This is a genomic window from Streptomyces sp. NPDC050619, assembly GCF_040654815.1.
In the GTDB taxonomy this organism is placed as follows: Bacteria; Actinomycetota; Actinomycetes; order Streptomycetales; family Streptomycetaceae; genus Streptomyces.
In genome coordinates this window covers 169,825-227,495 of the sequence record NZ_JBFAIR010000004.1, presented here as the reverse complement: position 1 = coordinate 227,495, position 57,671 = coordinate 169,825, and the positions used below count along the sequence as shown (strand labels likewise).

Here is a 57,671-nt window from a genome sequence, read left to right as displayed (position 1 = left end):
CTGGTCGCCGAGCCGGGCGGTCTGGTCGAGGACCTGGAGCTGGACGAGCCCCTCGACCCCGTACGGTTCCTGCCCCTGCTCCCCATGACCCCGAACGAGGCCGCCTGGAAGCGGGTGCACGGCGCCCAGGCCCTCCAGGAGCGCTGGCTGACGAACGGGACGGACCTGCGCGATCCGTCCCGCAGGTCCGTCCCGTTGGAGTGACTGGCGCGAGTGACTCCGGCGTGAGAAAGCTCACCAATCAGTGGCTGGAATGCGTCAGTTGGCGAACACGGTGACGCTGTCCTCGGTCGCGTGCCTCGGTTCCAGCTCCTCCGCCATGGGGGTCCCCCCGCTCGAGCGAAGCCGAGAGTGGGGGAGCGCGAGCGCGTTGCGTCGTACGACGACCACGAGCGCGCCCAGGAGTGCCGTCACGGCGGCGACCACGAACGGGATGTGGATGTCGGTCCACTCCTCGATCTTCGGCGCGAAGAAGGGCGCGGCGGCGGCCGCGAACCAGCGGACGAAGTTGTAGCCCGCGCTCGCCACCGGGCGCGGGGCGTCCGAGACCCCGAGGGCCAGCTCCGTGTACACGGTGTTGTTCACGCCGATGAAGGCACCCGACAGGATCGTGCAGACGATGGCCGCGGTGTGGTTGCCGTAGCCGAGGACGAGCACGTCGGCGGCGAGCAGCACCAGCGAGCCGCCGAGCACCTTCAGCGAGCCGAACCGCTCCTGCATGCGCGGCGCCACGATCACCGAGAAGACGGCCAGCAGCACACCCCAGGCGAAGAAGACGGCACCCGACTTGTACGGGGTCATGTTCAGCACGAACGGCGTGAAGGCCAGCACGGTGAAGAACGTGTAGTTGTAGAAGAACGCCGAGGCGGCGGCGGAGGCGAGGCCGCCGTGGCCGAGCGCCTTGATCGGGTCGAGCAGCGAGGTCTTCCGCGCGGGCTTCGGCTGCTCCTTCAGGAACACCGCGATGCACAGGAAGCCGACGGCCATCAGGAACGCGGTGCCGAAGAACGGGTAGCGCCAGCTGGCGTCACCGAGCAGCGCGCCGAGCAGGGGCCCGCACGCCATGCCGAGGCCGAGGGCGGACTCGTACAGCAGGATCGCCGCCGCGCTGCCTCCCGCCGCCGCGCCGACGATGACCGCGAGGGCGGTGGAGACGAAGAGGGCGTTGCCGAGGCCCCAGCCGGCCCGGAAGCCGACGAGTTCGCCTACGGACGTCGAGGTTCCGGAGAGCCCCGCGAAGACCACGACCAGCGCGAGGCCGAGCAGCAGGGTCTTGCGGCCGCCGATGCGGCTGGAGACGAAGCCGGTGACCAGCATCGCGACGGCGGTGATGAGGAAGTACGACGTGAAGAGCAGGGAGACCTGACTGGTCGTGGCGTTCAGGCCCTCGGCGATGGACGGCAGGATCGGGTCGACGAGTCCGATGCCCATGAAGGCGACGACGGACGCGCCGGCGGTCGCCCAGACCGCCTTGGGCTGTCGCAGGATGCCACCCGCTCCCGCGTCGAAGGGGTCCTGGCTTGCTCCCATCACGTTCTCCCGTCCAGACGAAGATAGTTGGTATATGCACACAGTAAGTTAGGGTGGCTAAATAATGCAAGCTGCATGTAGTTCCGCTGGTGAGTGCTTGAATGAACGGTTCTGTGAATGCTCCGCCCGGACGGGTGATCGTCCTTGACGTGACGGAGCAGGGGTAGGACCGTGGGGCTCTATGAGGGGCGAACCCAGTTGCCCGAAGTGTGGTGGCCGGGTCAGGGCTCCCGGACTCTTCGCCGATACCTGGCAGTGCGATGCGCACGGGGCCGTGCATCCGGTGCAGCCCGTGATCCCGCCCAGCGTCGAGGCCCTCGGTGTCGTGGTGCACCGCACACAGGTGCCGGTGTGGATGCCGTGGCCGCTGCCGGTCGGCTGGCTGTTCACGGGCGTGGCCTGCGCGGGCGACGACCGCAGTGGTGGCCGAGCCACCGCCGTGGCGTGCACCGGCCCCGGACCGCTGGGCGGCGTGGGCGAGCTGATCCTGGTCGCCGAGGAACTCGGCGTCGGCCTCGGCGCACGGTACGCCGGTGTCGACGGCCCGGACCCGGGGCCGTACATGCAGGTCGAGAAGCCACCCCAGGCCAAGGTCCTCGCGGCCGGCCGCCCGACCCCGCTCTGGCATGTCTCCGGCGCCCCGGACGACCGTGCCGTCTTCGCGGGCGAGGCGCTCGGGCTGTGGCTGTGGGCGGTCGTCTGGCCCGAGCAGTCGGGGCTGCTGATGTACGACGAGCTGGTGCTGACGGATTTGCGGGAGGCGGGGGCCGAGGTGGAGTTGCTGCCGTGCGGGGCGTTGTCGCCGCGCTTGCTCAAGCCGTAGCGCTCGGGGTGTCGCACCGGGTTCTGTAGGGGGCGCTCAGTCGTTGCGGGTGTGACGGGGCGGCTGGGAAATCCGGTTATCCTTCTAGCGTCCGCCTCTGTTCCGTCGCTGTCTGGAGTCCGCGTTCGTGCGCATCGATCTGCACACCCACTCCACTGCTTCCGACGGTACGGACACCCCCGCCGAGCTGGTGCTGGGCGCCGCCGCGGCCGGTCTGGACGTCGTCGCGCTGACCGACCACGACACCACCCGTGGACACGCCGAGGCGATCGGCGCGCTGCCGCGGGGGCTCACGCTCGTCACCGGGGCCGAGCTGTCCTGCCGTATCGACGGTGTGAGCATGCACATGCTGGCCTACCTCTTCGATCCCGAGGAGCCGGCGCTGCTCGCCGAGCGCGAATTGGTGCGGGACGACCGGGTGCCGCGGGCGCGGGGCATGGTCGCCAGGCTTCAGGAGCTGGGGGTGCCCGTCACCTGGGAGCAGGTGGCGCGGATCGCGGGCGACGGTTCGGTGGGGCGCCCGCATGTGGCGACCGCGCTCGTCGAGGCCGGTGTCGTACCGACCGTGAGCGACGCCTTCACCCCGGACTGGCTGGCCGACGGCGGCCGGGCCTTCGTGGAGAAGCACGAGACCGACCCCTTCGAGGCGATCCGGCTGATCAAGGGCGCGGGCGGTGTCGCGGTGTTCGCGCACCCGGCCGCCGCCAAGCGGGGCCGTACGGTTCCGGAGTCCGCGATCGCCGAGATGGCCGCGGCCGGGCTGGACGGCATCGAGGTCGACCACATGGACCACGACCCGGACGCCCGCGCGCGGCTGCGCGGGCTGGCCAAGGAGCTCGGGCTGCTGACGACCGGGTCCAGCGACTACCACGGCAGCCGGAAGACCTGCGTGCTCGGCGAGTACGTGACGGATCCCGAGGTGTACGGGGAGATCACGCGCCGGGCGACCGGGGCGTTTCCGGTGCCGGGGGCCGGCGGGGTCTGAGGCGCGGGCCCCCGGCCCGCCTCCGCTCCCTCGCGGGCTGCCCCTCCTGCTGATCGCAACGCGCAGAGCCCCCGGTGCGGCGTCGATGCCGTACGGGGGCTCTTAAACCTGTAAGGGGATCCTGGCTTACGAGGCCTGGGTCTCGGCCGGGCGGATCCACAGCCGCTGCCCGATCGCGGCAGCCTGCTGAACGATACGGTTGACGGAGGCGGCGTCTACGACGGTGGTGTCGACGGGCGTTCCGTCGACGTCGTCCAGTCGCATGATTTCGAAGCGCATGGCTTCTCCCTTCGTCTGGTCATCCTCCTGAGGAGAACTACTGGGTGGATGGCCCACGGAGCATCGGCGCCCCCTGTTCCGTAAGTAGTCAACGAGCTGTGTGTTACAAACATTCCCTACGCTAAAGAAATTTTTCGAACGGCTAATTACTGAACGGTAAGCGGTCTCGGGTCCGGCAGGTTCTGGACAGGCCCGATGGGGGACTGACCGGGACCAGTTGTGTTCGCAGCGTGACCGCCGGGACAATGGAGGCGATGAACGACGACCTCGCGGCCTTCAGCGCCCGCATCGACCGCACCAACGAGCTGCTCCAGCGCATGCTCGCCGAGGTGGCGAAGACGCCATCGACCCATGCGATCTTCGTCGACGCGGGGTACCTGTACGCGGCGGCGGGACGCCTGGTGGCCGGGACGGAGGACCGCCGCGCCTTCGATCTGGACGCGGAGGGACTCATCGAGGCGCTCATCGACCGGGCCCGCACGATCTTCGCGGACAGCAGGCTGCTGCGGGTGTACTGGTACGACGGCGCGCGACGCCGCATCCACACGGCGGAGCAGCAGTCGATCGCCGAACTCCCGGACGTGAAGGTCCGACTGGGCAACCTCAACGCCAACAACCAGCAGAAGGGCGTCGACTCGCTGATCAGGTCGGACCTGGAATCCCTCGCCCGGCACCGCGCCATCAGCGACGCGGCGCTCCTCGGCGGCGACGAGGACCTGGTCTCGGCGGTCGAGGCGGCGCAGGGGTACGGCGCTCGCGTCCACCTGTGGGGCATCGAGGCGCCGGAGGGCCGCAACCAGGCGGAGCCGCTGCTGTGGGAGGTCGACAGCCAGCGCACCCTCGACCTCGACTTCTTCAAGCCGTACGTGTCCCGGCGCACGATTCCCGCCTACGAGGCCGCGGCGAGCCGTCCCACCCGCGAGGACGTCCGTTTCGTCGGCGCGCAGATCGCGGCGAAGTGGCTGGCCGCACGAGGCCGGGACGCGCTGGTGGAACTGCTGCCGGGCCACCCGTATCTGCCGGGTTCGGTGGACCAGGACCTGCTGGTGGAGGCGGAGGGCCTGCTCCAGTACTCGCTGCGCGGCCAGGCGGACCTGCGGCGGGCCCTGCGGGACGGCTTCTGGGACCATGTGCAGACGCAGTACTAGGGCGGTACCAGGGCAGTACTAGGGCCTGCCGTGCTGGATGGACGTCGTACTAGACCTTGTCGTGCTGGACCTTGTCGTGCTGGACGCTGTCCCAGAAGTCGGCGAGGGCGTGGGCGGTCGGGAGGGGCTGGTCCACGTTGGGGGAGTGTTCGGCTCCCGGGATGACCGTCCGGCGCGCTCGCAGCCGGATGGCCATGTCGTCGAGCAGCGTCACCGGCCAGGTGTCGTCGTGGGCGCCCGACAGGACGTGGAACGGGAGCGGGACGGCGGCGAGCTCGGCGACCCGGTTCGGCTCGGTGCACAACTGGCGACCGGTGGCGAGGAGTTGGGCGGGCTTGTGGCCCAGCCAACGGCGGTGCAGCAGCTCCAGGCCACCGATGCCGCGGGCCGGCCCGCCGACCTCCTCGGGCGGACCCATGGCCAGGATGGCCTGCCACACCTCGTCCAGGCCCATCACGCCGAGCGCGTCCCGCAACAGCTTCACGCGCTGCTGCTGGGAGTCGGAGATCTGGGCGGGGCCGGAGGCGACGAGGGTGAGCGAGCGGAACGGGGAGTGTTCGAGCAGTACGGCGGCGCGGGCGATCTGTCCGCCGAGAGAGTGCCCGAGCAGGTGCACGTGCGTACCGAGGGCGTCGGCCTGGGCGAGCACGTCGCGCGCCAACTCGGCCTGGGCATAGGCGGATTCATCATCCGCGGGCCCGTCGGACTCGAACTGCCCGCGCCCGTCCACGGCGACGGTACGGTACCCGCGCGCCCCGAGCGGCTCGTGCAACAGCCCGAAGTCCTCCTTGCTCCCGGTGAACCCGGGCAGCAGCAGCACGACGCCCTTCTGTGGGACGCCGACGGCCACGGGTGAATCGACGACGGCGAACTCACCGCGCGCGGTGCGGAGCGGGTACGCACGGGTGCCGGGGGGCGGGGTGAAGGCGGCTTGGCTGTTCACGGGGTGAGGGTATCGGGCGGGGGAACCCTTGTCCGACCGGGGCGGGGCGGTGGGAGAGGGCGGCCGGAACGCCGACGGCCCGGCCCACGCGAGGTGGACCGGGCCGTCAGGTCGTCAGGTCGTCAAGCCGTCAAGCGTCAAGCGGGAGACTCAGCCCTCCGCGGGCTCCGCGGCGGCCGTGGCCTTGCGGGCCCGGCGCACCCTGGGCTTCGCCTCGGCCGTCTCGCCCGAGACCTCCGTCGCCGCCGTGGCCTTACGGGTCCGGCGACGCGGTGCGACCTCCGGCTCCTGCGTGGCCTGGGCGGGGATGTCGGCGGACGCCGCGGGCTCCGCGGCGGCCGTGGCCTTGCGGGTCCGACGAGCGCGGGGCTTGGCCTCGGCACCCTCCGCCGCGTCCACGGCTGCCTCGGCCGGCGCCGCGGTCTTGCGGGTCCGGCGCGGCTTGGCCTCGACTGCCTCGGCCGTGTCCGCCTCGGCCGTGTCCGCCACGGTCTTGGCCGCGGTGGCCTTGCGCGTACGGCGCGGCTTGGCCTCCACGCCCTCCGCCGTGTCGACGGCTGCCTCAGGTGCGGCGGCGGCCTTCCGGCTACGACGGGGCTTGGTGGCAACGGTTTCCACCGCTTCCACGGCCGCTACCGCTTCCGCGGCCTCCGTCGTGGTCACGACGGCCTCGGCGGTCTTGCGGGTCCGACGCGCCCGGGGCTTGGCCTCGGTGGCCTCGGCCGTGTCGACGGCGGCTTCAGCCGGGGCCGCGGTCTTGCGGGTGCGAGTGCGGCGCGGCTTGGCTTCCGGGGCGGTGGCTTCCGTCGTCTCCGGTGCGGACTCGACGGTCCCCTCGGCCGTGTCGACGGCGGCCTCGGCGGCGGCCGTAGCTGTCGCCGTAGACGCCGTGGTCGTCGCAGTCGCCGCCTTGCGGGTGCGGGTACGACGCGGCTTGGTGGCCGGAGCCTCGGGCTCTGACGCCTGCGGAACCTCGGACACCTCCGGCGCCTCGGAAACCGCCTCCGGCGTGACCGCTGCCTCCGCCTCCGCGGACTTGCGGGTCCGGCGGCGGCGCGACTTGGCGGGGGCCTCGGGGGCCTCGGGGGCCTCCAGGACAGCCGTACCCGCCGCCGTCGCCACAGCGGACTCGGCGGGCTCGGCGGCCTGGGGCGTCACGGTGTCGACCACCGCTGCCGTGCCCGCCTCCGCGCCCACCGCACCACGCGTACGGCGGCGACGGCGCGGGGTGCGGGACGCCGTGACGTCCTCCGCCGCGGTGGTCTCCTGCGGCGCGAGTGCCCCGGAAGGCGCCGTAGCGTCCAGCGGGGTCCCGCCGCGCGTACGGCGGCGGCGACGCGGGGTGCGGGCCGGACGCTCGCGGTCGGCGGGCGCGGAGGCGGGCTCGAACTCGGCCCGGTTGCCGCGGCCGCCCCGATCACTGCGGCCTCCCCGGTCACCCCGGTCACCGCGACCGCGCGCACCGCGGCCGCCGGTCTCGCCGAGATCCTCGACCTCCTCCGCACCGAGCCCGGCGCGGGTGCGCTCGGCGCGCGGCAGCACGCCCTTCGTGCCCGCGGGGATGCTCAGTTCCTCGAAGAGGTGCGGGGACGTGGAGTACGTCTCCGGCGGGTCGTTGAACTTCAGGTCCAGCGCCTTGTTGATCAGCTGCCAGCGCGGGATGTCGTCCCAGTCGACGAGGGTGATCGCGATGCCCTTGGCACCCGCGCGGCCGGTACGGCCGATGCGGTGCAGGTACGTCTTCTCGTCCTCGGGGGACTGGTAGTTGATGACGTGCGTCACGCCCTCGACGTCGATGCCGCGCGCGGCGACGTCGGTGCAGACGAGGACGTCCACCTTGCCGTTGCGGAAGGCCCGCAGGGCCTGCTCGCGGGCGCCCTGGCCGAGGTCGCCGTGGACCGCGCCTGAGGCGAAGCCGCGCTGCTGGAGCTGGTCGGCGATGTCGGCCGCCGTGCGCTTGGTACGGCAGAAGACCATGGCCAGTCCCCGGCCGTCGGCCTGCAGTATGCGCGCGACCAGCTCGGGCTTGTCCATGTTGTGCGCGCGGTAGACGAACTGCGCGGTGTTGCGGACCGTCTGACCCGCGTCGTCCGGCGAGGTGGCGCTGATGTGCGTGGGCTGCGACATGTAGCGGCGCGCGAGGCCGATGACCGCGCCCGGCATGGTCGCCGAGAACAGCATCGTCTGGCGGCGGGCCGGCAGCATGTTGATGATCTTCTCGACGTCGGGCAGGAAGCCCAGGTCGAGCATCTCGTCGGCCTCGTCCAGGACGAGCGACTTGATGTGCTTGAGGTTGAGCTTCTTCTGGCCCGCGAGGTCCAGCAGCCGGCCCGGGGTGCCGACGACGACGTCGATGCCCTTCTTGAGGGCCTCGACCTGGGGCTCGTAGGCCCGGCCGCCGTAGATGGCGAGGACGCGTACGTTGCGCACCTTGCCCGCGGTCAGCAGGTCGTTGGTGACCTGCGTGCACAGCTCGCGGGTGGGGACGACGACGAGCGCCTGCGGGGCGTCGGTGAGATCCTCGGGCTTGGCGCGCCCGGCCTCCACGTCGGCGGGGACGGTGACGCGCTCGAGGAGCGGGAGGCCGAAGCCCAGCGTCTTGCCGGTGCCGGTCTTGGCCTGGCCGATGACGTCGGTGCCGGTCAGGGCAACGGGGAGCGTCATCTCCTGGATGGGGAAGGGACTGATGATGCCGACGGCTTCTAGGGCTTCGGCGGTCTCGGGAAGGATCCCGAGCTCTCGGAAAGTAGTCAGGGTGCTGCCTCTTCTGTGTGGGCGGTGCGAGGCGAGCGCGGGGGTCGTGTCAGAACCGTGCCGGGGACGTCGGCTGCCTTACGGCGGGCCGTAGGGCACGGGACCGCTGCCGACGCTCTAGCGCTCGTACCGCTGAGGGTCCCCCTCCGGATTCCGTACGCACTGTGCCGTACGGACGAGGAGGGCTGTCGGGTCGGAGCCGATCGGGCCACCGACCGGGCATCCTCATTCATGCGGCCCGTCGAGATACGTCTGAGTACTCAGCGGGCGCATTACCACCATACCCCGGAATCGCGCACATGCGATGGCCGATTTGGTCACGTAGTCGTCGTCACAGTGAATGACCAGGGACTTCCGTCGCGGGGAGAGCGGGTTATTGTGCGCTTCATGACGACGCCTGACAACACCCCTGACGCATCTGACGCACCAGCAGAAGCCTCGGCAGCCTCCTCGGGCAGCACCGGGGTCGCCGCCCAGAACTGGGCGCAGGCCTGTGCCGAACCGCAGTACCGGGCCGCGGTCGTGGACCTGCTCGGCGCACTCGCGTACGGGGAACTGGCGGCCTTCGAACGGCTCGCGGAGGACGCCAAGCTGGCGCCGACCCTCGCGGACAAGGCGGAGTTGGCGAAGATGGCGTCGGCCGAGTTCCACCACTACGAGAAGCTGCGCGACCGGCTCGCTGAGATCGGCGAGGAGCCGACCCGGGCGATGGAGCCGTTCGTCGCCGCGCTGGACGGATTCCACAAGCAGACGGCGCCCTCGGACTGGCTGGAGGGGCTCGTCAAGGCGTACGTCGGCGACTCGATCGCCAGCGACTTCTACCGGGAGGTCGCCGCGCGGCTGGACGCGGACACCCGCGAACTCGTCCTGGCCGTGCTCGACGACACCGGGCACGCCGGCTTCGCCGTGGAGAAGGTGCGCGCGGCGATCGACGCGGAGCCGCGCGTGGGCGGGCGGCTCGCGCTGTGGGCGCGGCGGCTGATGGGCGAGGCCCTGTCGCAGTCCCAGCGGGTGGTCGCCGACCGGGACGCGCTGTCGACGATGCTCGTGGGCGGCGTCGCGGACGGCTTCGACCTCGCCGAGGTCGGCAGGATGTTCTCCCGGATCACCGAGGCGCACACCAAGCGGATGGCGGCGCTGGGGCTGGCGGCCTAGCCGTTCCTCAACTGCCGCTTTCTCACGAGGGATGCCGCGATCGGCGGCGGTGGGTCAGGCCGTCGCCGATCGGCGGCGGAGTCTTCCCGCGGGGCGCAGCAGCAGCGACAGCGAGGCCACGGAGACGATCGCCGCGCCGATCAGATTCAGTACGACACTGCCCGCGTCCAGCGCGCTGTGTGTGACGAAGGCGCCGAAGAGGGCTCCGGCGACTCCGGTCGCCAGGACCAGGGAGCGGGCGGGCAGGCGGTGGGAAAGCCGGTGGATCGCCGCCCCCGCCAGCACGAGACCGAGCAGAGCGGAGCCGAGCGCTTCGAACAACATCATGGGGTCCCTCCCACACGGCCACACTGCGCGTTACGTCCGTAGCCCGTCTTACCCGTGACCTGCGGAATGCAATCCTCCTGTGTGCGCGGCCTGTGCTCCATGTGTGCGGAAAAGTCGAGTGCGGAAAAGTCGAGAGGGGCCCGGCGACCACAGGTCGCCCGGCCCCTCTCGTCGCGTGTGACTACAGCGCGCCGAAGCCCACCTTGCGCGGGGCCGGTTCACCGAGCTCGACGTAGGCGAGACGGTCGGCCGGGACGAGGACCTTGCGGCCGTGCTCGTCCACGAGGCTCAGCAGCGGCGACTTGCCGGCCAGCGCCTCGGACACCGCCTGCTCGACCTCCTCGGCACTCTGACCGCTCTCCAGAACGATCTCGCGAGGCGCGTGCTGCACGCCGATCTTGACCTCCACGGCTATGTCCCTCCGACGGATCAGTGAAGTGCGCGACCTTCCGCGCCGTACCAGCACACATTAGCCCGGTGAGGGGACGTGCACGTTCCGGCCGAGAACGCCAGGAGCGAACATCCCGCGGGAACAAAACGACGGTTCAGTGGTGGTCCGCTCAGTGGTGGTCCGTGCCGTGCAGCGGGAATCCGGCGATGCCCCGCCACGCCAGCGACGTCAGCAGCTGTACCGCCTGCTCGCGCGGGACGCTGCGGTCGCTGTGCAGCCAGGAGCGGGCCACCACCTGGGCGAGGCCGCCCAGACCCGAGGCGAGCAGCATCGACTCGTCGCGCGAGAGGCCGGTGTCCTCGGCGATCACGTCGCGGATCGCCTCCGCGCACTCGTTCGTGACCTTGTCGACGCGCTCGCGCACCGCGGGCTCGTTCGTCAGGTCCGACTCGAAGACCAGGCGGAAGGCTCCGCCGTCGTCCTCGACGTACGCGAAATAGGCGTCCATGGTCGCCCGGACGCGCTGCTTGTTGTCGGTCGTCGACGCGAGCGCGTTCCGTACGGACTGGATCAGCGACTCGCAGTGCTGGTCCAGCAGCGCCAGGTACAGGTCGAGCTTGCCCGGGAAGTGCTGGTAGAGCACCGGCTTGCTGACGCCGGCCCGCTCGGCGATGTCGTCCATCGCTGCCGCGTGGTAGCCCTGCGCCACGAAGACTTCCTGGGCGGCGCCCAGCAGTTGGTTCCGTCGGGCACGGCGCGGCAGGCGCGTGCCTCGCGGGCGTGCCGCCTCTGTCTGCTCGATGGCTGTCACGCCGCCTCCCAAATCGTCCACTCGCGGTGTGCGCCGCGTCGCCATCGTACTTTTCGGTAACCGTGGTGTGCGCGCTGCGGGCGCAGAATTTCACGGACCGGACGGTGGCTAAATCGGCACAGAGGGTTTGAAGTCGTGATCTATCGGGCAGCAAGGCGCACCACTCCTGCTCAGCAGTGGTCACTCCGGTGCCTCCGGTGCATCACCGGTAGTCGTCCTCGTCGATGGAGACGATGCGGGTCTGTTCGATGAGGTCGGCCTCGTTGGCGCGGGCCGGGTCGACGCCGTTCAGCGGGTCGTCACGATCCTGCGTGACGTCCGTGTGCTGCTCGGCCGCGTCGACCTCGGGGGCCTCGACATCGAATTCCTCGTCGTTCTCGGTGTCCTCGTCCACGAACGTCTCAGGGTCGGTGGGGTCAACGGTCATGACGGGCTCCCTTCCTAGAACATCCCTGCGTGGAACAGGGGGCCACATGCGGGTGCCCTGCGTACGAGCCTAGGAGACACCCGATCCATACGCCATTGATCCGCGTGCCCGTCTGTGGCGGTGCCTGTCTGTGACGATGTCTGTATGTAACGGTTCCTGTCTGTGACGGCGAACACATGAACCACTGCGTGATCGTCTCGTAACATTGCCGCATGTCTTCGACCGAGCTGCCGTCAGTGGCGCCCGCCAGCGTGCTCCCCAAGGCGGCGCCTGTCAGGGTCGCGGAAGGGGAGCGGCTCAGGTCGGTAGGGCTGCCGGGGATCACCCTGACGGTCCGTTCGAGGCCCCCCACGCGCGCGGGATCGCCGCCCGCGCTGTACGTCCACGGACTCGGCGGTTCCTCGCAGAACTGGTCCGCGCTGATGCAGCGGCTGGAGGACGCCGTCGACGGCGAGGCCGTCGACCTGCCGGGCTTCGGGGACTCCCCGCCACCGGACGACGGCGACTACTCGATCTCGGCGCACGCGCGCGCGTGCATCCGTTACCTCGACGCCTCCGGGCGCGGGCCGGTGCACCTCTTCGGGAACTCGCTCGGCGGAGCGGTCGCCACGCGCGTGGCCGCGGTGCGTCCCGATCTCGTGCGGACGCTCACGCTCGTCTCGCCCGCGCTGCCGGAGCTGCGCGTCCAGCGCACGGCCGTACCGACGGGGCTGCTGGCGGTGCCCGGCGTGGCCGGGCTCTTCACCCGGTTCACCAGGCAGTGGACGGCGGAGCAGCGGGTCAGCGGGGTCATGGCGCTGTGTTACGGCGATCCCGGGCGGGTGACGCCGGAAGCGTTCCGGCACGCGGTGGAGGAGATGGAACGTCGGCTGCGGCTGCCGTACTTCTGGGACGCGATGACGCGCTCCGCGCGCGGGATCGTGAACGCGTACACGCTGGGCGGCCAGCACGCGCTGTGGCGCCAGGCCGAGCGCGTCCTCGCCCCGACCCTCCTCGTCTACGGCGGCCGGGACCAGCTCGTCGGATTCCGCATGTCCCAGAAGGCGGCGCGTTCCTTCCGCGACTCACGTCTGCTTACCCTTCCCGAGGCAGGGCACGTGGCGATGATGGAATACCCGGAGACGGTGGCGGGGGCGTTCCGCGAACTCCTCGCGGAGGTCTCCGGCGCTGAGGCCGCCGGTTCGGCCGGTTCGGGTTCGGCCGGTTCGGGGTCGGCCGGTTCGGGTTCGGCCGAGGATGATGGCGCCAGGATGTCGAGTACTACGAACTCGGGGAGCTGAGGCACGACGTGGGACGCCACAGTCGACGTGGAGCCGCTCCCAAGAGTGCCCCCAGGGGTGACAACGGCGACAACAACACGGACAACAGGGATGTGACGGGCAGGGCACGGCCTGCGGGCCCGCAGACCGGCCGGCCGGCACCGCCGGTGGGCGGGATGCCCGGGTACGGGCCTGCGGGGTACGGGACTCCCGCGCGCGGGATGCCGCGTCTTCCCGACGGGACCCCCGCCCATGGGTTTCCGCGGCTTCCGGACGGCACCCCGGCCCATGGCTTTCCGCGGCTCGAGGACGGCACGCCCGCGCATGGCACCCCGCGGTTCCCCGACGGCACCCCCGCCCGGGGCGTCCGTGGCGGGCATCCCGAGCAGCGTGAAGCCGGCGGCGGCTGGGGCGATTTGAGCGGGCGGGCCGGTGGAGAGCGCGGTGGGCCGGGTATACCGCGTCAGCGGCCGGCGCCGCCGACAGGGCCGAGGGGGCCGCGGCAGGACTACCTCGCCGCCTTCGGGGAGGACGACGACGTCTTCGCGCCCCGTACCGACGCCTCGGCGCGCCGTACCCGGACCACCGCGCACGCCGCCGACCCGTACGGATCCGTCACCGCCTGGCCCGAGACCGGCGGCGACGGCGCCGACGGCGTCGATGACGACGACGCGCCTCCGACGGGCGAGCCCGCACCGGCCAAGGGAGCCAAGGGGCGGACGTTCACCGGGATCGCGGCCGCGGCCGTCACCACCGCGCTGGCCATCGTCGTGGCGGGCCAGGTCGCCGACGGGCGTGACGACAGCGCCGTACCGTCGCAGACCGCCACCGACCAGGCCCGGGACGTCCGCGACGAGGCCCCGCGCGCGGACGGGCAGCCGACGTCCTCGGCGTCCGCCGAAGCGGCGCCGCTGACATACGAGCAGAAGATGGACAAGACCTACCCGCTCGGCGCCACGCTCAAGGCCTCGGGCACGTTCGACGCGATCCCCGGGATCGCCAAGGCCCCCGGCACGGGGCAGAAGTACACCTACCGTGTGGACGTGGAGCAGGGGCTCGGCCTCGACGGTGAACTCTTCGCCGAGGCCGTGCAGAAGACCCTCAACGACAAGCGGAGTTGGGCGCACAACGGCGCCCGCACCTTCGAGCGCATCTACTCCGGCAAGCCCGACTTCGTGATCACGCTCGCCAGTCCCGGTACCACCGCCGAGTGGTGCGCCAAGTCCGGCCTGGACACCACCGTGGACAACGTGTCGTGCGACTCGGCCTCCACCGAGCGCGTGATGATCAATGCGTATCGATGGGCGCAGGGATCGAAGACATACGGTGATCACATCCATGCGTACCGGCAAATGTTGATCAACCATGAAGTCGGCCACCGGCTCGGCTACAGCCACGTCACGTGCGACAAGGACGGCGACCTCGCGCCGGTCATGCAACAGCAGACCAAGTTCCTCGACTACGACGGGATCCACTGCCGTGCCAACCCCTGGGCATACCCCGGGAGTTGACGGTTGACACCGATGTCACATTGACATGCGCGGAAAAGTCATACATATTGCTGCGCATGTCGCCCCGTCACGCCTCCGAACGCGCCGCCTTCGAGCTGGCGCTCATCGGCGTGACCCCGCTCTGCGTGGCGGACATTCTCTGTCGCTGACGCCCGCCCCCAGGCGTGCGCGTCGCGAACTTTTTTCACTCCCGTAACTCGGTCACCGGTTCCGACGACCTGACGCCGGGGCAGACGTCTGTTGATCTCTGTCTCACTGCTCGTCAATACGTCTCATTTTGCGAGACTCATCATTCCGAGAGGTCGTCTCCGATGCGTCAACCGTCCCTCATAGCGCGCCGTGTGGCCGCGGCATCCGTCGGCCTGGCCCTGGCAGCGGGCGCCGCCGCCTGCGGGCCGGAGGACAACGATGCCAAGGGCGCCGGCGGCGACTCCACGCCCCACAAGGGCGGCACCCTGACAGTCCTGAACTCCGACCCGCAGCAAGACTTCGACCCCGCCCGCCTGTACACCTCCGGCGGCGGCAATGTGCCCTCCCTCGTGTTCCGCACGCTCACCACGCGCAACCGCGAGAACGGCGCCGCCGGCACGAAGGTCGTCCCCGACCTCGCCACCGACATCGGGCGCCCGAGCAAGAACGCGACCGTCTGGACGTACACCCTGAAGAAGGGCCTCAAGTACGAGGACGGCACCGCGATCACCTCGGCCGACATCAAGTACGGCATCGAGCGCTCCTTCGCCCCCGAGCTGTCCGGGGGCGCCCCCTACCTGCGGGACTGGCTGGTCGGTGCGGCCGGCTACCAGGGGCCGTACAAGGACAAGGGCGGGCTCGACGCCATCGAGACGCCGGATGAGCGGACCATCGTCTTCCACCTGAACAAGCCCGAGGGCGAGTTCCCGTACCTGGCCACGCAGACGCAGACCACGCCGGTCCCGAAGGCCAAGGACACGGGTACCAAGTACGAGGAGCACCCGGTCTCGTCCGGCCCGTACAAGGTCGTCTCGAACGAGAACGACGGCGAGCGGATCATCCTGGCGCGCAACACGTACTGGTCCGCCTCGACGGACGCCGAGCGAAAGGCCTACCCGGACAAGATCGACGTACGGTCCGGGCTCGACTCCTCCGTGATCAACCAGCGGCTGTCCTCGTCCCAGGGAGCGGACGCGGCCGCGGTCACCACGGACACCAACCTCGGCCCGGCAGAGCTCGCCAAGGTGACGGGCGACAAGGATCTGGCCTCGCGCGTCGGCACGGGCCACTTCGGCTACACGAACTACATCGCGTTCAACCCGACGGTCAAGCCGTTCAATGACATCAAGGTGCGGCAGGCGATCTCGTACGCCATCGACCGCTCCTCCGTGGTCAACGCGGCAGGCGGTTCCGCGCTGGCCGAGTCCGCCACCACCTTCCTGCCCAACCAGAAGTCCTTCGGCTACGAGCCGTACGACCTGTTCCCTGCGGGCAAGACCGGCAACGCGGCCAAGGCCAAGGAACTGCTGGCGCAGGCCGGTTACCAGAGCGGGCTCACCGTGACGCTGACCCACTCCAACGCCAGGGACTTCGAGACCAGCCCGGAGATCGCGACCGCGATCCAGGACGCGCTCAAGAAGGCCGGCATCACGGTCAAGCTCCAGGGTCTCGAGGACAACGACTACTCCGACAAGATCCACAACGTGAAGACCGAACCGGGCTTCTTCCTCGCCCACTGGGGTGCCGACTGGCCTTCCGGCGGTCCCTTCCTCGCCCCGATCTTCGACGGTCGGCAGATCGTCCGGGACGGCTCGAACTTCAACACGGGCCTGTTGGACGACAAGTCGGTCAATGCCGAGATTGACGCGATCAACAAGTTGACCGATCTTGACGCTGCCGCCAAGCGGTGGGGTGCACTGGACAAGAAGATCGGCGAGCAGGCGCTGACCGTGCCGCTGTTCCACCCCGTCTACCAGCGGCTGTACGGCAAGGACATCAGGAACGTCGTGATCAGCGACTGGACCGGTGTGCTGGACATCTCGCAGGTCGCGGTCAAGTAACCCGATGAGTGAGGCACTTGTCGCCTCTCAGGGCCCCGGGACGGACATCGCCGTCCCGGGGCCCTCGGGGGCCCGTCAGTTCTGGCGGCGGCTGCGGACGCAGCGCGCCGCCCTCGTCGCGGCGGCCGTCGTCGCGCTGCTCGTCCTGGTCGCGCTCGCCGCACCGCTGCTCACGGCGATCGAAGGCCAGGACCCGACCACCTACCACCCGTCGCTCATCGACTCCGCGCGCGGGGGCGTGCCGATCGGCTCCTTCGGGGGCATCAACGGCGACCACTGGCTCGGCGTCGAACCGCAGACCGGACGGGATCTGTTCGCGCGGCTCGTCTACGGCGCGCGCGTGTCCCTGGGGGTCGCGCTCGCGGCGACCGTCGTTCAGGTCTTCCTCGGTGTCGTCGTGGGCGTCGCGGCCGCGCTCGGCAATCGATGGGTTGATCAACTGTTGAGCCGGATCACCGACATCATCGTCGCCATGCCGCTGATGATCATGGCGTTGGCCTTGCTGGCCATTGTGCCCAACAGCTTTCCGCGCCCGGTGCTCGTCTCGCTCATCATCGGCTTCGTCGCCTGGGGCACCATCGCCAAGATCACGCGCGCCCAGACACTCACTCTCAAGGAGCTCGACTACGTCGCCGCCGCCCGGCTCAGCGGCTGGGGCACCGTGCGGATCGCCCGCCGGGAGCTGCTGCCCGGCCTCGCCGCACCCGTCATCACCTACTCCGCGCTCATGGTGCCGGCCAACATCAGCATCGAGGCCGCCCTGTCCTTCCTCGGCGTCGGCGTGAAGCCGCCCACTCCGTCCTGGGGACAGATGCTCACCTCGGCCAACGTCTGGTACCAGGCGGCACCGCAGTACCTGCTGCTGCCTGCGGGCGCGCTGTTCGTGACCGTGCTCGCGCTCACCGTTCTCGGCGACGGCGTACGCACCGCTCTCGACCCGCGCGCGGCCTCCCGCCTACGCGTCGGCACAGGCCGCAGGCGCGAGGCGAAGACGGACGCGGGCGTCGAGAAGACGGACACGGGCGTCGCGAAGGAGGTGCGGTCATGAGCGGCTTCGGCGGTTTCGCGCTGCGGCGCGCCGTGGGCGCCGCGATCACCCTGCTCGCCATCTCGGTGATCATCTACGTCGTCTTCTACGCCACCCCCGGCAACGTCGCCCAGATCACCTGCGGCCCGCGCTGCTCGCCGGAACAGGTGCACCAGGTCGCCCAGCAACTCAGGCTCGACGACCCGCTGTACCTGCGCTACTGGCACTTCCTGGAGGGCATCTTCGTCGGCCAGGACTACTCGACCGGCACGTCGCTCGAGCACTGCTCGGCACCCTGCCTCGGGCTGTCGTACCAGAGCGACCAGCAGGTCATGCAGATCATCCTGACCAAGCTGCCGGTCAGCCTGTCGCTGGTGTTCGGATCGATGGTGCTCTGGCTCCTGCTGGGTGTCGGCACCGGCGTGCTCTCCGCCTGGCGGCGCGGCCGGTTCACCGAGCGCGCGCTGACCGGCCTCACGCTCGCGGGCGTCGCCACGCCCGTCTTCGTCATCGGCCTCGTGCTGATGATCGTGATATGCGGGCAACTGGAGCTGCTGCCCTTCCCGGAGTACGTCTCCCTCACCGACGATCCGGAGCAGTGGGCCTGGGGCCTCCTGCTTCCGTGGTTCACCCTCGCCCTCGGCGAGGCGGCCTACTTCGCCCGGCTGACCCGGGCGTCGATGCTGGAGACGCTCGCCGAGGACCACATCCGGACCTTCCGGGCCTACGGCGTCGGTGAACGGTCGATCATCGGTCGGCACGCCCTGCGGGGCGCCCTGGCGCCGGTCATCGCCCTGAACGCCAACGACTTCGGTAGTGCCATGGGCGGTGCCGTCCTCGTCGAGTCGCTCTTCGGCCTGCCCGGCATCGGTCAAGAACTCGTCCATGCCGTCAATGTGGTCGACCTGCCGGTCGTCGTCGGCATGGTCCTGGTCATCGGGTTCTTCGTCGTCATCGCCAACGCCGTCGCGGACGTGCTGTACGCGGTGGCCGACCGACGGGTGGTACTGACGTGAGTCTCGTCCAAGTCACAGACCTGTCCGTCGAATTCGGCGACCTGCGCGCCGTCGACGGGCTCTCCTTCCGCCTGGAGCCGGGCGCCGCCCTCGCCCTGGTCGGCGAGTCCGGCTCCGGCAAGTCCACCGTCGCCTCGGCCCTGCTGGGGCTGCACCGGGGCACGGGCGCGCGCGTCGGCGGCTCGGTCGAGGTCGCCGGCGTCGACGTACAACGAGCGTCGGAGGAGGCGCTGCGGCGGCTGCGCGGCGCGAAGGCCGCGATGGTCTTCCAGGACCCGCTGTCCTCCCTCGACCCGTACTACGCGATCGGAGACCAGATCGCCGAGGTGTACCGCGTCCACACGCGTGCGTCGCGACGAACGGCACGCGCGCGTGCCGTCGATGTACTGGAGCGCGTGGGAATTCCGGACGCACGGCGCCGGTCCCGTTCCCGCCCGCACGAGTTCAGCGGCGGCATGCGGCAACGCGCCCTCATCGCCATGGCGCTGGCCTGCGAGCCCGATCTGCTGATCGCCGACGAGCCGACGACCGCGCTCGACGTCACCGTCCAGGCCCAGATCCTCGACCTGCTGCACACGCTGCGCGAGGAGACCGGCATGGGCCTGCTGCTCGTCACGCACGACGTGGGCGTCGCCGCCGAGAGCGTCGACGACGTGCTGGTGATGCGGCACGGGCGGGTGGTCGAGCACGGGCAGGTCGGTGCCGTACTGGGCTCGCCCGCGCAGGCGTACACCCGCGAACTGCTGGGCGCGGTCCCGCGCGTGGACGCGCCGCGCGCTGTGGCTCAGGCGCCCGGTGAGATCGTCCTCGAAGCGACTGGTCTGCGGCGCGAGTTCGGGCGCGGGAAGCAGGCGTTCGCGGCCGTGGACGACGTCTCGCTGACGATCCGGCGCGGCGAGACTCTCGGCGTCGTGGGCGAGAGCGGCAGCGGGAAGACGACCCTGGGCCGCATGCTCGTGGGCCTCCTGGAGCCGACATCGGGCGAGATCAAGCCCGGCGGGGGAGTGCGCCCCGACGTGCAGATGGTCTTTCAGGACCCGGTCTCCTCCCTCAACCCCCGCCGCAGCGTGGGCGAGTCGATCGCCGATCCGCTGCGCGCGCGTGGCGACCAGGACGAGGGACGCGTCAGGGGGCGCGTACGGGAACTCCTGGAGCGCGTGGGGCTCGAAGCGGCGCACTGCGACCGCTACCCGCACGAGTTCAGCGGCGGTCAGCGCCAGCGCGTGGGCATCGCGCGGGCGCTCGCGGCCGACCCGCGCGTCATCGTCTGCGACGAGCCGGTCTCCGCGCTGGACGTCACCACCCAGGCGCAGGTGGTCGCCCTGCTCGGCGAGTTGCAGCGCGAACTCGGACTGGCCCTCGTCTTCGTCGCGCACGACCTCGCCGTCGTACGCCAGGTCAGCGACCGGGTCGCGGTGATGCGCCGGGGCCGGATCGTCGAGTCCGGCCCCGCCGACGAGGTGTACGACTCCCCGCAGGACCCGTACACCAGGCAGCTCCTGGCCGCCGTACCGGCACTCGACCCGGAGATCGCGGCCCGGCGCAGGGCCGCCCGGCGGGAGTTGGCCGTGACGTGACGATCAGCACCGCCCGCCAGTGACGATCCGTGCGCACGTGATCTCTTAGCGCGACGGAACGCGGCCCGCACGGGAAAGTTACGACCGTTCACCCCTTTTGGTGGCGCGATGGACAACCGTCCGTCGCGCCACCGCCTTGTCCGCATACGTTCGTCCCGCTGCGAGCCGTCGAACCAACGGCGGCTCCCCATACGGGAGATCGGGGGTGCACTCGTGCGCATAGGACTGCTTACGGAGGGTGGCTATCCGTATGTGAGCGGTGAGGCCAGGCTCTGGTGCGACCGGCTCGTGCGCGGGCTTGAGCAGCACGAGTTCGACATCTACGCGCTCAGCCGCAGCCAGCGCCAGGAGGACGAGGGCTGGATCCCGCTGCCGCCCCAGGTCAGCAGGGTGCGCACGGCACCGCTGTGGACGGCCGAGGACGACGGGGGCGGGTACGGGAGGCGTGCGCGCCGGCGGTTCGCCGAGTGCTACGGCGAGTTGGTGGCCGCCTTGTGTGCGGGGGCTTCCGGGGAGGCGCCGGGCGCGGTGGCGGACCGTTTCGCCAGTGGGCTGTACGGGCTCGCCGAACTGGCCCGCGACGAAGGCGGGCTGTCGGGAGCGCTCCGCTCCGAGGCCGCCGTACGCGCCCTGGAAGGCGCCTGTCGTGCGCCCGGGACCCCCCGGGCAGCGCGCGAGGCGCGCGTACCCGATCTGCTCGCCGTCACCGCGCACCTGGAACGCGCCCTGCGCCCTCTCTCGCTCGACTGGTACGAGGACGACGGCCTCGGCTCCGTCGACCTGTGCCACGCGGCGTCCGGCGGCACGGCGGCCCTGCCCGGGCTGCTCGCGCACCACTTCTGCGGCGTGCCCCTGCTGGTGACCGAGTACGGCGTGCGGCTGCGGACCCACTACCTGACCGGCACGGAGGCCTCGCCCGCCGTACGGGCCCTGCTCACCGCCTTCCACGGCAGACTCGCCGCCGAGATCTACGACCGGGCGGCGATCGTCACGCCCGGCAACGCGCACGCCCGCCGCTGGCAGGAGCGCTGCGGCGCCGACCGCGCCAAGCTCCGTACGGTCTACCCGGGCATGGAGGACTCCCGCTTCACGGAGATCGGCGAATCCCCTCAGTGCGCGGACCCGCACACCCTGGTCTGGGTCGGCCGAGTGGAGCCGGCCAAGGACCTGGTCTCCCTGCTGCACGCCTTCGCCGACATCCGCAAGGAGGAGCTCAAGACCCGCCTGCGGCTCGTCGGCACCGCGTCCGGCCCCGAGGGCGCCGCATACCTCGGCCACTGCAAGGCGCTGGCCGCGCAGCTCTTCCCCGACGAGGCGGAGGGCCCGCACGCTGTCGGCGACAACCCGGTGTCCTTCGAGGAGATCGGCGGCCCGGAGCTGCCGACCCTCGCCGACGCCTACGCCTCAGGCGCCGTGACCGTCCTGCCCAGCGTGGTCGAGGGCTTCCCGATCGGCCTGGTCGAGGCCATGTTCTGCGGCCGCGCGACGGTGTCCACGGACGTCGGCGCGGTCGTGGAGGTCATCGGCGGCACCGGACTCGTCGTGCCCCCGCGCAATCCACGGGCGCTCGCCGAGGCGTGCGTGGCACTGCTGCGCGACCCTGCACGCCGCGAGCGCCTGGGGGCCGCAGCCCGCGCCCGAGCGCTCGAACTGTTCACCGTCGAGCAGAACATCACGGCATTTCACAGCATTTACCTGGAGATCGTCTCGCGTACTCCGGTCCGCCGCGTGGTCCTCGACGCCACCGGCGAACCCCTGCCGTTCGCCGTCCCCGCCGAGGCCCATGTGCCCGGCCGCTGGACGGAGCGCAGGGCACGAGTCCTGGCCCGTGGCGGACCCGGCTGGGCGGCGGGGCCGCCGGTACGGGCCACGACTCCGGTCCCGGCCACGGAGGGAGCATCATGAGCGGACTGGGCGAACTGGACCGCCCCGGAACCCCGAGCGGCGCTTGGGCATGGGACGAACGGTCGGAGGAGTGGCTCACGGCGGAACCGGAGGACCCCGGCACCACGAAGACCGAAGGCCACCCCGCCGGCACGGCCCGCCGCACCGCCGCCGCGGACCCGGTGAAGGCCCTGATGCACCGTCACCGCGACCTCTGCGAGCGGGCCGTCGACCCCCTGGAGATCGCGGCCGGCCTGGAGGCCCACGGCGTCACCGACCGCACCGCCGCACGCTTCCGCCACCGGGACGTCTTCTCCCTGGCCGAGGAGATGTACGCCCGGGTCCCCTGCGACGGCGAAACTCCCACGCCCCCTACCCCGCACTCGGCCCCCCGGCCACGCGCCGACTGGGCCCTGCTCACCCTCCTTCCCGGCGCAGTGTGCACGGCAACAGTCATCGGCCTGCACCTCACCCATGGACAGGCCCGCCTGACGGTAGCCGCCGCGGGCGCCCTCACCACCGTCCTGAGCCTCCGTGCCGCCCTCGCCCGGGGCCCGCTCAGCACCGGAACCCGCACGCACACGACCGGCACCAGCACCTGGACGTACTGGCTCATCGCCTACGCCCTGCTGGGCGACGGCCTGCTCCGCGCGGCCCTCACCGGCGGCCCCGACACCCTGCCCGACGGCTCCGTGAACGCCCCCTGGTCCCTGGTCACCGCCCCCGTCCTGGCCCTCACCTGGGCCTGCGCCCCCGCCGCCTGGAGCGCCCATCTCCTCACCGCACGCGCCCGCTGCAAACTGACGGCCAGTCGAGGCCTGGAGGACTTCGCCGCCTCCGCACGACCACTCCTCCTGGGCACGTTCGCCCTGTTCCTCTGCGCCCTTACCGCCCTCCTTTCCCTCTGCGCCACCGCCCTCAACGAACAACCCCCCTACGCCCAAACCACCACCCTCGGCGCCCTGCTCTTCCTGGCCCGCCTCCTCACCACCCACGGCTTCACCCACGCCCCGGCGGTCATCCTCACCGCCACCGCCACAACCCAGGCAACGGCGCTGGCCACGGTCTTCGCAGCCCGCCTCCCCGGCTGCGACAACCTGTCCACCCCCGTCCAGACCCTCACCGACATCTGGGGCCCGACCAGCATCCAAACCCTCACCTGCGGATTCGGAGCCCTGACCCTCCTGATCCACGCGACGCGCAGACTCACGAGGGCCTCGGCCCATGCCCCGGCGGAGAAGCCATGCTGACGCGGCCAGCACCCCCACGACGCGGCACTCGCCTACGGCGGGCAGGGGACGCGTCGGGGGGTGTCCGCCCGCAGCGGTTGTCGCGTCAACCCGGGCACGTTGGTAGGCGACCGATTCCGCGACGTTCCGAGGACGGACACCCCCCGACGCGTCCCCGACCCCCAGCGCATCCATAGGCGAGACGCGCACCCCCCCTCACCCGCGCAGGCACCCTCGGCCGCCCCCACCACCGGAGGCAACCCGCACCAGGCTCCCCGCCGCAGGCACCCCCCATCCGCCCTAACCGCATCCGGTCCAACCCCCGGCCGCCCCCCACCACCGGAGGCAATCCGAGGCTCCCCGCCGCAGGCATCCCTCCATCCGCCCCCACCGCATTCGGCCCCCACCGCCGGAGGCAACCTCCATCCGCCCTAACCGCATCCGGCCCCACCGCCGGAGGCACCCCCTCCCAAAGGAGACACCTCCATGATCACCTCCCGACCCGAAGCCTCGGCCCCGGGAGCCGCCCGATGAGAGTCCTGCTGATCGGAGCCAACGGCTACCTCGGCCGCTTCGTCGCCGACCGCCTGCTCGCCGACCCGGCCGTCCAGCTCACCGCCCTCGGCCGCGGCGACGACGCCGACGTCCGCTTCGACCTCGCGTCCGGCAGCCCCGGCGCCCTCACCCGCTTCCTCGACGCGGTCCACCCCGGCGTCGTCATCAACTGCGCCGGCGCCACAAGGGGCGGCGCCCGCGACCTCACCCGCCACAACACCGTCGCCGTGGCCACCGTCTGCGAGGCCCTGCGCCGCAGCGGCTGCGGCGCCCGCCTCGTGCAGATCGGCTGCGGCGCCGAGTACGGCCCCAGCCAGCCCGGCTCCTCCACGGCCGAGGACGCCGTCCCACGCCCCGGTGGCCCGTACGGCGTCAGCAAGCTCGCCGCCACCGAACTCGTCCTCGGTTCCGGCCTGGACGCCGTGGTCCTGCGCGTGTTCTCGCCGGCCGGCCCCGGCACCCCGGCCGGCTCCCCGCTCGGCCGCCTCGCCGAAGCCATGCGCCGCGCCATGCAGTCCGGCGACGGCGAACTCAAACTCGGCGGCCTCGGCGCCCAACGCGACTTCGTCGACGTACGCGACGTCGCCCGCGCCGTCCACGCGGCCTCGCTCTCCGCCGCGCAGGGCGTCATCAACATCGGCTCGGGCCGCGCCGTCCGCCTCCGCGACGCCGCCGCAGTCCTCGCGCGCGTCGCCGGATACGGCGGCGCCCTCCACGAACTCGACGGCCCTCCCGGCGCACACCTCAGGCCGACCATCGGCCACCCCCGTACCGAATCCGACCACGCGTCCCCGGTCGCGTACGTGTACCCGGACGGCTGCGGCAGCTGGCAGCAGGCCGATGTCCGCACCGCACGCGACCGGCTCGGCTGGCGGCCCCGGATCAATCTCGAAGAGTCCCTCGCCGACATCTGGATGGAGGCGGCATGTCGCATCTGACCAGGCGGCCCAAACGCAGCACGGCGAGCACAGACCTCGCCACCGGCTTCGGCATCCCCGGTTTCGCGCACCCCCTGGTCGCCCCGGCCGAGTGGGCCGAACCCGCCCGCCCCGGCGCTCCCGTGCACTGGGTCGTCCTCAACGTCGCGGACGGTCCCGGCGCCCGCCCCGACCCGCACTGCCTGGAGGCGGCAGGGCGCCTGCGCAACGCGGGCGTCCGCGTCCTCGGCCACCTCGACACCGCGTACGGTGCCCGCGCCTTCCGGGAGATGATCTCCGACGCCCACCGCTACATCGACTGGTACCAGGTCGACGGCTTCCTGCTGGACCGCTGTCCGGCCGAACGCGCAGAGCTCACCGAGATCCGCCGCACGGTCGCCACACTCCGCGCGCTGCGGGACGACACCCACATCGTCCTCGGCCACGGCATCCACCCGTACCCCGGCTACGCCGAGAACGCCGACCAGTTGGTCACCTTCACCGGCCCGTGGAGCGACTACCGCTGGTCGCAGGTGGCCGAGTGGACCGCCGACTACCCGCCCGAGCGCTTCTGCCACCTCGTGCACGGCCTCCCGCGCGGCCACCTCGACGAGGCGCTGCGCATCGCTCGTTGGCAGGGCGCGGCGACGATCTACTTCACCGACCGCACGGACCGCGGCGGCCGAACCGACCCCTGGCAGACCCTGCCCGGCTACTGGGACACGATCGTCTCGCGGATCGGAACGGGTGTCTCGGAATGAAAATGGCCATGGCACTGTTACGGGAAGAACACCCGTAATGATTGACCGACCAACGGAGTCCCCGTGTCGCTGCCACCCCTGGTCGAGCCGGCCCCCGAGCTCACCGTAGACGAGGTTCGCAGGTACTCCCGCCACCTGATCATCCCCGACGTCGGGATGGACGGGCAGAAGCGGCTGAAGAACGCCAAGGTGCTCTGTGTGGGCGCCGGCGGCCTGGGCTCGCCGGCGCTGATGTACCTGGCCGCGGCGGGCGTGGGCACGCTCGGCATCGTGGAGTTCGACGAGGTCGACGAGTCGAACCTGCAGCGCCAGATCATCCACAGCCAGGCCGACATCGGTCGCTCCAAGGCAGAGTCGGCCCGCGACTCCGTGCTCGGCATCAACCCGTACGTGAACGTGATCCTTCACGAGGAGCGGCTCGAAGCCGACAACGTGATGGACATCTTCAGCCAGTACGACCTGATCGTCGACGGCACGGACAACTTCGCGACCCGCTACCTGGTCAACGACGCCTGCGTGCTGCTGGACAAGCCGTACGTGTGGGGCTCGATCTACCGCTTCGACGGCCAGGCCTCCGTCTTCTGGTCCGAGCACGGCCCCTGCTACCGCTGCCTCTACCCGGAGCCCCCGCCCCCGGGCATGGTCCCCTCCTGCGCCGAGGGCGGTGTCCTGGGCGTGCTGTGCGCGTCCGTCGGCTCCATCCAGGTCACCGAGGCCATCAAGCTCCTCGCCGGCATCGGTGAGCCGCTGGTCGGCCGCCTGATGATCTACGACGCCCTGGAGATGCAGTACCGCCAGGTCAAGGTCCGCAAGGACCCCGACTGCGCGGTCTGCGGCGAGAACCCGACCGTCACCGAGCTCATCGACTACGAGGCCTTCTGTGGCGTCGTCTCCGAGGAGGCCCAGGAGGCGGCCGCCGGTTCGACGATCACTCCCAAGCAGCTCAAGGAGTGGATCGACGACGGCGAGAACATCGAGATCATCGACGTCCGCGAGATCAACGAGTACGAGATCGTCTCCATCCCGGGCGCCAAGCTGATCCCGAAGAACGAGTTCCTCATGGGCACCGCCCTGGAGACCCTCCCGCAGGACAAGAAGATCGTCCTGCACTGCAAGACGGGTGTCCGCAGTGCGGAAGTCCTCGCGGTGCTGAAGTCGGCGGGCTTCTCCGACGCCGTGCACGTCGGCGGCGGCGTGATCGGCTGGGTCAACCAGATCGAGCCGGACAAGCCGGTGTACTGAGCCTCGGCTCGCCCCACTCGGATGTCGGCGGGGGCTTCGGGCGCCATGGGTGCCCGAAGCCCCCGCCGCCGTCATGAGCAGACCTTGCCGTCCTTCGGCACCGTTCCGTTCAGCAAGTACGCGTTCACCGTGGAGTCGACACACTCGCTCCCGCTGCCGTACGCACCGTGGCCCTCGCCCTCCCAGGTGAGCATCACGCCGACGCCCTTGCCCAGTTCGTCGGCCATCTTCCGGGCGCCCTCGTACGGGGTGGCCGGGTCGCCGGTGTTGCCCACCACCAGGATCGGCGCCGCGCCGGGCGCGCTCACCTCCGGGGTGTCGCGCTGGCCGGCCACCGGCCAGTCGTGGCACCAGCCGGCCGTGTCCCAGCCCAGGAAGTCCCCGAACACGGGTGAGATCCTCTCGAATTCCGGCAGCAGCTTCTTCGTCTCCCCGACCGTCGGCCGCTGCTTGTCGTCCAAGCACGATATGACCCGTTGTGAGTGGGTCGTCGTGCCGTAGTGCCCCGCCGGGTCACGCTCGTTGTAGCCGTCGGCGAGTGCCAGCAGTTCCGAACCGTCTCCCTCTTCCGCCGCCCGCAGCGCGCTGGTCAGTGTCGGCCAGCTGTCCTTGCTGTACAGCGGCAGGACGATGCCGGTGACCGCGAGCGTCTGCGTCAGCTCCCGCCCGGACGACGAGGTCGGCAGCGGATCCGCGTCGATCCGCTTCAGCAGGTCCGCGATCTCCCGCGAGCCCTGCGCGGGATCCTGGCCGGTGGACTTGAGGTAGTCGTCCAACGCCCGCTGGAATCCGCGGGCCTGGTTCTCCCCCTGCCCCATCGAGTCGGCGCTCGGGTCGACGACCGCGTCGAGGATCAGCCGTCCCACGTTCTTCGGGAACAAGTGGGCGTAGACGCCGCCGAGTTCGGTGCCGTACGAGATGCCGAAGTAGTGCGTCTTCGTGTCGCCGAGGACCTGGCGCATCAGGTCCATGTCGCGGGCGGTGTCGGTGGTCGAGACGTGCGCCATCAGCTTCCCGGCGGCCTCCTCACAGCCCCTGCCGAAGTCGGCGGCGTCCTGGAAGTACTCCTTCTGCTCGGTCGGGGTGTCCGGTGTGGCGTCGACCGCCTCGGCGGCCTGGATCTCCTTGTCGCTGCGGCAGCGGACGCCCTCGCTGGCGCCCACCCCGCGCGGGTCCCAGCTGACGAGGTCGTAGCGCTCGCGCAGCGGGGAGACGGCGGTGGCGTACGCCGGCATCGTGGACACGCCGGAGGCGCCGGGGCCGCCGAAGTTGAACAGGAGCGAGCCGATGCGGTTGTCGCCCCGGGCCTTGGCGCGGATCAATGCCAGGCCGATCGTCTCGCCGCCCGGCTTCGACCAGTCGAGCGGCACCTTCAGCGTCGCGCACTGCCAGTCGCTGCCCGGCGCGGAGGAGTCGTCGGTGGCCTTGCAGCGTCCCCAGTCGAGCTTCTGCGAGGTCAGCGACGAGGGCAGCTCGGCGCCAGTCGCGGTGGAGGCACCGGCTGACGGCCGGCCCGTGCCGGTCTCCTCGCCGCCCTTGTCGTCACCGGACGAGCCACTGCTGCAGCCCGCCACCAGCACTGCGGCGGCGGCTCCCAGGGCCGTCCATCGTACGAATCGCGTCATCCCACTTCCCCCCTCGCAGGCCGTCCGCCTCGTGCCGCGGATGGCTGTCAGGCCATAGTAGGCGGACCGCGCGACAGCCGTAGCGGCCTGTGGATAACCCTTTGACCTGCAACTTCTCCCGAAATGCGGGTTCAGGAACAGACGGTGCCGGCCGCGGGAACCCTCCCGTCCAGCAGATAACCGTTCACCGCGTCCCGCACACACTTGTTCTTGCTGTCGTACGCCCCGTGCCCCTGGCCCTTGTACGTCAGTTCGACGCCGACGCCCTTGCCCAGCGCGTTCGCCATCTTCCGCGCGCCCTCGTACGGCGTGGCCGGGTCTCCGGTGTTGCCCACGACGAGGATCGGCGCGGACCCGGGCGCGCTGACGTCCGCGTGATCGGCTGCGCCCGCCACCGCCCAGTCGGTGCAGCCGACCATGCCCCAGGCCAGGAAGTCGCCGAACAGGGGAGAGGCGGCGCGGAACTCGGGCAGCTTCCGTTCCACCTGGTCCGCGGTGTAACGCGGCTTCTCGTCGGCGCAGTTGATGGAGACGTTGGCCGCGGTGAGGTTGCTGTACTCGCCGTTCTCGTTGCGCCCGTTCAGCGAGTCGGACAGCGCCATCAGGATCTGGCCGTTCCCGTCGTACGCCTGGTCCAGGCCCTGGGTGAGGTACTCCCAGAAGTCCGGCGAGTACAGGGCCTGCACGATGCCGTTGGTCGCTGTCGACTGGGTCAGCTCGCGCGGGAAGATGCCCTCGATCGGCTTGCTGTCGAGGTCCTTGAGCAGCTTGGCGATGCGGTCCTTGACGTCCTGCGCGCTGTCGCCGATCGGGCAGTCCTCGGTCTTCGACGCGCAGTCCTCGGCGAAGTTGTCGAGCGCGAGCTGGAAGCCCTCGGCCTGATCGAGCGTGCCCTGCTCGGGGGTCTGCGTCGGGTCGACGACCGCGTCGAAGACCGCGCGGCCGACGTTCTTCGGGAACAAGTGGGCGTAGACGCCGCCGAGTTCGGTGCCGTACGAGATGCCGAAGTAGTGCAGCTTCTCGTCGCCGAGGACCTGGCGCGTCAAGTCCATGTCGCGGGCCGCGTCGGTGGTGCGCACATGCGGAAGGATCTTCTCCGAGTTCGCCCGGCAGGCCGCGTTGAACTCCTGGGTGATCTCCAGGAGCTTGGCGCGCTCGGCCGCGTCGTCGGGTGTCGCGTCCTGCTGGAAGTACGCGTCGAGCTGTGGGTCGTTCACGCACTCCACGGGGGCGCTGCGGCCCACCCCGCGCGGGTCGAAGCTCACCAGGTCGTAGCGGGTGCGCAGGGTGGCGTAGTCCTCGCCGAAGGCGGGCAGCGTGGTGATGCCCGAGCCGCCGGGGCCGCCGAAGTTGAAGATGAGCGAGCCGATGCGCTCGCTCTCCTCACCGCTCGCCTCCGCCCGGATCAGCGCGAGCTTGATCGTGTCGCCCTTGGGCTTGTTCCAGTCGAGGGGGGCCTTCAGGGTGGCGCACTGCCACTCGTCGCCGTTCGGCAGGGGAGAGGGGGCATCACCGCCGCCCTCCGCCACGGACGGCGCCGGGCAGTCCTTCCAGCTCAGTTTCTGGGCCGTCAGATCCTCGTCCTGGGAGTCGTCGCCACAGCCCGCCAGCACTGAGGACAGCAGAAGGGCGGTGGCAGTCAGGGTGGCGACGCGCAGTCGGGGATTCGGCATGATCCCCATCCTGCGGTCGCGCACGGTGACACGCTCGGGGCGCGAGCCGTCCGAGGTACGCCGCCTACGGCCGTCGTATTACAGGGCGCCTTTGCGTGTGAGGTGGTTGAAGTAGAGCCAGCCCGGCAGCACCGGCAGCCACAGGGTCAGCAGTCGGAACAGGAGCACCGCCGGCGCGGCGACCTCCTTGGGGAGGCCGACGCCGATCAGACCAAGTGTCAGGGTCGCCTCGACCGCGCCCACGCCGCCCGGGGTCGGGGCCGCGGAACCGAGCGCGTTGCCGGCGAGGAAGACGACAGCGACGCTGGCGATGCTGAGCGAGGTCGTCTCGTCGCCGAACGCCCGGATCGACGCGTCCAGGCACATCACGAAGCAGGCCGTCAGGAGCAGCATGCCGCCGATGCCGGCGATCAGCTTCTGCGGCCGCTGGAGCACGTCGAGCATGCGCGGCACGACACCCGCGAACAGCGACCTTACGCGCGTGACGACGAATTTCCGCATGAACGGCACCGAGGTCACCACGAGCACGAGCACCGCCACCGTCAGCAGACCCGCGATGACGGTCCGGGACGGTGACAGCGACGGGGTTTTCTCGGTGCCGGTGAGATAGCCGAAGGACAGCAGCATCAGGATGTGGCAGCCGAGCCCGAACAGCTGCGACGCGCCGACGCTCGCCACCGCGAGCCCCGGCCGCACCCCGGAGCGCTGCAGGAAGCGCGTGTTGAGGGCGACGCCGCCCACCGCGGCCGGCGCGACGATCTTCACGAAGGACCCGGCGACCTGTGCCGCGACCGCGCGCAGGAACGGCACCCGCTCGGGCACGAAGCCCAGCAGGGCCATCGCCGCCGCGAAGTAGCTCGCCGCGGAGAAGGCCACGGCGGCGATCACCCAGCCCCACTCGGCGTTGGCGATGAGAGGGCCGAACTCGATGTGCGTGAGCTGCGTCAGCAGGAAGTACGCGCCGATGGCACCGGCGATGAAGCTCATCAGCGTGCGCGGCCGCACCCGCTCCAGCCGGGCCGGCTCGACCGGTGCCTGCGGCCTGATCAGCAGCACCTGATGGCGGATCTGAGTGAGCAGATCCTCCTCGCGCGCCTCGTCCAGGGCCTCGTCGATGGCCCGCTTCTCGGCCCTGGCTTCCGCTCGCACGGCCTTCTTGTCGGGCTTTTCGAGTAGTACGGGCCCGGTCTCGTCCGCAGGCGAGTCCAGACGGGCCTGCTTGGCGTGATGGGACGCCTCCAGGACCGCCTCGCGCTCGCGCTCGGCCCGCTCCCGGGCCAGTCTGCGCAGCGTCGCGCGCGTGGAGCGGCTCAGCGCGATGGGTTGCAGCATCGGCAGGCAGTCGGCCACGGCGTCGGGACCGAGCACGTTCAGCGCCGCGGTCACCGCGCGTTGGGCGCCCACCCGCAGGCCGAGCGTCACCAGCAGCTGGGAGATGTCCATGCGCAACAGCAGGTCGCCGGCCGCGATCTCGCCGACGCGCAGGTCGGTGAGGATCACTGTGCCGGAACGATCCACCAGGATCGCGTCGCCCACGAGCCTGCGATGGGCGATGCGCCGGGACTGCAGGGCCCGCACCTGGTGCCAGGTGTCGCTCAGCAACTCGTCGGTGATCTCCTCGTCCGGCAGCGAGTCGAGCGTGCGCCCGCCGGAGTGCTCGTAGATGAGCATCACCGCGTCGGGGCCCAGTTCGGAGGTCGCGATCAGCTTGGGCGCGTTGGCGCCGGCCGCGATGGCCGCGTACGCGAGCAGCGCCTCCTGCTCCAGCGCCTGCCGCAGCGACTGGAGGCTGCTGCGGGTGGCAAAGCCGCGCAGCGTCAGATTGCGCCAGGCGCGGTAGAAGAAGCCCTGTGCCTGCTGCTCCCGGTCGACCACCGTCACGTCCAGCGGCGGACCGTCCTCCAGCGTGACGAAGTAGCGCCGGCCGCGGTCGCCGGTCTCCGGTGTCTCCGCCACCTCCTCGCGGGCCGCGCTCACCGGGTGGAAGCCGACGGTCCGCAGGCCCGCCATCAGGTTCCGTCCGGTGGGACGGACGTTGGGCGAGCCGACCGCGTACAGCGTGCCGTAGGCCACGGTCCAGCCGATCAGCACCGTCAGGATGATCGAGAACGGTGTCGTGTAGCCGGTGACGAGCATCGAGAACGCGTCGAGGAGCAGCACGATCCACAGCACGGCCCGCCAGCGCGGCCTGCGCGACATGCCGACGGCCGTCATATAGGCGATGACGGGGGCCAGATAGCCGTGCACCGGGTCGGTGAGGGCGTGGATGTCGCCGGGGGAGGGCTGGGTCAGCGCCTCCTGGATCGAGTCGGGGGCGGCCTTGGCGACCCACAGGTCGGTGGCGAGGGTCACTCCGTGGGCGAGGACGGCCGCGAGGACGCCGTCGGCGATGCGCAGCCCGTCGCGTTTGATCAGCCGCTCGATCGCGAACGCGACCGGCACCAGAAGGATCGCGATGCTGGAGGCCAGCCCCGCGATCTTGATGAGCAGATCGGGGGCCTGCCCGGTGCCCTTGTTGATGTCCTGTTCGAGACCCGAGGTGGTCCCGTGCGCGAACGCGGCGATCCCGAGGAGCACGGCGACGGCCAGGACGCCGACCATGAGCCGCATGAGGTCCGAGGGCCGGTGCACGCGCGCGGGGAGCAGCGGTTCGTCACCCTCGACCTCGTCGGCGTATACCTCGTCCGGGTCGTCCGTGTCCGGCGACTGCTTCCCGTCGGCCGCCTCCTGGTCGACGTCCTTCCGACTGCCCTCTTCGGGGTCCACCGTGTCCGCCTCGCCGGTGTCCGGGCGCGACGAAGCCGCAGAGGTGCTCTCCGCATCCTCGGGGTGCACACCCTGCTGCTTCATCGTCTCTTCTTGGTCTCGTATCACCGGTCACCGCCCGCACGATGGTGGCATGCCCCACCGACACACGGGGGCATCAGGGTGCATGTGCGGGGCCGCACAGTCTGCCCCAAGCCTCGGCCCGGAGCGAGGGATACGCACGGTGGCGAGCCCGTCACAGTGTCGGTGGGGTGGGGCAAGATGGTGGGGATGAGCGAGGAGAGCTTTCCGGAGGACGTCCGTGCGGAGCACGCGGACGCGCTGCCCGAGTACGCCGAGCGCGTCCTGGACGCCACCGAGCGGATCCCGCCCGGGCGCGTCATGACGTACGGGGACGTCGCCGAGTGGCTGGAGGAGGGCGGCCCCCGTCAGGTGGGCCGTGTCATGTCCCTCTACGGGGGAGCCGTTCCGTGGTGGCGCGTCGTCCGCGCGGACGGTGCGCTGCTGCCGGGGCACGAACTGGAGGCGCTCGGCCAGTACCGCTCGGAGGGTACGCCCCTGAAGGAGGCAGGCAGGGCCGCCGAGGGCCACCTGCCGCGGGTCGACATGAGACGAGCGCGGTGGGACGGCGGCGAACGCGCGGAAGGTCACACTTGACAGCTTCCGCCATCGGGCGGTCCCACGGGCACCCCGACGGCCATACGGGGGAAACAGGGCACGTCCGTGGCATGGCGTACGTTCGAGGGGCGAGGGACATGCGTGTCGCGAGTGACGTGAGGGAAGAAGCGGAAGCCCTGCTTCCGTACTGTCCGTCGGCGTAGCGTCGCCTGCGCGCATCCCCCTCACCCCCCGGCCACCGCCCTCCCCGCGCGGCGGTCCTTCCAACAGCACACCCTCCAGGACCGGCGAACCACGTGAGCTCCTCTTCCTCCATCAGGCGCCTGTCGCACCCCCAGGTGCGACAGGGGAGCCGTGGCGCTTACCGACTGGTGCGTACCCCGCCGGCCCGCGTGGATCCCCCTCGTCTGGACGCCGCACAGCGCTCCGTGGTTGACCACCGGGTTGGTCCGCTGCTCGTCCTCGCAGGTCCGGGCACGGGCAAGACCACCACGCTCGTCGAGTCGGTGGCCGCGCGGATCGCCCGGGGCGGGGACCCCGCGCGCGTGCTGGTTCTGACGTTCAGCCGCAAGGCCGCCGTCGAGCTGCGTGACCGCATGGCCCTGCGCATAGGAGCCGCCCACGCGCCCCAGGCGACCACCTTCCACTCCTTCTGCTACGCCCTGGTCCGCGCTCACCAGGACAGCGACCTGTTCGTGGAGCCGCTACGCCTTCTGTCCGGTCCCGAACAAGACGTCGCCGTCCGCGAACTGCTCGCGGGCCAGCCCGACCTGGAGCGGCTCGGCCACGCGCACGTGCGCTGGCCGGACGATCTGCGGGCCTGCCTGACCACCCGCGGCTTCGCCGACGAGGTCCGCGCGGTCCTGGCCCGCAGCCGCGAACTGGGCCTGGGCCCAGGGGCTCTGGACGCCTTCGCCCGCCGCATCGGACGACCGGACTGGCGCGCCGCGGCCGCCTTCCTCGCCGAGTACCTCGACGTCCTCGACATGCAGGGCGTACTCGACTACGCCGAACTGGTCCACCGCGCGGTGCTCCTCGCCCGCCGCCCCGAGGTCGCCGAGCGGCTCGCCGCGCAGTACGACGCCGTCTTCGTCGACGAGTACCAGGACACCGACCCGGCACAGGTACGGCTGCTGCACGCCCTCGCCGGCGGCGGGCGGACCCTCGTCGCCTTCGGCGATCCCGACCAGTCGATCTACGCCTTCCGCGGCGCGGACGTGAACGGCATCCTGGACTTCCCGCAGACCTTCCCGCGCGCGGACGGCCGCCCGGCGCCCGTCGAGGTCCTGCGGACCTCCCGCCGCTCCGGAGCCGCCCTGCTGGCCGCGACCCGGCTGCTGACCCAGCGCATGCCGCTGACCCGCCTGCCGACCGACAAGGTGCGCGCCCACCGCGAGCTCGCTCCGGTACGGGACGGCGGCCGCGTCGAGGTCTACACGTACCCGACACCCGGCACCGAGCTGGACAACATCGCCGACATCCTGCGCAGGGCACATCTGGAGGACGGCGTCCCCTGGGGCGAGATGGCCGTCCTGGTGCGCGCCGGATCGCGCACCATCCCGACGGTCCGCCGCGCGCTCACCGCGGCCGGCGTCCCCCTGGACATCGACGGCGACGACCTGCCCCTGCGCCAGGAGCCCGCGGTAGCACCGCTGCTGACGGCGCTGCGGGCGGTGGCCACGGCGGAGGCCACGCGGCAGGCCGAGGAAGCGGCTCCCTCCGATGAGTCCGCAGAGCTGGAGCCGGACACCTCCTGGCTCGACACCGAAACCGCCCTGACCCTGCTCGCCTCCCCCCTCGCGGGCATGGACGCCGCAGACCTGCGCCGCCTCGGCCGCGCCCTGCGCGACGAGGAGCGGGCCGCGGGCGACGCCCTCCCGCCGCCCTCGGACGAACTCCTCGCCCGGGCGCTGGCCGAGCCGGAACGCCTGGTCGCCCACGACCCCGCGTACGCGCGTGGCGCCCAGCGGCTCGGAGCGCTGCTCAGAAAGGCCCGTGAGCGCCTCGCCGGCGGCGGTACGGCCGAAGAGGCGCTGTGGGACCTCTGGGAGGGCACGCCGTGGCCCTCCCGCCTGGAGCGGGCCGCCCGGCGCGGCGGCGCGGCCGGACGCAACGCCGACCGGGACCTGGACGCCGTGTGCGCGCTGTTCGCGACGGCCGCGCGCGCGGAGGAACGCACCGGCGGCCGGGGCGCCCTGAACTTCCTGGAGGAGATCGACGCCGAGGACATCGCCGCCGACACGCTCACGCGGCGTGCCGTACGCCCCGACGCCGTCCGCCTGATGACCGCGCACCGTGCCAAGGGCCTTCAGTGGGGGCTCGTCGTGGTCGCGGGCGTCCAGGAGGGCCTGTGGCCGGACCTGCGCCGCCGCGGTTCCCTCCTGGAGGCCGACCGCATCGGCCGCGACGGACTCGCCGAACCGCTCACCCCGGGGGCGCTGCTCGCCGAGGAGCGCCGCCTGTTCTACGTGGCCGCCACGCGCGCGCGTGAACGTCTCGTCGTCACCGCGGTGAAGGCCCCCGCGGACGACGGCGACCAGCCCTCCCGCTTCCTGACCGAACTCGGCGTCGAACCCAGGGACGTCACCGGCCGCCCCCGCCGCCCGCTGTCCGTCCCCGCACTCGTCGCCGAACTCCGCGCCACCACCGTCGACCCGCGCGTCTCGGACACCCTCAGGGAGGCCGCCGCCCGCCGGCTGGCCCGCCTCGCCGCGCTCGCCGACGAGGACGGCCGGCCGCTGGTGCCGTCCGCCCACCCCTACCGCTGGTGGGGCATGTACGAGCCGACCGAGAGCAAGGTGCCGCTGCGGGACCGCGATCAGCCCGTGGTGCTCTCCGGCAGCGCCCTCGACCAGCTCGCCAACACCTGTGCTCTGCAATGGTTCCTGGGCCGCGAGGTGAAGGCCGACGCACCCGCGACGGTCGCCCAGGGCTTCGGCAACGTGGTGCACGTCCTCGCCGACGAGGTCGCCTCCGGGCACACCCCGGCCGATCTCGCCGTCCTCATGGAGCGCCTCGACTCCGTGTGGAACGCCCTCGCCTTCGACGCGCCGTGGAAGTCGGCGCAGGAGAAGGAGAACGCGCGCGTGGCGCTCGAACGCTTCCTGAAGTGGCACGTGATGGACCGCACCGGGCGCACGCCGGTGGCGAGCGAACACGACTTCGACGTCACCCTCGAAGCGGGCGACTACGAGGTCCGCATCCGTGGCTCCATGGACCGCGTGGAGGCAGACGGCGAGGGCCGCGCCTACGTCGTCGACTTCAAGACCGGCAAGCAGGCCCCCAGCGCCGCCGAGGTGGAGCACCATCCCCAGCTCGCCGTCTACCAGCTCGCCGTCCGCGAGGGCGCCGTCGACGAGGCCTTCGACGGAGTGCGCCCCGAGCCGGGCGGCGCCGAACTCGTCCAGCTGCGCCAGGGCGCCGCCAAGCGGGACGGCGGCGAGAGCCTGCCCAAGGTGCAGGCGCAGGATCCCATTGAGGGGGCGGCAGGGGAGTGGGTCGGCGACCTGCTGGCCACGGCCGCCGGCAAGGTCCTCGACGAGCGGTTCACACCGAGCGCCGGTCAGCACTGTGCGCACTGCGCGTTCCGGGCGTCCTGCAGCGCGCGGCCCGAGGGACGCCACGTGGTCGAGTAACGCACGTGATGTACAGCACCACGCGTGCTGACCTGTGCTCCTGCGGTCCCCGAGGCCGATGTGGCCCCGGCTGTCAGTGCCCGCCGCTAGCCTCGGCGACATGCCCGCCCGTATCACCGATCCCGATCAGCTCAAGGAGCTCCTCGGCATCCCGTTCACCCCGGAGCAGACGGCCTGCATCATCGCGCCGCCCGCCCCGCAGGTGATCGTGGCCGGAGCCGGCTCGGGCAAGACGACGGTGATGGCGGCCCGCGTGGTGTGGCTGGTCGGCACCGGCCAGGTCGCCCCCGAACAGGTGCTCGGCCTCACCTTCACCAACAAGGCCGCCGGTGAACTCGCCGAACGCGTCCGCAAGGCGCTGATCAAGGCAGGCGTCACCGACCCCGACGTCATCGACCCGGACAACCCGCCCGGCGAGCCGGTGATCTCCACCTACCACGCCTTCGCCGGCCGCCTGCTGACCGACCACGGCCTGCGCATCGGGCTCGAACCGACCTCCCGCCTGCTCGCCGACGCCACCCGCTTCCAGCTCGCCGCGCGCGTGCTGCGCGAAGCCCCCGGCCCCTACCCGGCACTGACCCGCTCCTTCGCCGACCTGGTCAGCGACCTCCTCGCACTCGACGCCGAACTCGCCGAACACCTCGTACGGCCCGAGGACCTGCGCGCGTACGACGCCGAGCTGCTGCGCACCCTTCAGGGCGCCAAGCTCACCAACGCCGACCTGCGCAAGGTCCCCGACACGGCCGCCGCCCGCCGTGAACTCGCCGACCTGGTGGTCCGCTACCGCGCCGCCAAGCGCGAACGCGACCTGCTCGACTTCGGCGACCAGATCGCGCTGTCCGCGCAACTCGCCGGTATCCCCGAGGTGGGCCGCGTCCTGCGCGACGAGTTCCGCGTGGTGCTCCTCGACGAGTACCAGGACACGTCCGTGGCCCAGCGCATCCTCCTGGCAGGCCTGTTCGGCGGCGGCACCGGCCACCCGGTCACCGCCGTCGGCGACCCCTGCCAGGCCATCTACGGCTGGCGCGGCGCCTCCGTCGCCAACCTCGACGACTTCCCCGAACACTTCGCCCACGCCGACGGCCACCCCGCCACCCGCCAGGCGCTCAGCGAGAACCGCCGCAGCGGCGGCCGCCTCCTCGACCTCGCCAACGGCCTCGCGGAGCCCCTGCGCGCCATGCACGCGGGCGTGGAGGCCCTCCGCCCGGCCCCCGGCGCCGAACGCGACGGCCTGGTCCGCTGCGCCCTGCTTCCCACCCACGCCGAGGAGATCGACTGGCTCGCGGACTCCATCGCGCATCTGGTGAGCACGGGCAAGGCACCCGGCGAGATCGCCGTCCTGTGCCGTACGGCCACCGACTTCGCCGAGATCCAGGGCGCGCTCGTCGCGCGGGACGTCCCCGTCGAGGTCGTCGGTCTCTCCGGTCTGCTGCACCTGCCCGAGATCGCCGACCTGGTCGCCGTGTGCGAGGTGCTCCAGGATCCCGGTGCCAACGCCTCCCTGGTGCGCCTGCTGACCGGCCCGCGCTGGCGCATCGGCCCCCGCGACCTCGCCCTCCTGGGGCGGCGCGCCCGGCTTCTCGTGTCCCACGCGCGCGTGGACGGCGACGAGGATCGGGACCGCCGACTGGCCGAGGCCGTCGAGGGGGTCGACCCGTCCGAGGTGATATCGCTCGCGGACGCCCTCGACACGTTCCTGGAGACGCCGATGGACGGCGACGGGGACGACGACGGGCTGCCCTTCTCCCCGGACGCGCGCGTGCGCTTCGCCCGCCTGGCCACCGAACTGCGCGACCTGCGCCGCTCCCTGGCCGACCCCCTGATGGACGTACTGCACCGCGTCCTGGCCGTCACCGGTCTGGAGGTCGAACTGTCGGCGTCCCCGCACGCCCTGGCCGCGCGCCGCCGCGAGACCCTGTCGAACTTCCTGGACGTCGCCGCCTCGTTCGCCGCCGGCGACGGCGAGGCGAGCCTGCTGGCCTTCCTCGGCTTCCTCCGTACCGCCGCCCAGTACGAGAAGGGCCTCGACAACGCCCTGCCCGGCGGCGAGAACACCGTCAAGGTGCTCACCGCGCACAAGTCCAAGGGCCTGGAGTGGGACGTCGTGGCCGCCCCCGGCCTGGTCAACGGCACCTTCCCCAGTACCCAGGGCCGCGAGAAGTGGACGGCGCAGGCCAAGGTGCTGCCGCACGAACTGCGCGGCGACGCCGACACCCTCCCCGACATCGCGTCCTGGGACTCGAGGGGCCTGAAGGCCTTCCACGAGGCCATGAAGGAGCACCAGCACACCGAGGAACTCCGTCTCGGCTACGTCGCCTTCACCCGCCCCCGCTCCCTCCTCCTCGGCTCCGGCCACTGGTGGGGACCGACCCAGAAGAAGCCGCGCGGACCGTCCGACTTCCTGCGGGAGCTGTACGACCACTGCGCCGCCGGCCACGGCGAGATCGAGGCGTGGGCGGACGAGCCCGCCGAGGACGAGGAGAACCCGGTCCTGCACCAGGAGGCCGCCGACCAGGTGTGGCCCCTGCCCCTGGACGAGGCGTCCCTGATCCGGCGCCGCGCGGCCGCCGAGACGGTTCTGGCCCACCTGGAGCAGCTCTCCCACGAGGACGGCCACCCGGCGGCCACCCACGACCCGGAAACCTACGACGACCCGGACTGGCCCGCCCCGCCGGACGAGGACGCCCTCTACGAGGAGGAGGCCTTCCACGAGGCCTCCCACAATGCCTCCGACGGGGCCTTCGACAAGACCCCTGGCGAGGCCCCCTACGAAGAGGACCCCTTCTTCGAGGAGGACCCGACCGACTGGGACTCCTGGACCCCCGACCGCCCGACCGTCCCGCACCAGGCGGCTGCTCCGGAACAGCCCCGTGAGACGGACGCCCCTCGTCCCCACCCTGCGAAACCGGAACCGGGGCTCGCGCATCCCCGTGCCCCCGAGACCGGGCGCACCCGTCTCACTCCGGAGGAGGCCCGCGCCATCGCCTCCTGGGACCGTGACCTCGACGCCCTCACCGGCGAACTCCTGCGCGCCCGCGAAAGCGTCACCGACGTACCCCTGCCCGCGTCACTGACCGCGTCCCAGCTGCTGCGCCTGGCCGCCGACCCGGACGGATTCGCGCAGGAACTCGCGCGCCCCATGCCGCGCCCCCCACAACCCGCCGCACGCCGGGGCACCCGCTTCCACGCCTGGGTCGAGTCCCGCTTCGAAGAGCTCACGCTGCCCATGCTGGAGCCGGAGGAGCTGCCCGGCGGCGAGGCCGAGATCGCCGACGAACGCGACCTGGAGGCCCTCAAGGAAGCCTTCGAGCGCACCGAGTTCGCCCACCGCACGCCCTACCGCGTCGAGGCCCCCTTCCAGCTCGCGCTCGCCGGCCGTGTGGTCCGGGGCCGTATCGACGCCGTCTACAAGAAGGGTGACGGCCAGGAGACGACGTACGAGATCGTCGACTGGAAGACCAACCGCAACCACACCGCCGATCCGCTCCAGCTGGCGGTCTACCGGCTCGCCTGGGCCGAGCAGCGGGGTGTGCCCCTGGAGGCGGTCACGGCCGCCTTCGTATATGTGCGCGGTGGCGAGGTGGTACGGCCGGACGACCTGCCGGATCGCGCCGCACTGGAGCGTCTCCTCCTGGAGGAGCCGCAGGGTGAGGAACCGCACGACCAGGATGTCAGCGCGGGCCGATAGGCTCGTGACCATGAGCCAGACCCCGGACAGCGCTGTCCGTACGTACATCGAGCAGCACCGTGCCGCCTTCCTCGACGACCTCGCCGAGCGGCTGCGCATCCCGTCCGTGTCGGCCCAGCCCGACCACGCGCCCGATGTACGCCGCAGCGCCGACCGGCTCGCCGCCCGGCTCAAGAAGGCCGGCTTCCCCACAGCCGCGGCCCGGGAGACCCCGGGCGCCCCGGCCGTTCACCCCAGGCTGCTCGCCTCGGACAGCATGTGGTCCGAGGGCATCGTCGTCATGCGCCCTGATCGTCCCGCATCGTCCGGATCGGCATGGCGCGCGGGGCACACTGGAAAAGCTGTCCCATACCGTCAAGCACCGCCGCCGGACCCGGTCGCCTCCCGCCGTCTGTCCCACTGAACCGCCCGCTGAAACAAACTTTCCACCGGGGGAGTTGGAAGCACTCGTGACCACCTGGACCGACCACACCGCCAACCGCCCCGTCTCGCTCACCGCCCCGAGCGGCATCGACCGGGCCGCCCACCACCGGCTCGACGAGGCCTGGCTCGCGGCGGCGTGGAGCCACCCTTCCACCCGCTGCTTCGTGGTCTCCGGCGGCCAGGTCCTCGTCGACGAGACGGCGGACGGCCTCACCGAACTCGTCATGACGCCCTCCTTCGAGGCACCCCTCACGGAGGCGCACCGATACTTCCTTGGCACCGACGAGGACGGCGTCAGCTACTTCGCCCTCCAAAAGGACGCGTTGCCCGGCCGTATCGACCAGTCCGCGCGCCCGGCGGGCCTGCGCGAGGCGGGCCTGCTGCTGTCACCGCGGGACGCGGGCCTGATGGTGCACGCGGTCGCCTTGGAGAACTGGCAGCGCCTGCACCGCTTCTGCTCGCGCTGCGGCGAGCGCACGGTCATCGCCGCGGCCGGGCACATCCGCCGCTGCGCGGCCTGCGGTGCCGAGCACTACCCGCGCACCGACCCCGCCGTGATCATGGCCGTCACCGACGAGGACGACCGCATTCTGCTGGGCCGCCAGGTCCACTGGCCCGAAGGCCGTTTCTCCACGCTGGCCGGCTTCGTCGAGCCAGGGGAGGCCATCGAGCAGTCGGTGCGCCGCGAGGTCTTCGAGGAGGCCGGCATCACCGTCGGCCATGTCGAGTACATCGCCAGCCAGCCCTGGCCCTTCCCGTCCAGCCTCATGCTGGGCTTCATGGCCCACGCCACCTCGACCTGCATCAATGTCGACGGCGACGAGATCCACGAGGCGCGCTGGTTCTCCCGCGACGAACTGGGCGCCGCCTTCGACTCCGGCGAGGTCCTGCCGCCGTACGGCATCTCGATCGCGGCCCGCCTGATCGAACTCTGGTACGGCAAGCCGCTGCCGACAAGGAGCTCCGTCTGAGGCGGTCACAGGGCTACAAGGAGGGCGGCCCCTGAGGCATCTCAGGGGCCGCCCTCCTCGCGCTGCGAAGCGGTTACGCGCCGATCTTCTGCTTGACCTGGGCCAGCGAAGGATTCGTCAGGGTCGAGCCGTCCGGGAAGAGCACGGTCGGCACCGTCTGGTTTCCGCCATTCGCCTTCTCCACGAACGCGGCGGATTCCGAGTCCTGCTCGATGTTGATCTCGCTGTACGGGATGCCCTCGCGGTCCATCTGGCTCTTCAGCCGACGGCAGTAGCCGCACCACGTGGTGCTGTACATCGTCACAGTGCCCGGCATATCTCTCGCGCTCCTTCGGCGACTCGGGGATGTGTGGTCGCAGAGGAGGAACGTACGTGAAAGAGCAACCATTCCCGCGGGCGATGTCCCTCGAGACGTGACGCCTGCCGAATTAGTACGACTGGTGGTGCCTGCCTGTGGACAACCGGCTCACCCGTCTCTCGCGACCTGGCAGCATGGCCATGTGACAGCAGCAACGCACTCCACCCTTTTCCCGCAGACACCGGACTCGGCCGACGCGGTGCTCGAAGGGCTCGACCCCGAGCAGCGCGAGGTGGCCACCACCCTGCACGGTCCGGTGTGCGTGCTGGCCGGCGCCGGCACGGGCAAGACGCGAGCGATCACCCACCGCATCGCCTATGGGGTGCGGGCCGGAATCCTCCAGCCGTCCAGCGTGCTGGCCGTCACCTTCACCAACCGTGCCGCCGGGGAGATGCGCGGCCGGCTGCGCCAGCTCGGCGCGGCCGGCGTCCAGGCCCGCACTTTCCACTCCGCGGCCCTGCGCCAGCTCCAGTACTTCTGGCCGAAAGCGATCGGTGGCTCCATGCCCCGGCTCGTCGACCGCAAGGTCCAGCTCGTCGCCGACGCGGCCGCCGCCTGCCGCATCCGCCTCGACCGGGGCGAGCTGAGGGACGTCACCGGCGAGATCGAATGGTCCAAGGTCACCCAGACCGTCCCCGCCGACTACCCGCTCGCCGCCGCCAAGGCGGGCCGTGAGGCCCCCCGCGCCCCGGCCGAGATCGCCCAGCTCTACTCCGCCTACGAGGACCTCAAGCGCGACCGAGCCGTCATCGACTTCGAGGACGTCCTGCTGCTGACCGTCGCCGTCCTCCAGGACCGGCACGACGTCGCGGAGCAGGTCCGCTCCCAGTACCAGCACTTCGTGGTCGACGAGTACCAGGACGTCAGCCCTCTCCAGCAGCGCCTGCTGGACCTGTGGCTCGGCGACCGGGAGAACCTGTGCGTGGTCGGCGACGCCAGCCAGACGATCTACTCGTTCACGGGAGCAACTCCCGACCACCTGCTCGACTTCCGCACCCGCCACCCCGGCGCCACCGTGGTCAAACTGGTCCGCGACTACCGCTCCACTCCCCAGGTCGTCCACCTCGCCAACGGCCTGCTCGCCCAGGCCCGGGGCCGCGCCGCCGACCACCGACTGGAGCTGATCTCCCAGCGCGCCCCGGGGCCCGAACCCGTCCACACCGAATTCACCGACGAGCCCGCCGAGGCCGAGGGCGCCGCCCGCCGCATCCGTGAGCTCATGGACTCCGGCATCCGGGCCAGCGAGATCGCCATCCTGTTCCGCACGAACTCCCAGTCCGAGACCTACGAACAGGCCCTCGCTGACGCCGGAGTGCCCTATCAGCTGCGCGGCGCCGAGCGGTTCTTCGACCGCCCCGAGGTCCGCAAGGCGAGTATCGCGCTGCGTGCCGCGGCCCGCTTCGGCGGCAACGACTCCCTCCTCGACGACGCCGTGGACCTGCCCTCCCAGGTGCGTGCCGTGCTGTCGGGCGAGGGCTGGACCACCCAGCCGCCGGCCGGCTCCGGCGCCGTCAGGGAGCGCTGGGAGTCGCTGGCCGCCCTGGTGAACCTCGCACAGGACTTCGCCGCCGCCAGGCCCGGCGCCACCTTGAGCGACCTGGTGGCAGAGCTGGACGAGCGGGCCGGCGCCCAACACGCCCCGACCGTCGAGGGCGTCACCCTCGCCTCCCTGCACTCGGCCAAGGGCCTGGAGTGGGACGTCGTCTTCCTGGTCGGCGTCGCCGAGGGCATGATGCCGATCACCTACGCAAAGACCGACGAACAGATCGAGGAGGAGCGCCGCCTCCTCTATGTCGGGGTCACCCGAGCCCGGGAGTACCTGTATGTCTCCTGGTCGCTCTCCCGCTCGCCCGGCGGCCGTGCCAACCGCCGCCCCAGCCGCTTCCTCGACGGTCTGCGCCCCGGCTCGACCGGCACCGCCGGCCGGAGCGCGGCGGGCGGCCCCGGAGGCGTCGAACGAGGCTTCACCGGCAGAGCGGCCACCGCCCCGCGCCGGACGCAGCGGACCCCGGCCCGCTGCCGGGTGTGCGGGCGCACGCTCACCGAGGCCGGTGAGATGAAGCTGATGCGCTGCGAGGACTGCCCGTCCGACATGGACGAGGGCCTCTACGAGCGGCTTCGCGAGTGGCGCGCGGTCCAGGCGCAGCGCAGCGGGCAGCCCGCCTTCTGTGTGTTCACCGACAAGACGCTGATGGCGATCGCCGAGGCCGTCCCCGACGACGAGGGCGAGCTGGCCCGGATCCCGGGGGTCGGCGTACGCAAACTCAACCGCTACGGAGCCGATGTCCTGGGGATCTGCGCAGGCCAGGAGCCCGGGGGAGAAGAAGCCGCGGATTGATGCGAACTCGACGAAAAAATAGTTTGCGCATGCCCCAGCAATCCCCATAGGTTCTTAGCCACGGGGACGGAGGCCTTCTCGAAGGCCCCGATTCCGTGCTGTACTTGCATATCCGTCGGACTGGCTCACCCCCAGTCCTCCGAGACGCCGAGAGGAGGCGATTCCAGTGATCACCATCAACAGCAGCTCCATCAGCGCCGTCAAAGTGACCGATCGCTCGGTCGTCTCCGCGTGCATGCTCGGCGTTTCCGGCCTGGGCACCGGTATGTCCGGCATTCCTGCCGTGCGTCCGGCGTCCTCCGTGTCTCTGGCGGGTCTTCCCGTCCGGGAGCGCAATGAGCGACCGACCAAGGCACTGGAAGCAGCAGTAGCGGCACAGGCGCAGGCCTATGCCTTTGCGGCGGCCAGTGCCGGATCCCGGAAGCAGACGACGCAGCACCACCAGATGTGGGCCTTCCGTGGGCCAGAACCCTGGAGTGATCCAGCCTGATCGACAATCAGGCCGGCGCCTTCAGGGCCGCGGAACCCCATCCGGGATCCGCGGCCCATTTGTTTGTCCCCGAACGGGGACGACGGAGCGAAGGGGCCTCGGGAGTACCAAGCCGACACCCGGCCCAACAGGGCCGGACCGAACAGACGAGGAAGACGAACCGTGCAACTCGAAGCGCACGCCCCGTCCGTACCGCCTTCCGAAACGATCCCCCCGCCCGGCCTCACGGAGGACTCCACCTTGACTCCGCTCACCGCGCTCACCGCGCTCGACGACGCCATCGAGAGCCTCGGCGTACCCGTCCCCTGCCGCTCCTACGACCCGGAGGTCTTCTTCGCCGAGTCGCCGGCGGACGTCGAGTACGCCAAGTCCCTCTGCCGCACCTGCCCGTTGGTCGAGGCTTGCCTCGCCGGTGCCAAGGAGCGGCGTGAGCCCTGGGGCGTCTGGGGTGGCGAGCTGTTCGTCCAGGGTGTCGTCGTCGCCCGGAAGCGGCCGCGTGGTCGCCCGCGCAAGAACCCGGTCACGGCATGAACACCGCAGGAACGATCGACCGCCCCGTCACGCACGACCCCAAGAAGCAGGCCCCGATGAAGCCGTCCACCAACGAGCTCGCAGGCGCCACGCCTGAAGACTTCACCACCAGCGGTGCGATCGACTCGTGCCAGAACAGGACCCGAGAGATGCAACTCATCCCAGAAGCCCTCGCTCGTGCGCATATGCACGAGCGACTGCAGGAGGCCGAGCGGGAACGCAGGGCCGTGCGCCTGGTGACCGCCCGCCGGATGCAGCGCAGGGCCGAGCGCGCCTCGCTGCGCGCCCGGCGCGCGCTCGCCATGGCCGTCATGCAGTAGCCCCGACCCACACCTGAAGCGGTGGCCTCCCCGGCGGGGAGGCGGAGCTTTCCCCGCGGGGGCCGGTCCGTCCGAACGGACCGGCCCCCGCTGTGCGTTGTCCCCGCCGACCCGCCGACCCGCCGACCCGCCGACCCGCCGACCCGCCGACCCGCCGACCCGCCGACCCGCCGACCCGCGGCGATGCCGTAAGAACGGCGTCCGGCACTCTTGCTGCGACACCTGCTCCGGGGAGAACCTCAGAGCGATCGAGGGGCGGTCGGACTCGGCCTGGTGATGAGGCTTCCGGGGGACCTCACGCCTCGGCCGCCGGTTCCTCCGCCAAGTCCTCCTCCGATACGAATCCCGGCAGCCATTCCTCCAACTCCTCACGCAAGCGCACCGTCGACCCCAACTGGCACAGCACGCCGATGGTGCTCAGCGTCACCCGGTGGATGAGGAGATAGGCCGGGGGCAGGTTGAGCTGCTTGCCCAGCTGGTAGGCGGGCGAGCGCGGGTCGCCGATCCGGGCCGCCTGGCTGCGCATCCAGCCGCGGGTGAAAGTGAACTCCTCGGCCTGAGCCGGTTCGATGATCGGCAGCAGGTAGTCGAGCACCGCCTCGGGATCCAGCTCTATGGACTCCTTGATGAAGCCCTCGGCACGCAGGAGCTCGTAGACGGCCTCCGCCTCGCCGTCGAGCGTCATGCGCAGGGAGGTGCCGATGGGGGTCGGCAGGCCGCCCGGGAGGCGGTCGACCGTGCCGAAGTCCAGGACGCCGAGCCGCCAGTCGTCCTCGCCGTCCGGGCCGCCGGGCAGGAGACGGAAGTTGCCCGGGTGCGGATCGGCGTGCAGGAGGCCGGTGCGGGCGGGGCCGGAGAAGAGGAAGCGGGCCAGGAGCTGACCGGCGCGGTCGCGCTGCTCCTGCGTGCCGTCGGCGATCACCTCCGACATGGGGATGCCGTCCATCCATTCCGTGATCAGCACCTGGTCGCACTGGTGGACCACTCCGGGCACCACCACATCCGGATCGTCCTCGAACTCCTCGGCATGGGCCTGCTGGGCCTGCGCCTCCAAGGCGTAGTCCAGCTCCTCGGACACCCGGTCCCTGAGTTCTGTGATCAACGGCTTGATGTCCACACCGGGGACGAGGGGACCCAACAGGCGGGCGAAACGGCTCAACTGGTTCAAGTCGGACAGCAGGGCCTCGCCGGCGCCCGGGTACTGCACCTTCACCGCCACCTCACGGCCGTCATGCCACACCCCGTGGTGCACCTGGCCGATCGAGGCCGCCGCGGAGGGCTTGTCCTCGAACTCCAGGAACAGCCTGGGCCAGTCCTTGCCGAGCCGCTCCGCCAGCACCGTGTGCACGGTGCGGGTCGGCATCGGCGGCGCCGCCTCCTGGAGCTTGGTGAGCGCCGCCCGGTAGGGGCCGGCGACCTCCTCGGGGAGCGCCGACTCGAAGACCGACAGGGCCTGGCCGAACTTCATCGCGCCGCCCTTGAGCTCGCCGAGCACCTTGAACAGTTGCTCCGCCGTGCGCTGTTGCAGCTCGCGGCCGACCATCTCCGCGGACTCGCCGACGATCCGCTTGCCCAGACCCCAGGTCGCCCGTCCGGCGAAACCGAGCGGAAGCGCGGCGAGCTTGGCGGTACGGGTGACCGCCTTGCGGGGAAGATCAGACATGCGCCCTCCAGGTCCCAGCCAGCCGCGCCGCGTCTGTCGTACGGCGAAACTCCTTCGACGGTCGTTGCTCCGCCATTGTCTCGTGTGACTCCTCGCCGTTGGGTGTGTGTTCCCCCTTACCTTTCTCCGCTGCCCCGCACGGGCATGCGGGATGGCCCCAGACCGGCCGCGCGTGCCAGTGCAGCCCGGGCAGGGAGACCTCCCATCGCGCGCCTGCGCTCGACGGAACCCGGCCGTCCAGGAAGGCGAGCGCGTGCGCGGCGGCCAGCCCTGCCACCGTACTGGCAAGCGCCAAGTCGCAGGGACGTCCCTGGCGTGGCTTGCCGGAGCGCCACTGGGCGACCAGGCGGGGCCAGGCCTGGTCGCGCTCCGTGCGCGCCTCGTGCAGACAGCCGGCGCAACCCGTTTCGCCCGGCAGGACGAGCGGGCCCACCACTCCCGTTCCCTCCACCACCCCCACGTACAGATGGGGAGTGCCCGAGGCGATCAGGGGATCGGCGGCGGACGGGACGGGCGCGTGCACGTCGACATCGTCCCGCGGGGCGAGGATCACCAGGGACAGGCCGGTGTCGTCTCCCTCGGTCGGTGTGCGGCGGTCTCGGCGCGGCGGTCGGTCCGGGGCGGCTCGGCGAGCGGCCCGCCGGGCGGCCTCGTCCCTGCGGTCGCCGACGGACTCGGCGGGCAGTCCGCCCGGCGCGACGTCCCCCGGTTCGACGCGGCCGACATCGCGCACCTCGATCTCGCCGACTCCCGCGCCCGACAGCAGCGAGGCCAGGACGGTGCCTACCCGGCCCGCGCCTCTGACCTGGACGCGCAGGGAGCGGCGGGCGGCCAGGAGCCCGATCGCCTCACCCGGCTCGGACGTGGTGAGGGACAGCGAGGCCAGGTCGGGGCGCAGCCGGTCGAGTACCGCCTTCTTTCCGCGCAGGGCCTCGGCGGCCGGTCCGCCGCCCCGGGCGTCATCGACGAGCCCGGCCCGTGCCAGCCGCTCCACCAGCGCGTCGACATGACCGTCGGGCAGGTCCATGCGGCGCGCCTCCTCCCGCAGGAGCGCGAGCCCGCGCGTGCCGTTGAGCAGGTCGAGGAAACTGCCCGTCGCCGTGTCCATCGGACCCAGAGTCATCGCGTGGGCCGGCGTCATCCCGAACTGCACGGTGTTGAGATCGCGCCAGCCGCGCCGGAGCGCGGGCTTCACGACCGGAACCATCGAGTTCGCATCCATCACATGCGTATCCATCGACTGCATGACGGGCCCCCGTAGCCTCGTAGAACGTCCCCGTGCGCCGGCAGAGATCGGTCGGAGGTCTGGTCGGACATCGATCGCAGCTCCGCCGGCGAGAGCCAGCATGCCCGGGCCCGCCGTCGGGCGCCGAAAGTTGTCCACAGGCGGTGGGTATTCGTCGTACAAGTCAGTCAAGTCAGTCCTACGGATCAAACGCATGTGGGGGATCGGAACCCAACCGTCCCGGAGTCGGGACTTCCCCCGTGTGCAGCGGGTAACGTCGTGGCGTGCCCGCCGACCCACTGCACCGCGCCGGAACGCCACAGCGCAGCACGACGAGCCAGCCGCCGAGCGGCTCGGGGGCGAGCGCGATCGAGGTGCGCAGGAGCTCCCGTCGACGCCGGACGGTCTCCGCGTACCGCGAGGGCGATCGCACCGTTGTGCTCATCCCTGCCCGGATGTCCGAGGCCGAGGAGCAGCGCTGGGTGAGCGTCATGCTCGACAAACTGGCCGCCCAGGAGAGCAAGCGGGTCCTCGGCGACGCCGAACTGGCCGAGCGTGCCGAGCGCCTCTCGGCCCAGTACTTCGACGGCCGGGCCCGGCCGGACTCGGTGCGCTGGGTCACCAACCAGAACACCCGCTGGGGCTCGTGCACTCCCGCCGAGGGCAGCATCCGTCTGTCGCACCGACTACAGGGCATGCCCGAGTACGTCGTCGACTACGTCCTCCTCCACGAACTGGCGCATCTGCTCGTCCCCGGGCACGGGCCTCGCTTCTGGCGGCTGCTGGAGGCGTATCCGCGCACCGAGCGGGCCCGGGGCTATCTCGAAGGCGTGGTCGCCGCCGAGCGGTTGCCCCACCTGCCGGGCGCCCGCGGCGAGTGACACCCGCCTCGAACGGGATTTTGTACCGGATCTGTACCGACTTCCGTCGGTGTCCGAGTTTGCCGTTAGCCTGTCGCGACGCAGTCACATTCGGGATGGGGGACGGTCGTTACGCATGGCCAGGGAATTCCAACGCGGCCACAAGGCCAAGATCAGTGACCTCACCGCGGGCACGGATCTGTATGTAGGTGTACAGATCTCCGGCCCCGGGCTGACCTTCGACATCAGCTGTTTCGGTCTGGACGCCGACGAACGGCTCTCGGACGACCGGTACTTCATCTTCTTCAACCAGCCGAAGTCCCCCGAGGAAGCCGTACAGCTTCTGGGCGCGCAGGCAGGCGACACGGAGTCCTTCCGGGTCACGCTCGACCAGATCCCGCCGCAGATCCAGAAGCTGTCGTTCACGGCGACGATCGACGGCGCCGGTCAGATGTCGCAGATCGCTCCCGGATATGTCCGAATCGTCGCCGGCGGCGAGGAAGTGGCCCGGTACTCCTTCGACGGCGGCGAGTTCTCCACCGAACGTGCCGTGATGCTGGGCGACTTCTACCTGAAGGACGTGTGGCGCTTCGCCGCCGTCGGACAGGGCTTCGACGGCGGCCTGGACGCGCTGCTGAAGAACTTCGGCGGCGAGGTCGCCGAGGAGGAGCCCGCCCCGGCACCGGCCCCAGCCGTCCCGGCGCAGACCCAGGCGCCGACCTTCGCACCGCCGCCGCAGCCGACCGCCGCGCCACCGGCCCCCGCTCCGGCGCCCAACTTCGGAACTCCCGCACCGGCGGCCCCGTCCCTCCACACGGCTCCGACCCTGGCCGGTACCACCCCGCCCGCCGGAATCGGCACCCCGCCCGGCGTCCCGCCGCAGGCGCCTCCCGCGCCGACGAGCCCGCACATGTTCACGCCCCCCGGAGCGGGCCCGCAGACGTTCACGCCCCCGGGCGCCCCCGCGGCCTTCCCCGGCCAGGCGCAGCCCTTCGGCGGTTCCACCGTGATCGCTGCCGTGCCTCCTGAGGCGAACGTCCGTGTCGTCCTCACGAAGTACGCGGAAGCCCCTGTCGGGGACCGTTGGACGGAGCAGAACCCGCAGCTCGTGCGGGCCACGCTCACCAAGGGTGCCAACATCCTCGCCAAGCAGGGCAGCATGGTCGCCTACCAGGGCGACATCGACTTCGCCCACAAGGGCTCCGGCCTGCTCGGCAAGCTCACCGGTGCGCTCACCGGCCAGGGCATGTCCCTGATGCGCTGCTCCGGGGACGGCGAGGTTTTCCTCGCCGACGAGGCCAGCCGGGTGTTCGTCATCCGCCTCCAGGGGGAGCAGCTCTACACCAGCGCGCAAGGTGTACTCGCCTTCGACGAAGCCCTGGACACCGAGGTGCGCCGCATCGAGGGCGCGGGCCTGCCGGGCGGTGGCCTGTTCAGCATGCTCTTCTCGGGGACGGGGGCGGTCGCCGTGAAGACACGCGGCGTGCCGGTCGTCATCCCCGTGGGCCCGGCCACCTACGTCGACGGCAACGCCGTCATCGCCTGGTCCGCCGGTGCGCAGGCCGTCACCACGACCGCGCTCAGGCTGCGCCGCTCCGGGTACTCCCGGCAGAGCTCGGAGGCCGTGAACCTCCAGTTCCGCGGCGCCCCCGGCAACTTCGTCGTCGTACAGCCCTTCGAGGTGTGAGGCCCATGGACACCCAGACTCTCAGCGCGCACCGCGCCGCTTCGACCGGCGTCCGCATGAGCGTGCACAGCTCCAAGACGCTCAAGGTCACCATGGCCGGCGGACACGATCTGCTGGCCAAGGCCGGCTCGATGATCGCGTACGAGGGCTATGTGCAGTTCGACGGGGCGCCGGCCAGCCTGCGCCGTTCGGCGGAGGAGATGGTCAGCGGCGAGGGCGGCAGGCTGATGCTCTGCCGCGGTGACGGTGACCTCTACCTCGCCGACTACGGCGGCGACGTCGTCGTCCTCCACCTGAACGGCGAGGCCCTCTCCGTGAACGGTGCCACGCTGTTGGCCTGCGACGCCTCGCTGGAGCTGACCATCGAGCCGGTCAAGGGACTCGCCAAGCTGTCCGGTTCGGGCCTGACCAACCTCGTCGTACGGGGCACGGGCTGGGTCGCGCTGGTCAGCCGGGGCGTTCCGATGGCCCTGGACTGCGCCGAACGTGAGACGTATGTCGACCCGGACGCGCTGATCGCCTGGACGACCGGCCTGGAGATGAAGGCTCGCCGCACGGTCAAGGCGAGCGCCCTCATCGGCCGGGGCAGCGGTGAGGCCTTCCAGATCGGCTTCAAGGGGCAGGGCTTCGTGGTCGTCCAGCCGAGCGAGGACACCGGCGACCGATTCAAGATCCGGGGCTGAGGGGAGCACCAGGCACATCATGCACAGCACACTCTTCGCACACATCCCGGTGGAGTCCACCGGGCGGTACACCCTCCAGAACCCCCAGCTGCTCAAGACCGACGTCACCCGGGGCAGCAGCCCCGTGCTGGCCCGGCAGGGCGCCATGGTGGCCTTCGAGGGGCAGGTGGAGTTCGACAGCCAGTACCGCAACCGGAGCTGGCGCAACGTCGAGCGGATGACCGGCGAGCGCCTGGAACTCATGCGCTGCAAAGGCAACGGTGTCGTCTACCTCGCGAATCTCGCCCAGCACCTGCACATCATGGAGGTCGGCCGCGGCCTGACCGTCGACAGCTCCTACGTCCTCGCCTTCGACGGCTCCCTGGGCGTCGGCATCGTCGCGGTCGACAGTGCCGTGGAGATCGCCTCGGCGGGTGCCTACAACCTGGAACTGTCCGGTTCCGGGCAGGTCGTGCTCATGACCTCGGGCGAGCCTTTGGTGATGGAGGTGACCCCGGAGAAGAACGTCTGCTGCGACGCGGACGCCGTGGTCGCCTGGTCCACGTCCCTGCGGACGCAGCTCCAGGCCCCCACCTCCACGTCCGCCGTGTGGCGCCGCAAGGGCTCCAGCGGCGAGGGCTGGGAAATGCAGTTCACCGGCACGGGGCACGTCCTGGTACAGCCCAGTGAGCTGCTGCCGCCGCAGCACCTGCGCTCGTCGGGGATGCTCGGCCAGTTCGGCATGCGCGGGAACTCCCTCGGGGGAAGCAACGCCTGAGCGGTCCGGGATCACCCGCAAGGCAACGTAACAAGGCAAACGTAAGGGGCGACCACCTGGACGGTCGCCCCTTACACACGTTCAGAGCCTGGCGCGCGTCGCCTCCAGCAGTCGTACGACCGACTCGTCCGCCACGGCCGCCACCTCGTCGTATCCGAACCAGCGCACGTCGAGTGACTCGTCGCTGACCGCGTGCGTCGCGTCGGGCGGGGCCACGACCGCGTACTGGACGTCGAAGTGGCAGTGGCACGGCGGCGGGATCGGATGCCGGTCGAGGGACACCGGGCCGCCCGGGAGCAGCGTCAGCCCCTCGATGCCGGACTCCTCCGTCGCCTCCCGCAGCGCGGCAGCCGCCAGGGAGATGTCCTCCGGCTCGCAGTGGCCGCCCATCTGGAGCCACATCCGCAGCTTCTTGTGCAGGGTCAGCAGCACACGGCCGTGCTCGGGGTCGATCACCAGGGCGCTGGCCGTGAGGTGCCCGGCGTGGCACGACTTCCACATGCCGTCCGGGTGTGTCGCGAGGTGGTCCAGGTAGGCCTGGCGCAGCTCTTTGCGGTCCTCGTAGTTCTTCAGTACGAGGACCGCGTCGTCGTACAGGCTCACTCGGTGTCGTCGTCCTTGGTCTGGTCCTTGGGGCCGTCGTCCTTCTTCTTGAGGTCGGGCTTGTCCGCCGCGTCGCCGAGCATCTTGTCCAGCTCGGAGAAGTCCAGCTGCTCGCGGTGCACGAAGCCGTCCGGGTCGTCCAGGTCGGTGGCCGTCGGCAGCATGTCCGGGTGGGACCACAGGGCGTCCCGGCCGTCGACACCGCGCGCGTCCGTGAGGGACGCCCACAGGCGGGAGGCGTCCCGCAGGCGGCGCGGGCGCAGCTCCAGGCCGATCAGCGTGGCGAACGTCTGCTCGGCCGGGCCGCCCGAGGCGCGGCGCCGGCGCAGGGTCTCGCGCAGCGCGTCCGCCGACGACAGGCGCGGCTTCGCGGCTGCGTGGACCACCGCGTCCACCCAGCCCTCGACGAGTGCCAGAGCCGTCTCCAGACGGGCCAGGGCGGCCTTCTGCTCGGGCGTGTCCTCCGGCTGGAACATGCCCTGCTGAAGGGCGTCCTGCAACTGCTCGGGGTTCTGCGGGTCGAACTGGCCGACCACGTCCTCCAGCTTGGCGGTGTCGACCTTGATCCCGCGCGCGTAGCCGTCGACCGCGCCGAACAGGTGCGAGCGCAGCCACGGCACGTGCGCGAACAGGCGCTGGTGGGCGGCCTCGCGCAGGGCGAGATACAGCCGCACCTCCTCCCTCGACACGCCGAGGTCCTTGCCGAACGACTCGATGTTGACCGGCAGGAGCGCGGCGCGGCCGGCCGGGCCGAGCGGCAGGCCGATGTCGGTGGAACCGACGACCTCGCCGGCGAGCACGCCGACGGCCTGCCCGATCTGTGTGCCGAACATGGCGCCGCCCATGGAACGCATCATGCCGATCAGCGGGCCGGCCATGGCCTGCATCTCCTCCGGCAGGACGTCACCCATGGCCGCGCCGACGCGCTCGGCGACCGGGTCCACGAGCTCCTTCCACGCGGGCAGGGTCGCCTCGACCCACTCCGCGCGGCTCCACGCCACCGCGGAGCCGGCGCCGGACGGCAGGGACGTCGCGTCGTCGAGCCACAGGTCGGCAAGACGGACGGCTTCTTCGACGGCGCTGCGCTCGGCGGGGCCGACGCTCGCGTCCTTGGTGCCGTCCGCCGTGCCCTGGGAGACGGTCTGGCGGGCGATCTGTTTGGCCATGTCCCAGTTCACCGGGCCGCCCTCGTACGAGAGCATCTGGCCCAGTTGCTGGAACGCGGCGCCCAGGTCGGTGGGGTTCAGGGAACCGAACATGGCAGCGAGCGGGTTGTCCGCACCGGGACCGCCAAGGCCTCCGGGCAGCCCGCCGAAGCCGAACGGGTTGTCCGGGCCCTGACCACCACCGCTCTGCTGGTCCTTCTTCTTGCCCTCGTCGCCGTCGTCCGGCTCCTCCGGCGGAAGGCCGAATCCGAATGGGGTGTCACTCACGGGATTCCTCGGCTGGTAAGGCCGCCGGTTGTCTCCGACGGCACGACTGCCCGATAACACCACCCAGCGTAGACACCAATGGGCGGTTCGGGCCTCGGTGCTTCGCCGACTCTCGGCCTGCGGCAGGATGGATGCCACCTGGTACGTACGCGTCACTCGCGTTCGTACTGAAGACAACCGCTGGAGACGCCCGGTGAGTTCCCCAGATCCGCAGGTTCGCGCAGCGCGAAACCACTCAACCACTCCCGCCATGCGCGGGCCCGTCGTCGCGGTCACCGGCGCCGCGTCCGGCATCGGCGCGCAGCTCACCGAGCGGCTCGCCGCCTCGGACGAGATCAAGCAGGTCATCGCCCTCGACGAGCGGCGGGGCGAGTGCGCGGCGGCGCAGTGGCACATCCTCGATGTGCGGGATCCGGCCATCGCGGAGAAGCTGCGGGGCGCGGATGTGGTGGTCCATCTGGCGCTCGATCTCGACCTGGAAACCGATGCCGCCGCCCGGACGGCCTACAACGTACGGGGGACACAGACCGTACTGACCGCGGCCGCCGCGGCCGGCGTCCACCGGGTTGTGCTGTGTACGTCGGCCATGGTCTACGGGGCCCTGCCGGACAACGAGCTGCCGCTGGCCGAGGACGCCGAGCTGCGGGCGACCGCGGAGGCCACCGGGGTCGGCGACCTGCTGGAGATCGAGCGGCTCGCGCGGCGCGCTCCGCGGGCGCATCCGGGGCTCAATGTCACCGTCGTGCGGCCGTCCGTGCTCGTGGGCGGGGGTACGGACACCGCGCTGACCAGGTATTTCGAGTCGCCTCGGCTGTTGGTTGTGGCCGGGTCCCGGCCCGCTTGGCAGTTCTGCCACGTCGACGATCTGTGCAGTGCTCTCGAGTACGCCGTCCTGGAGAAGGTCGACGGGGAGCTTGTCGTCGGGTGCGACGGATGGCTGGAGCAGGAGGAGGTCGAGGAGCTGAGCGGGGTTCGGCGGATGGAGCTGCCGTCGGCCGTCGCGCTGGGGGCGGCGGCCCGGCTGCACCGCATCGGGCTCACGCCGTCTCCGGCCGGGGACCTGGCGTACACGATGTACCCCTGGGTGGTGAGCGGGAGCCGGCTCCATGACGCGGGGTGGCGGCCGCAGTGGACCAATGAGGAGGTGCTCGCCGAGCTGCTGGAGGAGGTTTCCGGGAGGCATACGGTCGCTGGACGGCGGCTCGGCCGCAAGGACGCGACCGCGGCGGGGGCCGCGGGGGCGACGGTGGCGTTGTTGGGCGCGGCGGCTGTGGTGCGGCGGGCTCGGAAGGCCAGGCGGCGGATCTGAGGGAGCGCGGGTCTGAGGGAGCGCGGATCTGAGCGGGCGCGGATCTGAGGGAGCGCGGACCAGAGCGGGCTCGGATCTGAGGGAGTGCGCATCTGAGGGGCCCTCCAGACGCGCACGCGCGCGTGCCGGGTGACAACGCTGTTCCGGGTGGTCCCGGCGTGCGGCACGATGGAGGCATGGCACCCACCAACGACCACCCGGGCGAGCAGGCCGCCGACGATCCCATCAAGCTGCTCGCCATCCGCGAGACGCCCCTCTCCCTGGACGAGGTCTTCCGGGCCGTCGGGGACGCCGCCGCCGGGGGAACCGCCCTGTTCGTGGGGACCGTGCGGAATCACGACGGGGGTGCCGATGTCGACGAGCTCGGGTATTCGTCTCATCCAAGTGCCGAGGCCGAGATGCGGCGGATCGCCGAGAAGGTCGTCGCGGAGTATCCCGTACGGGCGCTGGCGGCCGTGCATCGGATCGGGGACCTCGGGGTCGGGGATCTCGCCGTCGTCGTCGCCGTTTCCTGCCCCCACCGGGGCGAGGCGTTCGAGGCCTGCCGGAAGCTGATCGACGACCTCAAGCACGAAGTGCCCATCTGGAAGCACCAGAAGTTCTCCGACGGGACCGAGGAGTGGGTCGGCGCCTGCTGACCCTGCTGATCCTCCGGCGCCTGCCGAACCCTTCCTTCACCCCTCCGGTTGCGTAACCGCACCCCTGGCACGAGCGTTGTCAGCGGGGCTGGTCAATCTGCTGATCAGTCAGTTGTGGTCGGTCGCTCATCGGTTTGGGAGGACGGCATGGCGGCGCTCGCCTGGTTGTTGATTCCGCTGGTGGCCGCGGTCGGCGCCGGTCTCTGGAGCAGCTGGGCCAACCGGACCCGCAAGGTACGCAGCGACGGCCCAGAGCTGGACGGGTACGCCCGGTTCCGCGCGGCCATGGACAAGTCCCACTCGGGCTCCTGATCCCGTCCCGCAGCTGACGCTGCCGCCCTGACGGCGTGCTGACAGGGGCGTCCCGTAATGTCGTGGCATGCCACGCCGCACCGCGACGATGCTCGCCTCCACCCTGATGCTGATCGCGCTCCTGTGCGCGGGAGTCTTCATCGATGTGCCGTATTCGGAGATGTCACCGGGGCCGACCGTGAACACGCTGGGTGACCACGACGGCGAGCCGGTGCTGCAGATCGACGGCCGGAAGACGTATGCGGCGAGCGGGCATCTGAACATGACCACGGTGCGGGTCACCAGCGCCGACTACAAGATGAACCTCGTCGAGGCCGTCTATGGGTGGCTTGCGCATGACAACAAGGTCGTGCCGCACGACACGCTCTACCCCGACGGCAAGACTGAGGAGCAGTCCACCCAGGAGAACGCCGAGGAGTTCAGCCAGTCCCAGGAGAGCGCCAAGGTCGCCGCCCTGAAGGAGCTGGACGTCCCGGTGCGGTCC

Annotated in this window: 49 protein-coding genes and 1 pseudogene (2 of these 50 only partly in view); 34 read left to right on the top strand and 16 right to left on the bottom strand. The window is 71.1% G+C overall.

All coding sequences use genetic code 11. From position 1 onward, the window contains the following. On the top strand, positions 1–204 hold the final stretch of the coding sequence (locus AB0I77_RS09385) for a suppressor of fused domain protein (RefSeq protein ID WP_363281792.1). 381 nt of this gene lie to the left of the window's left edge; the window shows 204 of its 585 coding nt (coding positions 382–585); its start codon lies off the left edge, out of view; the stop codon is at positions 202–204. 54 nt (positions 205–258) lie between these two features. Here AB0I77_RS09385 and AB0I77_RS09380 read toward each other — a convergent pair whose 3' ends face one another. Beyond that, positions 259–1,530, bottom strand: a complete 1,272-nt coding sequence (locus AB0I77_RS09380; RefSeq protein WP_363281791.1) for an MFS transporter — start codon at positions 1,528–1,530, stop codon at positions 259–261. Positions 1,531–1,711: 181 nt separating this feature from the next. Between AB0I77_RS09380 and AB0I77_RS09375 the strand changes: the two genes are divergently transcribed. Together AB0I77_RS09375 and AB0I77_RS09370 are read left to right on the top strand one after the other, a co-directional pair. Further along, the gene (locus tag AB0I77_RS09375) at positions 1,712–2,353 is read left to right on the top strand and encodes a DUF6758 family protein (RefSeq protein WP_363281790.1); all 642 of its coding nucleotides are present in this window, start codon (positions 1,712–1,714) and stop codon (positions 2,351–2,353) included. 127 nt (positions 2,354–2,480) lie between these two features. Further along, positions 2,481–3,338: a PHP domain-containing protein gene (locus tag AB0I77_RS09370; protein ID WP_363281789.1), complete on the top strand. Its 858-nt coding sequence runs from the start codon at positions 2,481–2,483 to the stop codon at positions 3,336–3,338. A gap of 126 nt (positions 3,339–3,464) precedes the next feature. Here the strand turns inward: AB0I77_RS09370 and AB0I77_RS09365 are convergent, their stop codons facing one another. Next, the gene (locus AB0I77_RS09365; RefSeq protein ID WP_363281788.1) at positions 3,465–3,617 is read right to left on the bottom strand and encodes a hypothetical protein; all 153 of its coding nucleotides are present in this window, start codon (positions 3,615–3,617) and stop codon (positions 3,465–3,467) included. A gap of 254 nt (positions 3,618–3,871) precedes the next feature. Here AB0I77_RS09365 and AB0I77_RS09360 point away from each other — a divergent pair, with 254 nt between their 5' ends. Then, complete coding sequence (locus AB0I77_RS09360) at positions 3,872–4,765, top strand: NYN domain-containing protein (protein ID WP_363281787.1); 894 nt, start codon at positions 3,872–3,874, stop codon at positions 4,763–4,765. 49 nt (positions 4,766–4,814) lie between these two features. On the opposite strand, the gene AB0I77_RS09355 is transcribed toward AB0I77_RS09360, so the two are convergent. Both AB0I77_RS09355 and AB0I77_RS09350 read right to left on the bottom strand, forming a co-directional pair. Beyond that, positions 4,815–5,708: an alpha/beta hydrolase gene (locus AB0I77_RS09355; protein WP_363281786.1), complete on the bottom strand. Its 894-nt coding sequence runs from the start codon at positions 5,706–5,708 to the stop codon at positions 4,815–4,817. Positions 5,709–5,858: 150 nt separating this feature from the next. Then, the gene (locus tag AB0I77_RS09350) at positions 5,859–8,372 is read right to left on the bottom strand and encodes a DEAD/DEAH box helicase (RefSeq protein ID WP_363281785.1); all 2,514 of its coding nucleotides are present in this window, start codon (positions 8,370–8,372) and stop codon (positions 5,859–5,861) included. Between the two features lie 468 nt (positions 8,373–8,840). On the opposite strand from AB0I77_RS09350, the gene AB0I77_RS09345 reads away from it, so the two are divergent. Further along, a complete protein-coding gene (locus AB0I77_RS09345) occupies positions 8,841–9,617 on the top strand; it encodes a ferritin-like domain-containing protein (RefSeq protein ID WP_363281784.1) in 777 nt (258 codons plus the stop codon). 54 nt (positions 9,618–9,671) lie between these two features. Here AB0I77_RS09345 and AB0I77_RS09340 read toward each other — a convergent pair whose 3' ends face one another. From AB0I77_RS09340 to AB0I77_RS09325, 4 genes are all read right to left on the bottom strand, one after another. Further along, complete coding sequence (locus tag AB0I77_RS09340; RefSeq protein WP_363282068.1) at positions 9,672–9,941, bottom strand: hypothetical protein; 270 nt, start codon at positions 9,939–9,941, stop codon at positions 9,672–9,674. Between the two features lie 184 nt (positions 9,942–10,125). Next, positions 10,126–10,353, bottom strand: coding sequence for a DUF3107 domain-containing protein (locus AB0I77_RS09335; RefSeq protein WP_363281783.1), 228 nt, complete (start codon positions 10,351–10,353; stop codon positions 10,126–10,128). Positions 10,354–10,504: 151 nt separating this feature from the next. Then, on the bottom strand, positions 10,505–11,146 hold the full coding sequence (locus tag AB0I77_RS09330; protein ID WP_363281782.1) for a TetR/AcrR family transcriptional regulator: 642 nt from the start codon (positions 11,144–11,146) through the stop codon (positions 10,505–10,507). A gap of 202 nt (positions 11,147–11,348) precedes the next feature. Beyond that, positions 11,349–11,573, bottom strand: a complete 225-nt coding sequence (locus AB0I77_RS09325; RefSeq protein ID WP_363281781.1) for a hypothetical protein — start codon at positions 11,571–11,573, stop codon at positions 11,349–11,351. A 212-nt stretch (positions 11,574–11,785) separates the two neighbouring features. Here AB0I77_RS09325 and AB0I77_RS09320 point away from each other — a divergent pair, with 212 nt between their 5' ends. The 12 genes from AB0I77_RS09320 (at position 11,786) to moeZ (ending at position 26,581) form a co-directional block, all read left to right on the top strand. Then, positions 11,786–12,853 carry an alpha/beta hydrolase gene (locus AB0I77_RS09320; protein WP_363281780.1) on the top strand — a complete coding sequence of 356 codons (1,068 nt, stop codon included), beginning with the start codon at positions 11,786–11,788 and terminating at the stop codon, positions 12,851–12,853. Positions 12,854–13,008: 155 nt separating this feature from the next. Beyond that, positions 13,009–14,343, top strand: coding sequence for a DUF3152 domain-containing protein (locus AB0I77_RS09315; protein WP_363282067.1), 1,335 nt, complete (start codon positions 13,009–13,011; stop codon positions 14,341–14,343). Positions 14,344–14,399: 56 nt separating this feature from the next. Continuing rightward, the gene (locus AB0I77_RS09310; protein WP_363281779.1) at positions 14,400–14,492 is read left to right on the top strand and encodes an Ms4533A family Cys-rich leader peptide; all 93 of its coding nucleotides are present in this window, start codon (positions 14,400–14,402) and stop codon (positions 14,490–14,492) included. A 162-nt stretch (positions 14,493–14,654) separates the two neighbouring features. Then, a complete protein-coding gene (locus tag AB0I77_RS09305) occupies positions 14,655–16,373 on the top strand; it encodes an ABC transporter substrate-binding protein (protein WP_363281778.1) in 1,719 nt (572 codons plus the stop codon). A gap of 4 nt (positions 16,374–16,377) precedes the next feature. Further along, a complete protein-coding gene (locus AB0I77_RS09300; RefSeq protein WP_363281777.1) occupies positions 16,378–17,421 on the top strand; it encodes an ABC transporter permease in 1,044 nt (347 codons plus the stop codon). Beyond that, a complete protein-coding gene (locus tag AB0I77_RS09295) occupies positions 17,418–18,416 on the top strand; it encodes an ABC transporter permease (protein WP_363281776.1) in 999 nt (332 codons plus the stop codon). Before AB0I77_RS09300 ends, AB0I77_RS09295 begins: the two co-directional genes overlap by 4 nt. Next, entirely contained in the window at positions 18,413–19,993 is a 1,581-nt protein-coding gene (locus tag AB0I77_RS09290) for an ABC transporter ATP-binding protein (RefSeq protein WP_363281775.1), read from the top strand. Before AB0I77_RS09295 ends, AB0I77_RS09290 begins: the two co-directional genes overlap by 4 nt. Before the next feature lie 213 nt (positions 19,994–20,206). Beyond that, the gene (locus tag AB0I77_RS09285; RefSeq protein ID WP_363281774.1) at positions 20,207–21,898 is read left to right on the top strand and encodes a DUF3492 domain-containing protein; all 1,692 of its coding nucleotides are present in this window, start codon (positions 20,207–20,209) and stop codon (positions 21,896–21,898) included. Continuing rightward, positions 21,895–23,127, top strand: a complete 1,233-nt coding sequence (locus AB0I77_RS09280) for a hypothetical protein (protein ID WP_363281773.1) — start codon at positions 21,895–21,897, stop codon at positions 23,125–23,127. Before AB0I77_RS09285 ends, AB0I77_RS09280 begins: the two co-directional genes overlap by 4 nt. Before the next feature lie 509 nt (positions 23,128–23,636). Continuing rightward, positions 23,637–24,599, top strand: a complete 963-nt coding sequence (locus tag AB0I77_RS09275) for an NAD-dependent epimerase/dehydratase family protein (RefSeq protein ID WP_363281772.1) — start codon at positions 23,637–23,639, stop codon at positions 24,597–24,599. Beyond that, positions 24,587–25,339, top strand: coding sequence for a spherulation-specific family 4 protein (locus AB0I77_RS09270; protein WP_363281771.1), 753 nt, complete (start codon positions 24,587–24,589; stop codon positions 25,337–25,339). Before AB0I77_RS09275 ends, AB0I77_RS09270 begins: the two co-directional genes overlap by 13 nt. Before the next feature lie 63 nt (positions 25,340–25,402). Continuing rightward, positions 25,403–26,581: an adenylyltransferase/sulfurtransferase MoeZ gene (gene moeZ / locus AB0I77_RS09265; protein ID WP_363281770.1), complete on the top strand. Its 1,179-nt coding sequence runs from the start codon at positions 25,403–25,405 to the stop codon at positions 26,579–26,581. Positions 26,582–26,652: 71 nt separating this feature from the next. Here the strand turns inward: moeZ and AB0I77_RS09260 are convergent, their stop codons facing one another. The 3 genes from AB0I77_RS09260 to AB0I77_RS09250 form a co-directional block, all read right to left on the bottom strand. Beyond that, on the bottom strand, positions 26,653–28,206 hold the full coding sequence (locus tag AB0I77_RS09260; protein ID WP_363281769.1) for an alpha/beta hydrolase: 1,554 nt from the start codon (positions 28,204–28,206) through the stop codon (positions 26,653–26,655). Between the two features lie 131 nt (positions 28,207–28,337). After that, positions 28,338–29,879 (bottom strand): alpha/beta hydrolase, encoded by a 1,542-nt coding sequence (locus tag AB0I77_RS09255; RefSeq protein ID WP_363281768.1) that lies wholly within the window; start codon positions 29,877–29,879, stop codon positions 28,338–28,340. A 78-nt stretch (positions 29,880–29,957) separates the two neighbouring features. Then, positions 29,958–32,729, bottom strand: a complete 2,772-nt coding sequence (locus AB0I77_RS09250; protein WP_363281767.1) for a lysylphosphatidylglycerol synthase transmembrane domain-containing protein — start codon at positions 32,727–32,729, stop codon at positions 29,958–29,960. Between the two features lie 186 nt (positions 32,730–32,915). Between AB0I77_RS09250 and AB0I77_RS09245 the strand changes: the two genes are divergently transcribed. From AB0I77_RS09245 to nudC, 5 genes and pseudogenes are all read left to right on the top strand, one after another. Further along, the gene (locus tag AB0I77_RS09245; RefSeq protein ID WP_363281766.1) at positions 32,916–33,302 is read left to right on the top strand and encodes an MGMT family protein; all 387 of its coding nucleotides are present in this window, start codon (positions 32,916–32,918) and stop codon (positions 33,300–33,302) included. A gap of 257 nt (positions 33,303–33,559) precedes the next feature. Next, the gene (locus AB0I77_RS09240; protein ID WP_363281765.1) at positions 33,560–36,898 is read left to right on the top strand and encodes an ATP-dependent DNA helicase; all 3,339 of its coding nucleotides are present in this window, start codon (positions 33,560–33,562) and stop codon (positions 36,896–36,898) included. Between the two features lie 100 nt (positions 36,899–36,998). Beyond that, positions 36,999–40,586 carry a UvrD-helicase domain-containing protein gene (locus AB0I77_RS09235; protein WP_363281764.1) on the top strand — a complete coding sequence of 1,196 codons (3,588 nt, stop codon included), beginning with the start codon at positions 36,999–37,001 and terminating at the stop codon, positions 40,584–40,586. A gap of 10 nt (positions 40,587–40,596) precedes the next feature. Next, positions 40,597–40,815 (top strand): annotated as a pseudogene (locus AB0I77_RS09230) (peptidase M20); the annotation flags it as partial. Between the two features lie 220 nt (positions 40,816–41,035). Beyond that, positions 41,036–41,980, top strand: a complete 945-nt coding sequence (nudC, locus tag AB0I77_RS09225) for an NAD(+) diphosphatase (RefSeq protein WP_363281763.1) — start codon at positions 41,036–41,038, stop codon at positions 41,978–41,980. 73 nt (positions 41,981–42,053) lie between these two features. Here nudC and AB0I77_RS09220 read toward each other — a convergent pair whose 3' ends face one another. Beyond that, a complete protein-coding gene (locus AB0I77_RS09220; protein WP_363281762.1) occupies positions 42,054–42,296 on the bottom strand; it encodes a mycoredoxin in 243 nt (80 codons plus the stop codon). A gap of 184 nt (positions 42,297–42,480) precedes the next feature. On the opposite strand from AB0I77_RS09220, the gene AB0I77_RS09215 reads away from it, so the two are divergent. The 4 genes from AB0I77_RS09215 to AB0I77_RS09200 all read left to right on the top strand — a co-directional run bounded on the left by AB0I77_RS09215 (position 42,481) and on the right by AB0I77_RS09200 (position 46,017). Then, positions 42,481–44,676, top strand: coding sequence for an ATP-dependent DNA helicase UvrD2 (locus AB0I77_RS09215; RefSeq protein WP_363281761.1), 2,196 nt, complete (start codon positions 42,481–42,483; stop codon positions 44,674–44,676). 166 nt (positions 44,677–44,842) lie between these two features. Beyond that, the gene (locus AB0I77_RS09210; protein WP_363281760.1) at positions 44,843–45,166 is read left to right on the top strand and encodes a hypothetical protein; all 324 of its coding nucleotides are present in this window, start codon (positions 44,843–44,845) and stop codon (positions 45,164–45,166) included. A gap of 162 nt (positions 45,167–45,328) precedes the next feature. Then, on the top strand, positions 45,329–45,697 hold the full coding sequence (locus tag AB0I77_RS09205) for a WhiB family transcriptional regulator (RefSeq protein WP_363281759.1): 369 nt from the start codon (positions 45,329–45,331) through the stop codon (positions 45,695–45,697). Then, positions 45,694–46,017 carry a hypothetical protein gene (locus AB0I77_RS09200; RefSeq protein WP_363281758.1) on the top strand — a complete coding sequence of 108 codons (324 nt, stop codon included), beginning with the start codon at positions 45,694–45,696 and terminating at the stop codon, positions 46,015–46,017. The genes AB0I77_RS09205 and AB0I77_RS09200 overlap by 4 nt, the downstream gene beginning before the upstream one ends. A gap of 295 nt (positions 46,018–46,312) precedes the next feature. Here AB0I77_RS09200 and AB0I77_RS09195 read toward each other — a convergent pair whose 3' ends face one another. Both AB0I77_RS09195 and AB0I77_RS09190 read right to left on the bottom strand, forming a co-directional pair. Continuing rightward, on the bottom strand, positions 46,313–47,680 hold the full coding sequence (locus AB0I77_RS09195) for an AarF/ABC1/UbiB kinase family protein (RefSeq protein WP_363281757.1): 1,368 nt from the start codon (positions 47,678–47,680) through the stop codon (positions 46,313–46,315). Continuing rightward, a complete protein-coding gene (locus tag AB0I77_RS09190) occupies positions 47,673–48,887 on the bottom strand; it encodes a TOMM precursor leader peptide-binding protein (RefSeq protein ID WP_363282066.1) in 1,215 nt (404 codons plus the stop codon). Before AB0I77_RS09190 ends, AB0I77_RS09195 begins: the two co-directional genes overlap by 8 nt. Positions 48,888–49,189: 302 nt before the next feature. Between AB0I77_RS09190 and AB0I77_RS09185 the strand changes: the two genes are divergently transcribed. The 4 genes from AB0I77_RS09185 (at position 49,190) to AB0I77_RS09170 (ending at position 52,892) form a co-directional block, all read left to right on the top strand. After that, entirely contained in the window at positions 49,190–49,786 is a 597-nt protein-coding gene (locus AB0I77_RS09185; RefSeq protein ID WP_363281756.1) for a M48 family metallopeptidase, read from the top strand. Between the two features lie 115 nt (positions 49,787–49,901). Next, complete coding sequence (locus AB0I77_RS09180) at positions 49,902–51,452, top strand: TerD family protein (protein WP_363281755.1); 1,551 nt, start codon at positions 49,902–49,904, stop codon at positions 51,450–51,452. Between the two features lie 5 nt (positions 51,453–51,457). After that, positions 51,458–52,135 (top strand): AIM24 family protein, encoded by a 678-nt coding sequence (locus AB0I77_RS09175; RefSeq protein ID WP_363281754.1) that lies wholly within the window; start codon positions 51,458–51,460, stop codon positions 52,133–52,135. A 19-nt stretch (positions 52,136–52,154) separates the two neighbouring features. After that, positions 52,155–52,892 carry an AIM24 family protein gene (locus AB0I77_RS09170; RefSeq protein ID WP_363281753.1) on the top strand — a complete coding sequence of 246 codons (738 nt, stop codon included), beginning with the start codon at positions 52,155–52,157 and terminating at the stop codon, positions 52,890–52,892. Between the two features lie 81 nt (positions 52,893–52,973). Here AB0I77_RS09170 and AB0I77_RS09165 read toward each other — a convergent pair whose 3' ends face one another. Together AB0I77_RS09165 and AB0I77_RS09160 are read right to left on the bottom strand one after the other, a co-directional pair. Beyond that, positions 52,974–53,495 carry an NUDIX hydrolase gene (locus AB0I77_RS09165; protein WP_363281752.1) on the bottom strand — a complete coding sequence of 174 codons (522 nt, stop codon included), beginning with the start codon at positions 53,493–53,495 and terminating at the stop codon, positions 52,974–52,976. Beyond that, on the bottom strand, positions 53,492–54,928 hold the full coding sequence (locus tag AB0I77_RS09160) for a zinc-dependent metalloprotease (RefSeq protein ID WP_363281751.1): 1,437 nt from the start codon (positions 54,926–54,928) through the stop codon (positions 53,492–53,494). The genes AB0I77_RS09165 and AB0I77_RS09160 overlap by 4 nt, the downstream gene beginning before the upstream one ends. A gap of 193 nt (positions 54,929–55,121) precedes the next feature. Here AB0I77_RS09160 and AB0I77_RS09155 point away from each other — a divergent pair, with 193 nt between their 5' ends. The 4 genes from AB0I77_RS09155 to AB0I77_RS09140 all read left to right on the top strand — a co-directional run. Further along, positions 55,122–56,237, top strand: coding sequence for an SDR family oxidoreductase (locus AB0I77_RS09155; protein WP_363281750.1), 1,116 nt, complete (start codon positions 55,122–55,124; stop codon positions 56,235–56,237). Between the two features lie 176 nt (positions 56,238–56,413). Further along, positions 56,414–56,875: a molybdenum cofactor biosynthesis protein MoaE gene (locus tag AB0I77_RS09150; RefSeq protein ID WP_363281749.1), complete on the top strand. Its 462-nt coding sequence runs from the start codon at positions 56,414–56,416 to the stop codon at positions 56,873–56,875. Between the two features lie 147 nt (positions 56,876–57,022). After that, positions 57,023–57,187, top strand: a complete 165-nt coding sequence (locus AB0I77_RS09145; RefSeq protein WP_363281748.1) for a hypothetical protein — start codon at positions 57,023–57,025, stop codon at positions 57,185–57,187. Positions 57,188–57,254: 67 nt separating this feature from the next. Continuing rightward, on the top strand, positions 57,255–57,671 hold the 5' end (the start) of the coding sequence (locus AB0I77_RS09140) for a PDZ domain-containing protein (RefSeq protein WP_363281747.1). It continues 678 nt past the right edge of the window; only the first 417 of its 1,095 coding nucleotides appear in the window; the start codon lies at positions 57,255–57,257; the stop codon falls past the right edge of the window.

Coding starts and splice junctions, on each gene's coding strand:
- AB0I77_RS09350 (WP_363281785.1), bottom strand. CDS start 8,372: ATGACGCTCCCCGTTGCCCTGACCGGCACCGACGTCATCGGCCAGGCC.
- AB0I77_RS09280 (WP_363281773.1), top strand. CDS start 21,895: ATGAGCGGACTGGGCGAACTGGACCGCCCCGGAACCCCGAGCGGCGCT.
- AB0I77_RS09145 (WP_363281748.1), top strand. CDS start 57,023: ATGGCGGCGCTCGCCTGGTTGTTGATTCCGCTGGTGGCCGCGGTCGGC.
- AB0I77_RS09275 (WP_363281772.1), top strand. CDS start 23,637: ATGAGAGTCCTGCTGATCGGAGCCAACGGCTACCTCGGCCGCTTCGTC.
- AB0I77_RS09190 (WP_363282066.1), bottom strand. CDS start 48,887: ATGGTTCCGGTCGTGAAGCCCGCGCTCCGGCGCGGCTGGCGCGATCTC.
- AB0I77_RS09360 (WP_363281787.1), top strand. CDS start 3,872: ATGAACGACGACCTCGCGGCCTTCAGCGCCCGCATCGACCGCACCAAC.
- AB0I77_RS09315 (WP_363282067.1), top strand. CDS start 13,009: ATGCCCGGGTACGGGCCTGCGGGGTACGGGACTCCCGCGCGCGGGATG.
- AB0I77_RS09220 (WP_363281762.1), bottom strand. CDS start 42,296: ATGCCGGGCACTGTGACGATGTACAGCACCACGTGGTGCGGCTACTGC.
- AB0I77_RS09195 (WP_363281757.1), bottom strand. CDS start 47,680: ATGTCTGATCTTCCCCGCAAGGCGGTCACCCGTACCGCCAAGCTCGCC.
- AB0I77_RS09200 (WP_363281758.1), top strand. CDS start 45,694: ATGAACACCGCAGGAACGATCGACCGCCCCGTCACGCACGACCCCAAG.
- AB0I77_RS09260 (WP_363281769.1), bottom strand. CDS start 28,206: ATGACGCGATTCGTACGATGGACGGCCCTGGGAGCCGCCGCCGCAGTG.
- AB0I77_RS09300 (WP_363281777.1), top strand. CDS start 16,378: ATGAGTGAGGCACTTGTCGCCTCTCAGGGCCCCGGGACGGACATCGCC.
- AB0I77_RS09250 (WP_363281767.1), bottom strand. CDS start 32,729: ATGAAGCAGCAGGGTGTGCACCCCGAGGATGCGGAGAGCACCTCTGCG.
- AB0I77_RS09235 (WP_363281764.1), top strand. CDS start 36,999: ATGCCCGCCCGTATCACCGATCCCGATCAGCTCAAGGAGCTCCTCGGC.
- AB0I77_RS09295 (WP_363281776.1), top strand. CDS start 17,418: ATGAGCGGCTTCGGCGGTTTCGCGCTGCGGCGCGCCGTGGGCGCCGCG.
- AB0I77_RS09320 (WP_363281780.1), top strand. CDS start 11,786: ATGTCTTCGACCGAGCTGCCGTCAGTGGCGCCCGCCAGCGTGCTCCCC.
- AB0I77_RS09150 (WP_363281749.1), top strand. CDS start 56,414: ATGGCACCCACCAACGACCACCCGGGCGAGCAGGCCGCCGACGATCCC.
- AB0I77_RS09340 (WP_363282068.1), bottom strand. CDS start 9,941: ATGTTGTTCGAAGCGCTCGGCTCCGCTCTGCTCGGTCTCGTGCTGGCG.
- AB0I77_RS09270 (WP_363281771.1), top strand. CDS start 24,587: ATGTCGCATCTGACCAGGCGGCCCAAACGCAGCACGGCGAGCACAGAC.
- AB0I77_RS09245 (WP_363281766.1), top strand. CDS start 32,916: ATGAGCGAGGAGAGCTTTCCGGAGGACGTCCGTGCGGAGCACGCGGAC.
- AB0I77_RS09325 (WP_363281781.1), bottom strand. CDS start 11,573: ATGACCGTTGACCCCACCGACCCTGAGACGTTCGTGGACGAGGACACC.
- AB0I77_RS09180 (WP_363281755.1), top strand. CDS start 49,902: ATGGCCAGGGAATTCCAACGCGGCCACAAGGCCAAGATCAGTGACCTC.
- AB0I77_RS09375 (WP_363281790.1), top strand. CDS start 1,712: ATGAGGGGCGAACCCAGTTGCCCGAAGTGTGGTGGCCGGGTCAGGGCT.
- AB0I77_RS09305 (WP_363281778.1), top strand. CDS start 14,655: ATGCGTCAACCGTCCCTCATAGCGCGCCGTGTGGCCGCGGCATCCGTC.
- AB0I77_RS09365 (WP_363281788.1), bottom strand. CDS start 3,617: ATGCGCTTCGAAATCATGCGACTGGACGACGTCGACGGAACGCCCGTC.
- AB0I77_RS09310 (WP_363281779.1), top strand. CDS start 14,400: ATGTCGCCCCGTCACGCCTCCGAACGCGCCGCCTTCGAGCTGGCGCTC.
- AB0I77_RS09170 (WP_363281753.1), top strand. CDS start 52,155: ATGCACAGCACACTCTTCGCACACATCCCGGTGGAGTCCACCGGGCGG.
- AB0I77_RS09380 (WP_363281791.1), bottom strand. CDS start 1,530: ATGGGAGCAAGCCAGGACCCCTTCGACGCGGGAGCGGGTGGCATCCTG.
- AB0I77_RS09175 (WP_363281754.1), top strand. CDS start 51,458: ATGGACACCCAGACTCTCAGCGCGCACCGCGCCGCTTCGACCGGCGTC.
- AB0I77_RS09255 (WP_363281768.1), bottom strand. CDS start 29,879: ATGCCGAATCCCCGACTGCGCGTCGCCACCCTGACTGCCACCGCCCTT.